The sequence below is a fragment of the Candidatus Glassbacteria bacterium genome, assembly GCA_019456185.1.
In the GTDB taxonomy this organism is placed as follows: domain Bacteria; phylum Gemmatimonadota; class Glassbacteria; order GWA2-58-10; family GWA2-58-10; genus JAJRTS01.
Window position 1 is genome coordinate 56,319 of the sequence record VRUH01000007.1, and the last position, 47,233, is coordinate 103,551.

Below are 47,233 nucleotides of genomic sequence, written 5' to 3' on the forward strand. Positions count from 1 at the left end.
CCTGCACGGCGTGCCTGACCAGAGTGTTCTTGGCCACCATGTACTCGACTTCGGCTTCCCTGAAACTGTTGCGCAGGCCGCTGACGTCTTTAACGTTGACGCCGGTGAAGTCGGTCAGGAAGACGCTTTCGGCCCTGCTCAGTTTGTCCTTCAACTCGTCTACAGCCGCCTGTTTTTCTTTTTTGTTCATGATTCCTTTTACTCCCTCCGAACTTCAGACTCGCGCACCCGTGCGCTATCAGCGGCGATAGAGGTTCGTATCCAGTTTGAACCCCGGCCCCATCGTACTGCTGACCGTGATCTTACGCAGGTACACACCCTTGGCCGAAGCCGGCCGAAGCCTGGTGATAGTGTCAGCCAGCACGCGGAAATTTTCCACCAGCTTCTGTGCCTCGAAACTCACTTTGCCGATCAGAGCGTGCACGTTGCCGGTTTTGTCCACGCGGAATTCAATCTTGCCGGCCTTGGCTTCCTGAACGGCCTTGCCGATTTCGGTGGTCACGGTTCCGCTCTTGGGGTTCGGCATCAGACCGCGGGGGCCCAGCGCGCGTCCCAGCTTGCCGACCTTACCCATCATCTCGGGAGTGGTGATCACCGTATCGAAATCGAACCAGCCGCCGGCCATCTTGTCGATCAAATCCTGGTCGCCCACGTAGTCGGCGCCGGCCTCGGTGGCCTCGGCCGCCTTGTCGCCCTGGGCGATTACCACTACTTTCAATTCCTTACCGATACCGTTGGGCAGCACGACCGTGCCGCGCACAACCTGGTCGGCGTGGCGCGGGTCGACTCCCAGGCGGAAGGCGACATCCACAGTCTCGTCGAACGAGGCGTATGCCCCTTCCTTGAGCTTGCCCACCGCATCCTCGATAGAATAGCGGATTTCGGGATCGAGCAGCTGACGGGCCGCGCTGTATTTCTTTCCGTGATTAGCCATAAATAGTACCTGCCGTCGGTTTATTCCTCTTCAACAATGATTCCCATCGAGCGGGCCGTGCCGCGCATCATACTCTTGGCCGATTCCAGCGAAGCCGCGTTCAGGTCGGGCATCTTGGTTTTTGCAATCTCCTCGATCTGCGCCTCGGTGATCGTGCCGACCTTGTTCTTGTTCGGCTCACCGCTGGCCTTGGCCAGCCCCACGGCCTGCTTGATCAGCACCGGGGCTGGAGGAGTCTTGGTGATAAAGGTGAAACTGCGGTCGAAATAGATGGTGATTTCCACCGGGATAATCGTTCCGGTCTGGGCCTGAGTCTTGGCGTTGAACGCCTTGCAGAACTCCATGATATTGACTCCGTGCTGGCCCAGGGCCGGGCCCACCGGAGGGGCCGGGTTCGCCTGACCCGCGGGAATCTGCAATTTGATAAAACCGGCTACTTTCTTGGCCACCCTATGCGCTCCTTCGGTCGCGTTTACAGCACCGCTCTACAATTTTATCAGTTCATTTTCTTCAACTGGAGGTAATCCAGTTCAAGGGGCGTCGGCCTGCCGAACAGGCTGACCACAACCCTGACCTTCCCCTTTTCCGGAAAGACCTCTTCGACCCGGCCGTTGAACTCCGTGAACGGTCCGTCGATCACCTCCACGTACTCGCCCACGTTGTAGGGGATCTCCTCGGCGGGTTGGCCCGCCACGGCAACCGTGCGTTCCTCGCGACGGACGACCTTGTTCACTTCGCTCTCGCGCAGCGGGAGGGGCTTCGCGCCCCCGCCGGCGAACTTGATAATCCCCTGGATGTTGCTCAGCGTAAAGAGGGTCTCGTCATCGGCGATCATGTTGATCAGCACGTAGCCGGGATATATTTTCTTTTCGATCTTGACTTTCTTGCCGTTTTTCAACTCGGTGATTTCCTCGGTAGGCACCATCAGTTCGCCGATCTTCGACTCGCCGCTCTCGGCTTCCATCTCCTCGATCAATTTCTCGATCCGCAGCTTGACCTTATTTTCGTGCCCCGAGTAAACCTGAAGAACGTACCATCTGTAATCCGGCATCTGCTGAACCTGCCAAACTGAATTAGTTTTTTTCTCACCGTATCGGCCCCCGCGCTTCGGCAGCGGGCCCGCGCACCGTATCCAGCGTGTGCGCCCTCGAGCCGGACGCTGAGCTAGAATACGATATCGACTCCGAAACTGATAATCTTGTCGACCAGCCAGATGACGCACGCGACGAATATGCAGACCACGATCACCACAGCGGTGGCACCCTTGACTTCCGTGCCGCCGGGCCAGGTAACCTTGCCAAATTCGGCCCGCACTTCTTTCAAAAACTGAACCAGCCGGTCAATCTGCGAAACTATCGACAATGATTTTTCCGCTTGATTCGCCATTTTCGGCGCCCCTGACTTCGGTTACTGTCGTCACAATCAAATTTAATGGCAGGCCAGGAGGGATTCGAACCCCCAACACCCGGATTTGGAGTCCGGTGCTCTAACCGTTAGAGCTACTGGCCTGCACTCATAATACACGTAAGGACTGCTCCGTCGCTAGCGCGATTCCTTATGCAGGGTATGCGAATTGCACGAGGGGCAGTACTTTTTCAGCTCCATCCGGTCGGGATGGCTCCGCTTGTTTTTCGTGTAGTTGTAGTTACGGCCCTTGCACTCCTGGCAGGCCATAATCACCTTGATCCTGCTGCCGCCACCAGCCATTGAATTGCGTCCCTTTTTTCGATGGTTTTTCGATCCGCAGCTTACCGCCAAGTCAGCCATGGCTCTCAGGCAAAGAACCGAGGGAACGCTTTCGGGATCCGATGCCCCCCTCGTATAACCGGCCGCCACTAACCAATCTCGCCGTGGCAGCAGCGCCCTCCGGCCGTCCCCCTCTTTTTGCGGGGACCTGAGGACTTATCCGTGCCTGCAATTAATCCTAAATATTGATTTACCGCGCCCGCCTACTCGATAATCTCGGTAACGACACCGGCGCCCACCGTGCGGCCGCCCTCGCGGATAGCAAAGCGCAGCTCCTTCTCCATCGCTATCGAGGTGATTAACTCCACGGTCAGCTCCACGCTGTCGCCCGGCATCACCATCTCCACGCCCGAGGGCAAACTCGCCGAGCCAGTCACATCGGTCGTGCGAAAGTAAAACTGCGGACGGTAACCCTCGAAAAACGGCGTGTGGCGGCCGCCCTCTTCCTTCTTCAGCACGTACACCGTTCCCTTGAACTTCGTGTGCGGCGTGATCGAGCCCGGCTTGGCGATCACCTGGCCCCGCTCCAGCTCTCGCTTGTCTACTCCGCGAAGAAGCAATCCCACATTATCTCCCGCCTGTCCGTCATCAAGCAGCTTGCGGAACATCTCCACACCCGTCACCACGCTCTTGCGGCTGTGGCCCATCCCCAGTATCTCCACTTCCTCGCCGACCTTGATCTTCCCCCGCTCGATTCGTCCGGTGCCTACCGTGCCACGGCCCGTGATCGAAAACACGTCCTCCACCGGCAGCAAAAACGGCTTGTCCGTCTCACGTACCGGCTCCGGGATGTAGTTGTCGATCGCATCCATCAGCTCGTCGATACACTTCGTATCTTCCGCGCCAGGCTCGCCGCTCTCCAGCGCCTTCAATGCACTGCCCTTGATCACCGGAATATCATCGCCCGGAAACTCGTAGCTGCTCAAAAGCTCCCGTACCTCAAGCTCCACCAACTCCAACAGCTCCGGATCGTCCACCTGGTCAACCTTGTTCAAAAACACCACGATATACGGCACGTTAACCTGGCGGGCCAGCAATACGTGCTCCCGCGTCTGGGGCATCGGACCATCGGCCGCGCTCACCACCAAAATCGCCCCGTCCATCTGGGCCGCGCCCGTGATCATGTTCTTCACGTAGTCGGCGTGTCCCGGACAGTCAACGTGTGCGTAATGCCGGTTCTCCGTCTCGTACTCCACGTGTGCCGTGGCGATCGTGATCCCCCGCTCCCGCTCCTCCGGTGCCTTGTCGATCGCGTCAAACGGGACATAGTCGGCCAGACCCCGCTTCGAAAGTACCTCCGTGATCGCCGCGGTCAACGTCGTCTTGCCGTGGTCTACGTGGCCGATCGTGCCCACGTTTACATGCGGCTTCGTCCGCTCAAACTTCTTCTTTGCCATCGAAGGAAATCCTCCTGGTAGTGACAAAACTGGAGCCCACGACGGGGTTCGAACCCGTGAACCTCATCCTTACCAAGGATGCGCTCTACCAACTGAGCTACGTGGGCTCAACGCATAAACTATCCTGGAGCGGGAAACGGGACTCGAACCCGCGACCCTCAGCTTGGAAGGCTGATGCTCTACCAACTGAGCTATTCCCGCAAGCTTTTCAGATGGTGGAGGGGGGAGGATTCGAACCTCCGAAGGCGGTGCCGACAGATTTACAGTCTGTTCCCTTTGGCCTCTCGGGAACCCCTCCGAATACCTGGAGCTGGCGATGGGACTCGAACCCGTAACCTGCTGATTACAAATCAGCTGCTCTACCGATTGAGCTACGCCAGCGCTTTAAAACAAATTAGCGCAGAAAATGTGAATAATATATAAGTCTGCCGGCCTTTGTCAATATTTTTAACAAACTGAAGCGAACTGTCAAAATCGCTCAGTTTTTCACCTTCCACAGCGTTCCCTCGGGAGTATCCTCCAGCACGACTCCCCGCTCCGAAAGTTCGTCGCGGATGCGGTCGGCGGCGGCGAAATCGCGTCTGGAACGGGCCGTCGCCCGCTCGGCAATTTTACCCTCCACCCATGCCGCCAGATCGTCATCCGGGCGGTCCGCCTCGTCGGGGCGAAGGACCTCCAGCACCGAATCGACCGCATGCAGGTCGCTGAGCGCCCCGGCGCGGGCTTGCTCGCCCAGCGAGCGGTCGTCGATCAGACGGTTGAGCTCACGCACGTAGTCGAACAGCACGCCCAAGGCCGTGCTGATCGCCAGGTCGTCGGCCAGGTGAGCGCGGAAAGCGGCCACCAGGTCCAACTCCGGCGTTGCGGAAGCACCATCGGGGGCGCTGTAGTTTTCCAGCCGGCGCTCGAATTCACGCAGGCGCTCGACCGCGCTTTCGGCGGCGTGGAGCGCGTCGAACGTGAAATTCAACTTGCTTCGATAGTGGGTCGACAGCAGGAGGTAGCGAAGCGACGAGGGTTTGCAGCCCCTGTCCTGCAGGTCGCGGAACGTGTATTGGTTGCCCAGCGACTTGCTCATCTTCCGGCTTTCCACCAGCAGGTGCTCGGCGTGAATCCAGTAACGGGCGAACTGCTTGCCGGTGGCGCCCTCGCTCTGGGCGATCTCGTTCTCGTGGTGCGGGAAAGCGAGGTCGATGCCCCCCGCATGGATGTCGAACGTTTCGCCCAGGTACTTCATGCTCATCGCCGAGCACTCGATATGCCAGCCCGGACGGCCCTGTCCCCAAGGGCTGGGCCAGGAGAATTTTTCCCGGCGGCCGCCTTTCCAGAGCACGAAATCCCTTACATGTTCCTTGTCGTAACTGTCGCTGTCGATCCGGGCGCCGTCGCGGATCCCCTCGCGGTCGAGCCGGCTCAACTTACCGTAATTATCGAAACCAGCAATCCTATAATATACCGACTCACCGCTGGTATACGCAAGCCCCCTGTCCTGGAGCCGGCCGATAAAGCCGATAATGTCCGCGATATGGTCCGTGGCGCGGGGGTAGAGCTCGGCGCGGGCGATCCGCAGGTTGTCCAGGTCATCGAAAAACGCGTCGATATACCTGTCGGTGTACTCGCGAAGGCCCACTCCCTCGCTCTCGGCCCCGCTGATAGTCTTGTCGTCCACGTCGGTCAGGTTCATGATCTCGTTCACCCGATAGCCGCAGAAGAGCAGGCAGCGGCGGAGCATGTCGCTGAAGATGAACGTGCGGAAATTACCGATATGGGCGTAATCGTAGACCGTCGGCCCGCAGACATAGATTCCCACCTCCGGCGGATTCAGCGGCTCCAGTTTCTCTTTGCGGCGGGTAAGGGTGTTGTAGATATAAAAATCCTGCATTGTTGATGATTATCCCTGCCTGACGTTCCTGCTGCCCGGCTTGACAAGTTCCAGCCCCTGCGCGCACAGCGGGCAGTTTTCCGGCTCGTAGGTCACCACATCGGCCTTGACCAGGCTCACCAGGCCCGGCACCGGCGGCGGGCCGTCTCCCGAACGGTCCACCAGGCAGCAGGTGCCCACCACTTCCGCCCCGGCCTCCTCGGCCATGCGGACCGTCTCGAGCAGCGAGCCGCCGGTTGTGACCACGTCCTCCACCACCACCACTCTCTCACCCCGCTCCAGGGCGAAGCGGCGGAGAGTCATTTTCCCGTCCCGGCGCTCGGCGAATACCGCCCGGACCCCCAGGGCCCGGCCCAGTTCGTGGCCGATAATCAACCCGCCCATCGCCGGGCTGAGCACCGTACCCACATCCAAGGGGCCAAGCTTGGCAGCCAGATCGGCGCCGAGTTTTTCGGCCGCCGCCGGGTGTTGAAGGACCCTGGCGCACTGGAAGTAATGGGGGCTGTGCAGGCCGCTGGTCAGGCGGAAATGGCCCTCGAGATAAGCGTCGTATTTGGAGAATAGTTCAAGGACCTGTTCGGGTGTCATTTTAGAGTTCCTTCAAATTAAAAAAATTTGGATAACTTAAATCGAATATCGGCGGGCGAACACAAGGTTCGCCCCTGCGGCAAATCCCTGTCCATGATTGGGATAGCGAATCAGCCTGGCGCACATTATCCCGCTGCATCATCTTGATTTAACTTTGGCTTTCAAAGCTTGTGGGCGGTGCCGATCAGGGAACCGATCTCCTCGACTTCCATCTCAGCGCACCACCCGGCCAGGCCCTCGATCACCTGGCGCGCGGCCTGGGGATGGACGAAACTGGCGGTGCCCACCTGGACCAGGCTGGCCCCGGCCATGATATATTCCAGCGCGTGCTCGGCGTTGACAATCCCGCCGATCCCGATAATCGGCAGCGGGTGGTCCATCCGCAGCATCTGCTGGTAGACCTTGTACACACAGGCCACGCCCACCGGTCGAATGGCCGGGCCGCTCAGCCCGCCGAAGCCGTGGGCCAGCACGGGCTTGCGGCGCTTGATGTCGATTTTCATCCCGGGCAGGGTGTTGATCAGACTCAGCGCGTCGGCCCCCGCCTCCACGGCCGCTTCGGCCAGGGCGGCGATATCGGTGACATTGGGGGTTAGCTTGGCGATCACCGGCACTTCGACTTTAGCGCGGATACCCGAGACAACGCTACGCACGCTCTTGCAGTCGGCGCCGAAATGGATATAGCCGGCCTTGATATTGGGGCAGCCCAGGTTGACCTCCAGGGCGTCCACGCCATCGGCCCGCCCCACCGCCTCGGCCACCTCGATAAATTCCTCGACACTGAAACCCGCGACATTGACCACCACCCGCGAGTTACCGGCGTGTTTCACAATCCAGGGCAGCTTCTCGTCCAGGAACACGTCGAGCCCCACGTTGGCCAGGCCGATAGAGTTGAGCATCCCGCTGTCGGTCTCCACAATCCGCGGAGTCGGGTTGCCCTTGCGCGCCTGGCGGGTGATTGTCTTGGTCACCAGCGCGCCGAGTTCGCTGAACGGCATGATGTCGAAATACTCATCCCCGTAGCCGAACGTGCCGCTGGCCACCAGTACCGGGTTCTGGAACTCCAGGCCCATGCAGCGGATTGTCAGGTCAGGGTCCATGCGACCTCGAAACCGTTGAATACCGGACCGTCGGTGCAGCAGCGCCTGTAAACCGTCTCGTCCCCGTTCCAGACCGGGATCACGCATCCCTGGCAGATACCCTTGCCGCAGGCCATGTACTCCTCGCAGCCTGTCTGGAACAGTTCCACTTTTTCCGGAGATATGATCGCGGCCACGGCCGCCATCATCGCGTTGGGTCCGCAGGCGTAGAGCGCCGGAGGGGATTCGACAGCGGAGAACATCGGGGCGAAAATATCGGTGATCAGGCCGCGGTGGCCCACCACGCCGTCCTCGGTGGCCACGTGGATTTTAACCCCGTCCGGCAGGATTCCCGCCAGGTCCACAACTCTGGCGCCGGTCAACTCACCGTAGATCAACTCCACTTCCAGGCCGAGTTCCCCGGCCAGCTTGCCGGCCAGCATCGCCATCGGCGGCAGGCCGATCCCGCCGCCGAGCAGGATCGCGCGGCCCGCTTTCCGGGGCATCGTGAAGGAATTACCCAGCGGACCGAACTCGCCGATCCTGTCGCCCGGCTGAAGCCCCGCCATCCAGCGGGTCGCCTTGCCGAACGTGCGGAACATGATTTCTACCCGGCCGGCTCCATCGGTGCGGTAATAACTGAACGGCCTGGGCAGAAACACGTTCGAGGCGCCCGGGCTGGGGCTGATCATGCAGAACTGTCCCGGCTGGATAACTCCCGCCAGCGCCGGGAGATCGTAAGACAGAACGAAGGTATCCTCGGCCAGCTGAGTTATTCCCGCGACTTCCACCCACTCGAAAGACGGACTCAAACACCACCTCCCGCACCCGCTCCGTGTTGCTCCCAGTATAACCGCCTGCGCATCTGCAGCCAGCTCTCCTGGCCCGGCAGCGGACGCGCGCCGGGGGCCACGGCTCCACCAGCCGGGCTGGCGGCCCGCTCGATTCTGGGGGGCGTGTAAGCGGCCAGTTCATCGAGGTAGAAATTGGCCGGCCGCTCCGGGATTTCGAGTCCCAGTCTGCGGCGGGCGCGGTCGGCGTAGCGGGTGTCGGGGAAATTGGCGATCACGAGGTCCAGCGCCTGGCTGTAGCGTGCGCTGTCACCGAGCATCTCGCTGACCCCGGCGATATTGATCGCGGCCTTGGGCGCCCAGATCGTATTGGGATATTCGAACAGCACGCGCTCGTAGCGGGCGAGGGCGATCTGGTAGTCGCCCTTGTTTTCGTGGTTTTCGGCCAGCAGAAATTCCAGCCGGGCCAGGGCGTCGCGGTTGGTGGTACTGTCGCTGGCCTCGATCTGCACGTAGATCGTGAACAGGTCCCGCACGTCACTGATCTGCTCTGCGGCAGCCTCGATAAAAACCGAGTTAGGGTCATCGCGGCGCACGCCCCTTAAGCTCATCTCGGCCAGCTTGTAGGACAGCAGACGCTGGCTGAGTCCGAGCAGAGGCTCGATCGTTTTGGAGGTGAGGCGGAATTCCAGCAGTTCCAGGCTGTCGACCGCAATCGAATCAAGCTGGCCGGGATGTTTGATATAGTCTTTATAGAGCAAACCCAGCTCGTACCAGGCGGCGGCCGAATAGCCCGTGCGCGGCACATCTTCGAGAATTTTCTCGAAACCCTCCTTGGCCTCCCGGTAACGGTTCAGATATGTGTACTCCACATTGATCCCCAGCCTGGCCTCCGCGCGCTCCTCGATAAAGCGCGCCTGCTGGAGAGCCTGGTTGTAAAGCTCGAGAGCTTCCTCGTGCTCCTCCATCCTGCTGCGGCTGCGGGCCATGCTGATCAATCCCTCCCACTTCTGGGCCTCGTTGTCGCCTTTTTCATAAAGCTCCCCGAAAATCTTCAGGGCCTGTTCGTACTCGGCATTTTCGAAATGGATCGAGGCGATCAGCGAGAGGACCTCGCCCATCCGGTCGAAATCATCGTAGTTCTCGCGAATGCCGATAAGCACTTCCCAGGCGCGCTCGTAATTTTCCAGTTCGAACAGGGTGCGACCCAGGTTGAACTGGGCCAGGGGACGGTACTCGCTTTTGGGGAAATTATCCAGCAGCCTTTCGATACCAAGTTCGGCCAGGCCGATATCGCCGCGCTCCAGATCGGTCAGAACGAGGTAGTACTGGGCGTCATCGCGGAACTTACTCTTTTTCTGGGTTTCGAGCAGCTTACGGAAACTGGATTCGGCCTGGATAAACCGGTTGAGCTGAAAGAACGCCTTGCCCATCAGGATCAGCGCGTCGTCGCTGCGACGGCCCTCGGGGGCCTGGGCCAGGAAGGCCAGGCATTTGCGCGCCGCCTCCTCGAAAAACTGCTGGCCCGGGACCTGAGTCTGGTTTCCCACTCGTCTGGTGAAGGCGTAGTTGATTCCCTTGGTCTGCAGCCGGACCCGTTCGACCTCGGCCATGCCCTGTTTATAAGCCTCCTTGGCCCAGAACACCGAGTTATATGTCCGGTAGCCCGTACACCCGGCCGCAATCAATACCGCCAGTGTGGTCGAGACACCCACGGCGGCCAACATTTTCCCAAGCATACTCAACTCCATGCCAGCTAACAAGTTCCCCGCTTCATTGTCTCCGGCGCAGGCTCACGAGCCGTTGGCTAGCTTGCGATGATACTGTTCCACGTATTTGATTATCCCGTTGGTGATCGCATCGGCCAACCTGTCGCGGAAAGCCGAGGTGTTCAGTTTTTTCTCATCGCCCGGATTGGAGATATAGGCTGTTTCCACCAGCGCCGCGGGCATGTAACTTCCGCGCAGTACCGCAAAATTCGCTTGCCCCAATCCGAGGTCCTTCAATCCGTTGATAACCGCCAAATCCCTCTGAATAAACATACTCAGATCCTGACTCTCCCGTAGTTGCTCATTCTGGGCCATATCCTGGAGAATCAGGCCAATCTCATCGTTACCCGGGCTGACTTTCCCCTCGACTTCGTATTTCAGCGCCTCATTTTCCAGCATCTCGGTAGCTCGATCTTCATTCGTCTTGGCTTCGCTGAGGAAAAACGTTTTAGAGCCATTTGTACTTCTGCTCGATGAGGCATTAACATGGATACTGACAAACAAATCGCCATTCAGTTTATTGGCAATCGAGCCTCTATCGCCCGCATAAATGTATTTATCGTTATCCCGAATAAGCAGGATTTTAAGATTTGTTTTATTTTTGAGGTTTCGTACAAGTTTTTTTGCGATATCCAGGACAATGTGCTTTTCGTGAAGTTTGTAATTTCTGGCAATTGTACCTGGGTCTTTTCCCCCGTGGCCGGGATCGATCACCACCGTTCGGATCCGGTAGCTCCGGCCGTCATGGGTGGCGACAGCCGGCCGGGACGGTGAGCTTGCTCCGCGGTCGACCAGACGGCGCCCGGTCTTGTCGTAGATGAACCTGTGGGGCAGCAGACGCGGAAGGTATTCTACGGCCAGCTGCAACGGCACCAGGAACCGTCCGGCCTCCAGGCGGGGGGCGGCCACCAGTTGATAGCTGTTCCCCCCGGCCTGGAAAAACGCGACCATATCATCGAAACTGAACTCCGTTCCGCCGATACGCCAATCGATCCCGGCTCCCGGAATTCTCCAGACCAGCCGGCCGCCGAGAAACTTATCGAGTTCCCGCAGATCGAGAAACCCGCCTGAGTCGCGGCTGAAGACTTCGATCTCCCCGGCCGCCGCGCCCGGCTCACCGACGATTCTGAACACAGCCGCGGCGGACAGTTCAGCGTTTCCGCCAACCAGCGCCGCAATCAGCGCCAGTCCGGCCATCCAGGTAACAGCCTTGTTCCGGTCATGTGGCGTTGATCTCATCGGCCCGGCTCACAGATCCCTTACTTTACGCAATTCGCGTTCGGTTTCACGCTCGGCGGTCTTTCGCTTGAGGTCCTCGCGCTTGTCGTGGAGCTTTTTGCCCCGTGCCAGTGCGATTTTGACTTTCGCCCAGCCATCGCGGAAATAGATACTCAGCGGGACGAGGGTGAGCCCGCGTTCGAGCACTTTCGTCTGCAGCCTGCCGATCTCCCGGCGGCTGAGCAGCAGCTTGCGTTCGCGCAGCGGGTCGTGGTTGTTCCGGTTACCCTGGCTGTATTCGTCGATGTGGCAGCCCACCAGGAACACTTCGCCGTCACGGAGCTGGGCGTAGCTCTCCGGCAGGCTGGCCTTGCCGCTGCGCAGTGATTTGACCTCGGTGCCTGTCAGCACGAGACCGGCCTCGAACTCCTCGATAATATGGTACCGGTAGCGGGCCTTGCGGTTACGGCACACCACCCGGACATTTTCCTCGTCCTTTGTATCTTTTCCAGCCATGATTGATGTCTTGTCCTGGATGATCCGACCAGCCGCGAGTGCTCCTCCGGGTTAATACACCCGGCCTGCTTCCGATGTTCGCGCGGGGCGCCCGCGACGAACTATGTATGATAGATTTACGGACGTTGAAAATCAAGAAAAATGCTTGACACTACCTGATGGTCCGGCTATTTTACACGCCCTAAATACACGGGGGTCCCATTGATGGGGGCGGACGTCTGGAAAAGGCGCCCGGGTTGTACGGACAGCCCGCCTCGTACGATTTGCGGTGCCGAAGTGGTGAAATTGGTATACACGCTAGTTTCAGGGACTAGTGGGAGCAATCCCGTGGGGGTTCGAGTCCCCCCTTCGGCACCAAGTTCTTGCAAACCCGCCACAGTTAAGCATCTGCCGCCTCACCCTCCCCGCCGGGAGCGTATAGGGAGCGTTTGGGAGCATCCAGCAGGGCGACAGGGCGGTAATCATCAAGCCACCGCTTTGCATCTTTGCAATGAACCATCATCCCCGCCTCGGACTACCGCGTTTTTATCGTCTTTCAACAAATCGATGACCCTGAATTTAAGCCTGTCATGATCGACTTTTTCGACTCGGATACCATAGTTTTCTAACAGTGATACACTCCTGGCGGCACAGCCAAAAGACAATAGGAATAGACATGGGAGCAAGATTGGCTGACTGATATTGAACCCTTATCTGTTGTCAATCATTCCCCGCTTCCTTCCTGCCAAACACGCTGAACAGGCTGGGAATAACGATCATATTCAGAGCTGTGGAGCTTAGCAGCCCTCCAAGGATTACGATAGCCATCGGCGTTTCGATTTCCTTACCAGGCTCACCTCCGCCGAGAGCCAACGGAACAAGCGCCAGCGCAGCGGTCAGGGCGGTCATCAAGATCGGGTTAAGCCGTTCAAGCGATCCTCTGACAATTGCCTCACCGAACTCCAAGCCCTCTCCAAGCAAGTGCTGGTAATGGCTGACCATCAGGATGCCGTTTCGGGTAGCGATCCCAAACAGGGTAATAAAGCCCACCAGAGAGGCGATGCTTATTACGCCGCTGGAAAAGTACACGGCCCAAATACCACCGATCAGAGCCAGAGGGAGATTGGCCAGGATGAACAGTGCAGGCCTCATCGTGCCAAACTCGATGTAAAGAATCAGGAAAATCCCTGCCATTACTAGCAGGCTGAGTAATGATATGGTTCGGGTAGCCTGCTGCTCGCTCTCGAACTGCCCGCCGTACTCGACATGGTATCCAACGGGCAACTCGACATTCCGGTCCACTCTTTCGCGGATTTCTTCGACCACTCCCCGAAGGTCACCGCCGGTCACGTTGGCCTGAACCACGATCTTGCGCTGGACGTTCTCGCGGCTGATGGAGTTTGGCCCCCGCTCGTAATAGACATCGGCCAAGCCGCTGAGCGGGACCTTGGCCCCCATCGGCGTATCGAACATTGCCGTGCGAACTTTTTCCAGGCTGCCCCAGCTCGACGAGTCGTAGCGCACATTTAGACTGAAACTGCGCTGCTGCTCCATCACCTGCGTGGCTTCCTCTCCGGCCAGCGCGATATCCACCATCTCCGCAAGTTCCCGGACCGAAATCCCGTATGCAGCCAACCGGTTTCTGTCCGGCCTGATTCTCACCTGCGGGACATCCACCTGCTGCTCCACCGCCAGGTCCACCAATCCTTCCACGCCCTCCATCTGTGCCTGTACGTTCTGGGCCAGAGAGCGAAGGCGATAGAGATCAGTGCCGAAAATTTTAACCGCGATGTTGGCTCTGGTACCGGAAAGCATGTGGTCAATCCGGTGGCCGATCGGCTGGCCGATAGTGATACTTGTACCGGGGACTGTTGCGAGTGAATTGCGCAGTCTCTCCAGGAACTCATCCTTGTCGGCACCATTAAGCTCGATATCCACGTCGATCTCCGCTCCGTTTACTCCCTGCGCGTGCTCATCAAGCTCGGCACGGCCTGTGCGCCTGGCAGTAGATATCACTTCCGGATGCCGCAGCAATATCCGCTCGACCAGCCTGCCGATCCCGTTGGACTCATCCAGCGAGGTCCCAGGCATTGTTGCCACACTGAGCGTAAGCGAACCCTCGTTAAATTCCGGCAGGAAGGACCTGCCCAACGTGGGCACTACAGCCAACGAAATAGCCAGGGCCACAGTGGAAGCTGCGATAACGGCGCGTGGATAGCGCAAGGTCACATCCAGCACCTTGCGGTATACCTGTTTGAGCCTGCTGACCAGCCAGCTGTCACCCTCGGTCCGCAGTGCTTTGGATTCAGGCAGCAGGTATGAGCTAAGTGCGGGAGTAACTGTCAGGGCGACCAGCAGGGAGGCGAAAATCGAAGTGATGTAGGCGAACCCCATCGGTTGCAGCAGCCGTCCCTCAATTCCGCTAAGGAAGAACAGCGGGACGAAGACTATGATGATAATCAGCGTGGCATTGATCATTGGAGCCATGATTTCGGTCGAGGCTCCGGCGATCACCTCCTGGACCGGCCGTTTTTCCGCTGGAGGACGATGGTGGTTTTCTTTGATCCGGCGAAACACGTTTTCCACATAAATAATTGCGTCGTCAACCAGCGCGCCGATAGCAATTCCCAGCCCGCCCAGGGTCATTGTGTTGATCGTCACACCGAACAGCTTGAAAGAAAAAATGGCGGCTACGATGGACAGCGGGATGGCTACCACCGAGATGACTGTAGTACGGATATTACCCAGGAACAGCAGCAGGACGATCACCACCAGGATCGCCCCGTCCCGGAGTGCACTCATCACGTTGCTCACAGCCACTGTGATAAAATCCGCCTGACGGTAGATCGAAGTGTCCACCGTGATCCCGGCCGGCAGGGTTCGCACGATATCGGCCAGGGCGTTCTCGATATCCTCCGTCAGGGCCAGCGTGTTGACGTCCGGCTGTTTCTGCACCATCACGATCACCGCGGGCCTGGTATTTACCGCTGCATCGCCGAACTTCACCGCCGGACCGATTCTCACCTCCGCAACGTCGCGGATCAGCACCGGCTGACCGCCACGAACAGCCACTACAGAGTGGCTAATTTCCTCAAGGCTATTCACCCGTCCTAGCCCTCGAATCAAGTACTCTTGCCCGGCGTCCATGAACCTTCCGCCGGAAAAACTTACGTTGCATTCAGCAGCCGCGTCGTAAACTTCCTTCAGGGTCACGTCATAGGCGGCCAGCCGGTCCGGCCTAACCCGCACCTGGTATTCCTTGACCTCCCCGCCCATGGGAACCACCTGCGAAACGCCTGGCACCGCCAGCAGCCTCCGGCGGATAGTCCAGTCGGCTATCTCCCTGAGTTGCATCTCGCTGACTTGCTCGTTCTGCGAAGATGAGCTGTCAGCAGTGAGGCTTACCAGCATGATCTCGCCCATGATCGAGGAGATCGGAGCCAACACCGGCGGATCGACCATCGGCGGCAGGGAACGCTGGGCGATCTGCAGCTTTTCGGTGACTATCTGACGGGCGATGAATATGTCCGTGCCCCAGTCGAACTCCACCCAGACAATCGAAATTCCCGCTGCGCTGACTGAGCGGACCCGGCGGATTCCGGTCGCGCCGTTGACCGCGGTCTCGATAGGGAAGGTGACCAGTATTTCCACTTCCTCGCTGGCCATCCCGTGGGCCTCGGTGAGTACGGTCACGGTTGGCGCGGTCAGATCGGGGAATACGTCTATCGGCAGGCGTATCGCGGTGATCACCCCGCTGATCAGAAAAAACAGCGCGGCTACCACCACAACGAGCCTGTACTTGAGGGATAGATTTATCAGTCTGGAAAACATCGCTTCTCCAATAATTAATTTACCGGTGTCCCGGCAACTGAACTTTCAAAGATTATCAGTGGGCGTGTCCGTGCCCGCTGGGCACAATGCTGGTCAACGAAGCCAGTTTGACCTGGTAGGCTCCGGCGGTCACCACCCGATCATTCGGGCCGATCCCGTCCAGCACCTGCGTGAATCCCCTGTCACTGACACCGGTTTCGATTTCTCTTCTGACAAACGACTCTCCCCCGGCTTGGACGTAAACTATCGGCTGACCGTTATCGTCCAGAATTGCCGAATCGGGAATTGACAAGGCTTCCACGGTCTGTCCCGTATATAGCGATACCTCTGCGAACATGTTTATTTTCAGTCTTCTTTCCGGGTTGTCCATTTCGAACACCACCGGCACGGTCCGCGATTGACGGTTCACCCACTGCCCCACCGACAGGAGTTTTCCGTTGAGTTCACTCACCACGAATTTATCCCCGCTGCTCTCGATACTGAATACCGCATCGGTGATACTGTCCACCCGGCCATAGAGTGTGATCGGAAGCATCACTTCCAGCCTGACCCGGTGTGGGTCGGTGACCGTGAACAATGGCTGGCCGGGAGTAACTTCCTCACCCAGCTCGAATCCTACCCTGTCCACAACTCCGGCCAGGGGGGAGCGAATGGTGAAGTTGAGTTGACCGGTACCGTCACTACTGGATGGTTCGCCGCCCGTGACAGCCCGGTAGGCCGCCCCGGCGACCTCGAACCTGAGTCTGGCCTCGTCTAGACGGCGCTCAGGGACAGCCTCGCGGGCCAACAGACGCTCGGCCCGCACGTACTCCGCTTTGGCCCGCAGGTACTCGCCGCGGATACCCGCGAAACCAGCCTTTGATGATGCGGAAGGAGTAATCGTGACCAACGTTTGGCCCTTTTCAACCCATTCCCCGGCCTGGGGAGCGCCCGCGTTCAAAACCGGATCGACAAATCCTGCGGCCAAAGCCGGCACCCGGGCATGCTTGTCGAAGGCGGGCAGGATTTCCCCACGTGCCTTGACCGACGCGTTGAGGGATTTGATTTGTGGTAAAGCCGTTTGGAACTCGATCTGCCACTGTTGCTCCTTGAGGAAGCTTACTTCCTCGCCATTCGCCGCTGCTTCATCCGCATGAGGCACCAGGTTTTCGCTTTGATAAACCTGAACCTCGCCCACTTCGATCCTGTCATCGACCTGTTCGCTTTCAATGTGAAGGTTCAGCCGGTAAGTTCCAGCGGCTGGCACGGTAATCTCGGGCAAATAGATTCCCGTTCGTGCGGGCTCGCGGCTGACCACTTCATAGCGCTTTCCGCCATCGGTTAATTCTACCGTGAGAGTACCGGAGCGCACCGGCTCAAACGTTTCGAGAGCAGTGAGGTGGACTACCAGGCTCACCGGCTGGCCAGCCACCAGTGGCGGGTACTCCATAAACAACTCGGTCCTGTCGGTCCAGAGGGTGACAGCAACCGCTTCACCGCCGTGGCCGTGTTCGTCAGGTGAGCCGTCAGTATGACTCCCCCCGCTGTCCCGGCAGGCCAATCCGCTCGCGGCAATAGCTACCGCCAGTATCCAGAATAAAAGCTTTTGCATGATATCACCCTGATTGTTTATTAGAATCATTGCAGCTCACCGCCGGTCAGATATTCGAGCCGGTAGAGGCCGAGGTAAGTGTCCCTGAGCAGTCCGTAACGTAAAGTGGCGTCTTCGGTGTAAGTTCTTACCGCGTCGATCAGTTCGATAAGGGATATTTCCCCCTCCATGTATGAGAACTTCGCTGTCTCTACCATTGCCTCCGAGTTTTCGGGTATGGTCTGCCTGTATTCGGCCAGTTGAGTTCTCAGCCTGTTGTAACTCTGACAGGCCACCATGATTTCTGCCTCGATTTGTCGCTCAAGGGTCGTTACCGTCAGTTTGGCCGCATCGAGACGAGCCTGATTACCTGCTACCGTTCCCTGGTTTCTGTTGAACAGGGGCAGTTCCACGCTCAATCTACCCACCGGTCCCTCGAATCCGTCAATCTGACGCTTGTATCCTAATCCTAAATTCACTCCCGGCAGGGCAGCCCTGCGGGCAGCCTGCACGGCAGCCCCGGAGGCTGCAATCCGGGCACGGGCGCGCTGAAGGTCGCCCCTGCGTTCGAGAGCGGCGGATACCAGCTTATCCACAATAAGCCCTGGCAATTTGCCAGCGAACGAATCCTCAGTTTCCACTTTCATCTCAAGGTTATCCCGATAAACCAACAGGCTCAGGTTTGACTCATGCCGGGTCAGTTCATTTTCAGCCGCTACGAAGTCACGCTCGGCCCGCAAAACCTCGAATGCGATCCGGCGCTGATCGTACCCGCTGATATCTCCCTCGGCTTTCAGCAACTGGGATTTGCGCTTGATATCGAGCAGTAAATCAGTGGACTTTTGGCGGGCTTCGAGTTCCAGGCTGACGTAGTGAGCAGCCAGGTAAAGCCGGCGGGTCTGGAAGCGGACAAGTTCCCTCTTGTTGTCTAGACCGAAGTTTTCAGCTTCCAAAAGAGCTTCGGCTTCACCGATACGGGGACCGCGCCGCCAGAGGAAATTGAGCGGCATTTCGGCGGCAATAATCCACTCGCCGCCATCGATACCGTTAAGATCGAGTTCCTCGCGATCATAGTTGAGAGAAGGATTTGGGAGAAGTGATCGGGTCTGCAACTCAGCCCGTGCCTGCTCGATTGCAAAACTCTGGATACCAAGCGCCGGGTTGAGTCTAAGCGCCCGCTCAACCGCCTGGTCCATTGTGATCTTTTCCGCTTGTACCGTTCCCCCGCAGATAAATACGGACAGGACCAGCAGAACGGAAACATAGTATTTCCGCATGGTTGGTTTCTTGTTTGAGTTATAAATGGGTTGATAAAATATGGACGCGGCAGTGGGCCGCTATACACGATTACGAGGATAATCAGGCTGTGGGAGGGGAGAGGTCGGTCAGGGATGTGATAAAAATTAAACTTAATCTTGGTGGGTTTTCGATTGTGTTTGTGACAGTTGTCGCTATTGTCTCTGAATCTCTTTGTAACAAATCCAGAGTGCAGGCTGGGAAGGGGATTCGTATTTTCAAGGATTTAGATTGTATTGGAGGGTAGACTACTAAATAGGAACTATTTAATAAGAGATGACTGGCAGTTGATTGTACGGGGGATTCGTTGATATTTTTTTGAACGGTACTTGTGCATTCACTGTCCTTACGATGATTATCATCGTGACCGCGTTCATCGTGATGGGAATCCTCGCTAACGTGAACATGAAGCTGGTTAACAGTATCATCTGAATCTAGATGAGAATGCATCCATGGTTGCGCTAATACAGAGACGCAATACAGACAGAGAACTAAGCACAATCTCCAGCGAATATTTATTAACAAATTAATCATTTGGAAAATTTTGATTTGAGAAAAGTTATTAGTTAAAACTGAACAGCAAGAGTATAATTCAAGAATGGAATTATTGTCAATGATTGTGAGCCAATCAAAATTACCGCTATGATTTGTTCCTTGAAAAAGAGTAAATAATTATTACGTGTGCGGAAGGAGTGATAAGCGGATTTATCTTTTTCTTTCCCTTTCGTGGACTCAGGTGCCCATAGGGTGCCCTTTTTGCCATTTTCCCTCTGTTTTATCTCAAGCAAATTCCGTCTCTCGGCACCACTGATAGATAAAGCTAGAACTCGCAATGAGTTAGGGCCTTCTTGTGTAAACGGCGGTTGAAAAGTGCAGTGGAGGTCGGTCAGAGAAACCAGTTGCAATTGCTGAGAGCTGCACCCTATTTTTTAACGTCAAATATCCAACATGTTCTAACGACGTACATTAAAATTGTGTTGAAACAATCAACATTCAGCCTGATAAATTGTTGTGGATTACAACACTTGCTTTATCCAGCACGGATAACATGTTACGCTGAAAAATCGATATTTAATTGAAATACTGTTGAATTGTTAAACACCCGGCAGCCTTCCGCTCCTTTTCACCATTCTTATCCTGTTTTTCAGAATCCTGTAACATTCTAATTCCCAACATGTTACAATTTCACTTTTTTGCTCGATTTTTTTGAGTCCTGGCATGCAATTTGACTATGCACTTTAATGGAATGCGTAAAAACCGAAGCCAAATCTGTGTTAAAAAATTCTGCAATGGAGAAGGCAATGGTTATTCTGCTTGTACTGATGACAGCTGCGTTATTTGTATCAATAGAACTGATCCGAGATTACCGGGCAAAAAACCAGGACCGGGTGAGAATTTCCCCTGAAATATCGGCGCTTTCCCCGGTGGCGGATACCGCATCTGAAACATTGAAAACAATCAAGGAGCCCGAAGGATTGTTTTACAGCCCGACTCATACATGGGCTTTCCTCGAAATGAATGGGAAAGTAAAAATTGGTATAGATAATTTCCTTCAACGAATCATTGGGGAAATAGATAAAATCGAGGTCTGTTGTTCCCAGGAAAATACAGCTAAAGGTTCACCGGCCATTACGCTGAAAAGTGGAGGACGGTTTCTTAAAACAAGAATTCCAATCGATGGCGTAATCGAAGCAGTAAATGAAAAGGTCCTGAACAATCCGGGGATATTACTCAGCGATTCCTACAAGGATGGCTGGATTCTAAGCCTGAATCCGACCAGCTTTTTAGCAAACATACGTTCCATGATTTTCGGAAAAAATGCGCAATATTGGCTTTCCAGTGAGATGGAAAAATTGAAAACTATTCTTACTCAGCATCCATCAGCCAAACCTGTCTCCTTCCAAACCATGTGTGATGGCGGTCTGCCCGTACTGGGTGTAAGTGGCTTAATCGATGACAAGCTCTGGGAAACAATTAAAAAAGAATTTTTCGGAGACGAGAATTAATCTCCGTACCAGATGCAAAGAATATAATTAATATGTAAGCACTGAATTCCCTGTATGATATGTCACTTTTGGCTTTAATGGAATCTGCTCTCATGGTATGAATCAGCTTCATGCAAAATGCAAAATCAAGATATGTCAGCGTATATCGATTGAGGCCTTTAAAGAAAAGGATTAATCCGAAATGGATAGAAAAATGTTTTTTAAAACCTTACAACTTTCCGTTGGCGCAACCCTGTTATGCAACCAGGTTGGAGCGGCTGAGACAGTGGATAGTGAAAAGTCAAATTTACTGGGATTGCTGATTGATACGACCCGGTGTCTGGGTTGCAGGGCTTGCGAATTCGCTTGTGCAGAGGCAAATGGCTTGCCGGAGCCTGATGATGATGAATCGGTATTGGATAACCAGCGTAAGACATCGGAAACACAGTTGACGGTGATAAACAGGTGCGAAACTGATGCCGGCGAAGTTTTTGTAAAAAAGCAATGCATGCATTGTGTTCAACCAGCATGCACAGCCGCATGTCTTACCAAGGCAATGTATAAAACCAGTGAAGGACCGGTTATCTGGCGCGGGGAAAAGTGCATGGGTTGCCGCTTCTGCATGATATCCTGCCCTTTCGATATACCAAAATTCGAGTATAACAGCGCAGTTCCCAAAATACTTAAATGCAGAATGTGTTTTGATCGTCTCCAGAAAGGAGAGCAACCGGCCTGTGTGGAAAACTGTTTTGGGGATGAAGCTCTTCTCTTCGGCAATAGAAGCGATCTTCTGCAGACTGCAAGAAGCCGGATATGCAGTGAACCTGAAAAATACATTAGCCACATTTACGGAGAACATGAAGTAGGAGGTACAGAATGTCTTTATCTGGCCTCTGTTCCTTTTGAGAAACTGGGATTCAGAAATGACCTTGGCACGAAACCGTTTCCAGAGCTTACCAAACAATTCCTATATACAGTTCCCGTTGTCGTTACCCTTCTTCCGCCTTTTCTGCTTGCATTGAGCCGTGCTTACGGACCAGAAAAAAACCATAAAGAAGGCGAGGAATGAAATGAACGGGAAAGAGCTTAAACTTTCAGAACTCAGCAGGGAAACAATCAGCAGGGAATTAAGCAGATTTTTCAAATTCATGCTCAGCGAATTGAAACCTAAAGGCAAGCTTCTGACTCCGTTCAATGTAATCGCCGGTTTCATCCTCATGTTGGGAGCTGTTCTGCTTGTAATTCGCTTTACCAAGGGTCTTGGTTCCATTACCAATCTTTCTCAAGAATACCCTTGGGGTTTATGGATCGGATTTGATGTGGTTACCGGTGTCGCATTCGCCGGGGGAGCCTATGTCGTTACGTTTTTAGTCTACATCCTAAGAATAGAGAAGTATCATCCGATTGCAAGGGTCACCATACTCAACGGCTTCCTCGCCTATGTATTTTATGCCGGTGCACTCCTTCTTGACCTCGGTCGTCCTTGGAACGTGATCAATCCGATAATCGGTAACTCATTCGGGGTGAGTTCCGTGCTTTTTCTCGTCGCCTGGCATTTCATGCTCTATATGATTGCGGAGTTTATCGAGTTTTCACCAGTAATTGCAGAATGGCTCGGGTGGAAGAGAATAAGAAAACTGCTTGTCTCGCTCACTCTCGGTGCAGTAATTATGGGGATTACTCTTTCAACGCTTCACCAGTCAGGTCTGGGTGCGCTTTATCTGATGGCCAAGAATAAGGTGCATCCGCTCTGGTATTCGGAGTTCATCCCGATCCTTTTCTTTGTCTCAAGCATATTTGCGGGCTTGTCGATGGTGATCTTCGAGGGAACCCTCAGCCATAAAGTGTTTAAAGACCAAATATCATCCAGGCATCGCGATTCTCATAAAAACATAGTTCTCGGGCTGGCAAAGATCTGCGCAGCCACCATGTTTGTTTACTTGTTTTTGAAGCTGCTGGTTTTTTTGCACGACCGAAACTGGTTATTGCTTAACACTCCAATGGGTTACTGGTATCTGTTGGAAATTGTGGGATTTGTTCTGTTGCCCTGTATATGCTTTTTGTACGGATTTAAGCGCGTGAGCATGCCTTTAATCCAAAAGGCAGCAATTCTTACTTTGGTCGGGATCATTCTAAACAGGCTAAATATCTCAATCATTGCCTTTAAATGGTATGAATCGGTGAGATATTACCCCACCTGGATGGAAGTGGAAGTTACTCTGGCCGTTGTAGTGGCTGAAATTCTGGTTTACAGATGGATCATTAACAGAATGCCTGTTCTCCAGGAAATCCCTCAATGGGCGATAGATAAAGCCAGGCAAAAGCGGAAAGAAGAAATGGTTTCCGGAGAACGTCCTGATATCCTGATAGATTCGGGTGCGAAATGATTTGGTTAAAACGTGGCCCCTGTATGTTGAAGTCTGTCTTTTCTCCCTGGGAGGGCCGCGGTGGAACATGGCGGAATATTTTTCTTTCGGCTTACCTGCAGAATAAGGAGTCAGAAAAATGGAAAGCTTTTCTTCCGTAGACATCTTTGCCACTAAAGGCCTGGAATATTTGCTGGTTATCGGGTATTTGATGGTACTTGTAGTATTCTGGAAATTTCTTAACAGGCCCTCTTTGGAACTACAGGGTGCCGCAGCGCTCGGAGAGATTGAAAAACCAAACAGTTCGTGGTTTCAACTTGCAGACGGATTCTACTTCCACCAGGGCCATAGCTGGGCAGTGCCAGTAACAAAAGATGTGGTGAAAGTAGGAGTGGATGACTTTGCGCAGAAATTGCTCGGTCAACCGGAATCCATAGAACTGCCGGAACAGGGTTCTCGGATTGAACAAGGAGGTAAAGGTTGGGGCTTCAAGATCGATTCAAGGTTTATCGATATGCTGTCGCCTGTTAACGGCGAAATTCTTGATGTTAATGAGGAAGTCCTCAAATCCCCGGAATTAATCTGCACGGAACCGTACGGGAAAGGCTGGCTGATGAAAGTGAAAGTCTCCAATATGCGGAATAACTTAAATAATTTAATCTCCGGAAAACTGGCCTTCGCCTGGCTGGAGGAAACCATCAATAAACTCCGAGTAAGGTTAGTCGGCGATCTGGGAACGGTTTTACAGGATGGAGGGACACCGCTAAGCGGATTTGTCAAAAATCTCTCCCCGGAGAAATGGGATGAGATCGCCCGGGAATTTCTCCTGGTCGAATAAAAGTTCTGATTGCAATGGAGATAGAGAATTAGCAAAACCAATTTGGCTTGAGCTTCCAGGTATCCCTGTCCATGCTGGTATTTAGAGGTCAATTTAGTTGATAATCTCTCCCTTCGAGTTTGAAATTTAATTTGTGATAGCTGAAGGAACTTATGATTGACAGGAAGAGAAAAGAAAAGAATGTACATCGGTTGGACAACAGATGTATCTGGATGCAGGCGGGGATGATTACATATAAATTATGTTCCCTCGATTTCTGCTGTGAAGATTGCGAGCTGGATAGAGTGCTCAGGGGCCATAATGAGTCTGCCGGTCAGGAGGAATCCGGTCTTATATTTCCAGCAATAAAAGCATTGACATTTGAAGAGATCGTTGGTGAAACAGGCTTATTGAATCTATATGATTATTCGTTGATTCGCCTCGTCTATAACAGTTTCCCAAGCATTCTCTATTCCCCCGAGGTACAATATCTCCCTTCACATCTCTGGATCTTCAGAAGTAAAAAAAATACAATCAGAATAGGTCTTGACGATTTTATCGGCAGGTGCTTGGAACCGATTGAGCAGATTGTTTTTCCGATTATGAAAAATTATCTCAAGGAAAAAACTGCAATTTGCCGGTTATTTTTCGGTGATTGGAATATTTGTTTTCATTCTCCTGTCTCTGGCCGGATTACTGCAATTAACAGGATTGCTCTCCAGGAGAATCCGAATGCTCTTCAAAAAGATTCCCATCGCAAAGGCTGGCTGGTAGAAATACAACCCGATAGAGATAAGTTACCTCACTCCTTTGTTGAAGGTCTAGAAAATATAAAACAGTGGTACAACAAAGTTTTTCTGGAAATTTTTCAAGGCATTTCTGAGTTAATCGGTCAGCCGGGATATAATACCGGGGCAACAATTGCCGATGGAGGCAGGATGGTTAACCATTTCAGACAAGCGATCGGGAAGGAAAATTATATCCGGTTATTAAAAAAAATACTGATGCATAACTGATTACAACTCTTAAGTGATAAAATATTCTTAAATTTCTGCATTGGCGCGGTATTAATCCCTCCGCACCGGGGCGCTAAAGTTCTCCCCACAGGATAAAACGGGATTCAAATGTTTACTTGGACAGACGCTGCAACCTATATTATAAAAAGACGACCAGCGACAAGCTGATCTCTTCTTACCAGGTATCAGACTGTTATTGCTCCTGAAGTTATCCGGCGCCGTCACATGGCATCCCTGTCTTGGTGACTGCTCAGACCAGTGGAGATTTCTACAAAGAACACAATCATCCGGGGAATACGAAACCGGCTTCCTTGGTAAACAGTTTGACTTTAACCTTAAATTAACTCTCTCCTATGATTAAAGCATTCATTTTCCGGCAGCTTAGTACTCGTCTTTTCATTTTGCTTATTATCCTGTTAATCGGGTCGCTTTCTGTTTACACCTATCTGAATATAAAGGTACAGAAAGAACACCTGATGGAGAATGTTATCGCCAATGCCGACAGGGCAAGCGAACTTATCCTTCGTTCCACCCGTTACAGCATGCTTCTTAACAGGAAGGAAGATGTCTATCAGATTATTCGAACAGTGGGCGAGGCCTCCGGCTTCGATGGAATCCGAATTTACAATAAAACCGGCGAAATAATATTTTCAACCGATCGGAACGAGCCGGGACATAAAGTCGACATGAACGCCGAAGCATGTAATATCTGCCACGGCGAAAGTGCTCCCCATAAAGCCATTTCTTCAAGCCTGGCAACACGAATATTCCAGTCAGCGAAGGGTTACAGGGTATTGGGATTAATCAGTCCCATTCGGAATGAAAATGACTGCTCATCCGCGAGCTGCCATGCTCACCCGGCTTCCCAAACGATCCTCGGCGTCCTGGATGTCAAGATGTCGCTAGAGTCAGCAGATGAAGCGATCGCCGAAAGCGAGAGGAAGACGATCATCTTTTTTCTGGTGACCATATTGGCAGTGGCCCTGGTTTCGGGAATCTTCATCTGGCGAATGGTGCATACTCCTGTCAAACAATTGATTCTCGGCACACGAGCTCTGTCCGAGGGAAACCTTGAGCATCGCATTCAAATCAACAGTTCCAATGAAATAGGCGAATTGTCTCGTTCCTTCAATAAGATGGCAGAGGATCTGCAAAATGCCCGGAATGAAACAACCAACTGGTCGAACACGCTGTCCCAAAAGGTAAAAGAGAGGACCGAAGAGTTGCAGGAAGCGCAGGGCCATATCATTCAAGTTGAAAAAATGGCCTCACTTGGCAAATTATCCGCTATCATGGCCCACGAAATTAATAACCCGCTGGCTGGTATCCTCATTTATACAAAGCTAATCCTGAAAAAACTGGATACCTATAAATCACCTCAGGGGAATCAAAGTGATTTTAAAAAATATCTCACTCTTATTGAAAATGAAACCAGCCGCTGCGGAAATATTGTAAAGAACCTGCTGCTGTTCGCCCGGAAAAGCAGTACCGAGTTTAAAAAAGAGGACCTCGCCGGCATCATCGATAAAAGCACTCAGCTCATAAAGCATCACCTTGCTATCCAAAATATTCAATTTCATAAGCAACTACCGGAAAATTCGGTATATATCAACTGTAACGCTAATCGGCTTCAGCAGGCTTTGGTGGCCTTGCTCATCAATGCGGTAGAATCTATGGACTCGGGTGGTAACTTGAGCTTGGAAATGCAATTATGCAAGGCCAATAAGTTTACCGAGATAAAAATATCCGACACAGGGCATGGGATCAGGAAGGAGCTCATTCCCAATATTTTCGAACCGTTCTTCACCACAAAACAAAAAGGCAAAGGGGTCGGATTGGGATTATCGGTGGTCTATGGGATTGTCAAAGATCATAACGGAGATATTCAAGTGGTTTCCGAAGTAAATAAAGGGACAACTTTTACTCTTCTCCTACCGGTTGATACCGAGCCATCTTCCATCGGGGAAGAATCAACAGTCGAAGCACAGAGTAAATACCATGAAAAAGAGTGAAAACTATCGGATCCTTGTTGTGGACGACGAATTTTCTGTCCGCGATTCTCTTTATAATTGGTTCCGCGAGGACGGATACGAGGTCGAAACAGCTGAAAACGCCCAGGAAGCATTAAAAAAATTCCAGGAGAAATCTTTCGACATCGCTCTTTTGGATATCAAGATGCCTGGTATCGACGGCATTGAATTACAGAAAAGAATAAATTCAATCGCTGGTGATACAATTATTATAATTATCACCGCTTTCGCCTCTGTAAGGACTGCTGTCCAAGCTCTTAAGGAAGGTGCATTTGATTATATTACAAAACCCTTCGATCCAGACGAATTAAGTCATCTGATAAAAAATGCCTGTAACCAGCGAAAACTGAAAGCGGCAAATATTCAGCTAAAGGAACAGTTGCAGGAACTGGCCGGTTTCGAAGATATAATCGGCGAGAGTCCCGCGATGCAACAGGTGTTCGAGTTGGTGGACACTGTATCGAAAACTGATTCCAACGTGATGATCCGGGGAGATAGCGGAACAGGCAAGGAATTGGTTGCCAAGGCAATCCACAGAAAAAGCAATAGGATGTATTTCCCAATAATAACTGTCAATTGTGGTGCGGTGGCGGAAGGTCTTATGGAAAGCGAGCTGTTTGGCCACGAAAAAGGAGCGTTCACTGGCGCCCATTATAAGCGTAAAGGTAAATTCGAAATGGCGGATGGAGGGACTATTTTCTTCGATGAAATCGGTAATATCAGCATGAAAATGCAGATGGAATTGCTGCGTGTTATTGAAACAAAACAGATTACACGCGTCGGAGGGAACGACACTCTGCATGTGGATTTCAGGCTAATCTGTGCAACCAACCAAAATCTCGAAAAAGAATTGCAGAACGGCAATTTCAGGGATGATATTTATTACCGGCTCAATGTTTTTACAGTTAAACTACCCTCTCTCAGAGAACGGCGCTCCGACATTCCCCTCCTGGTAACTCACTTCATAAAGAAATATAGTGATGTGATGAATAAGGATATTTCAGGAATTGAGTCCCAGGCTCTAGATACCCTGGTAAAGTACAACTGGCCGGGAAATGTAAGAGAACTTGAGAATGCTATTGAAAGGGCCATAGTTGTCGTTAAGGGCAATCTGATTACCCTCAGCGATCTCAGTTTTCAATTTGACAGCTTTTCTGAAAAGTCAGCCAGTGAATCTCTTGCTGATCTGGAGAAAAAACATATCGCTGAAATTCTTAAATCGACAGGTTGGAATATTTCCCAATCAGCCAATATTTTGAAAATCGATCGTGGGACTCTGTATAATAAAATTAAGAAATACAAACTAACAGACAAGAACTAATCATGGTTCCCATCCAGATAATTCCTTTTTCCCTGGATACTAGTGATATTATCTCTTCGGTAACTGAAAGGCTGAATGAGGTTTTTGGAGTAAAAGCAACAACCGGCAACAGGTCGGTCAATTTCGAACAAACTTATAGCCAGGATCGCAATCAATACCATTCAACCGAACTTATTCGTAATCTGTTAAAGCTATATCCCGATAAAAAACATAAGATCCTAGGGATTACCTCCCTCGACTTGTTTATCCCCATTCTTACATTTGTATTCGGTGAAGCCCAGCTGGACGGCTCCGTCGCAGTTGTGTCTTCGTGGAGACTTAGACCTGAGTTTTATGGCCTGCCACTAGATGACAATCTATTGAGGGAAAGATTTACAAAAGAGTCGATCCATGAATTAGGCCACACTTTTGGCCTTATCCATTGTCCATTTTATGAGTGCGTAATGCATTCATCCACGTGCGTAGAAGAAATTGATTTAAAAGATTATAAGTTTTGTGCCGAGTGTAAAAAGATATTTCAATTAAAAAAAAACAACCACATGTTAGCAGCCACAGATATACCGGCGCTTAATTTATCAAACGTTATAACTGCTGTTTATTAATGAGGATCGGCAATAGATAACTTATAGGACGTTCAAAAGTCTCAACCAAATTGAAGAGTTGAGACTTTCAATACATTTGACCTGCCCCTCTCCGCATAGCCACTGATTATCAACTTCATATCCGCTCTGTGCCAAGCGATCTCGGCTTTGGCTATCAAGAGATCTAGGGCTAAGGTTGATCTTTTGGTAGGGAGTTGTACTGCTCTGATTCTCGATGAGGGGCGATTTCTAATTTGACAAACTTCCTGCAAACCTCTATTTCTGTTTGGAAAACATACACACAGACCTGCCGCCTAGTACACCGATCCGGCCAGCCACACTCGACCTATCTCAAGTAAAACATCCTTTTTCAAAAGTGCGTAAACTCTACCAGTGGAGGATATTGCATGAGGCTTATCCTGATGCGGCTTTGATTGTGCAAGGTGCAATTCCACCCAATACTCCCAACAAGGAGAGGCTGCCATGTATAAGGGTATCATCTTTTTTCTCATTGCCTTTTTTATCGTTTTTTTTGCCTTTCTAATGGAACCTCGGCTTGAACGCGTCCAACATAAGTTTACACATATTTTTGTACAATGTTGTTGACAAGGGGTCAAAAGTAAATAAATTAGGAATGAAAAACAATTGTCAAACACCTGCCCCAACCGATATTATAGCCGGCTGTTTGAAACATGGCTTGATATTTCTAGAGTGCATCTTTCGTAACTGCTCCAGAACAATTGCTTCCTGCCAGAATGCTTTAGGGTATCTCTAATTGAAGATCGAGGGTCTATTAATTGAAGACCATTGCACGCCTATGGAATACGCTGCCTGGCCCTGATCAGGTAAAACGCCTGGTTATTATTTTTGTTCTCATCGTATCTGGTTGGTTTGGGTTAAGGCAGAGGTTTGTACCGAAAACATTTGGCGACGCCGGTCACTATCGCTTAACGGCGATTGACTCAATTGAGGCCCTGCCTGTTTCTTACCTGGGGCAGGCTGTATGTGCAGAATGCCACGATGATATCAACGAACTTAAATCCGTAAGCTATCATCGGGATTTATCTTGTGAGATTTGCCACGGCCCGGGGGCAACACATCTGGAAGACCCTTCGACTTATCAGTTAAAACCTCCGAAAGAAAGAGGTCTATGCACGGTATGCCACGCTTATAATCCATCCAGACCAACCGGTTTTCCTCAGATCGATCCGATGCAGCACAACCCCCTGGACCCCTGTAACAACTGCCACGATCCACATGACCCGACGCCACCATCTACGCCGGAAGAATGTGGAGCTTGTCACGGAGAAATCGCGAGAACAAAAGCGATCTCTCATCACGCCAGCTTAATCTGCATCCATTGTCACGACACTCCTGACGAACATAAAAACAATCCTAGGGCAGCTACCCCGCAAAAGCCAAGCAACCGGCAGTTCTGCGGGTCGTGCCATGGAGAGAATGCGGACAGTGGGAGAGAGATCCCTAGGATTGATCTTGAAAGTCATGGCGGATCAACTCTTTGCTGGGAATGTCATTATCCTCACTACCCAGAGGCCTATTGATGGACATGCGGCAGAATGAAATAAGCCGAAGAAGTTTTCTACTGAAGGCAGCGGCATACGGCCCGGTCTTTTTCGTGCTCGGCCCCAAAGTTTTAGATGCAAATGAGGAGAGATCAACGGGAGACGATGGACCGGTGCTGTATTATGCCATGGGCATTCTAGTGAACAAGTGCATCGGGTGTGGAAGATGTGTATCAGGTTGTAAAAAGGAAAACAGCGTCCCGAAAGATCCGTTCTTTTTCCGTACCTGGGTCGAACGTTACATTATCACAACCGATGGAAGTGTAATAGTTTACAGTCCTAATGGTGGAATAGATGGCTTTGATGAATTAACGGAAAAATATTCTCTGTTGCGCTCCTTTTTCATACCCAAATTGTGCAATCATTGCAGCAATCCTCCATGTGTACAGGTATGTCCTGTCGGCGCCACATTCAGCACCAAAGACGGAGTAGTTCTTGTAGACAAAGATTACTGCATCGGTTGCAGATATTGCATTCAGGCGTGTCCCTACGGAGCCCGATTTTTAAATCCGGAAACGAAGACAGCGGATAAATGCACATTCTGCTACCATCGCCTGGCCAAAGGAATGCTTCCTGCTTGCGTGGAAGTCTGCCCCACTAAGGCTCGTGTTTTTGGACAGATTGGCTTGCGCAGCAGCCCCTTGACTCGCTTTCTCCGGTTCAATGCGATTCAAGTTCTAAAGCCTGATTTAAATACTGGGCCCAGAGTTTTTTACGCTAACCTGGATGGAGTGGTGAACTAAAATTGGATAGAATATTAGAACAACTCGAACGCAATTTATCCCAGATAGTTGGTTATATCTATCCCAATGAAATTGAATTGCACTGGGGCATTTTAATCGTCGTATACCCTTACATTACCGGGCTTGTTGCGGGAGCATTTATCCTGGCATCTCTGGAGCGCGTGTTCAATGTAAAGGAAATTATGCCGACTTACCGCCTTTCCCTGCTTACTGCTCTTTCGTTTTTGCTCATCGCGCCGCTTCCGCTTCTGCTGCATCTCGGACACCCGGAACGATTTTATGAAATAATGATAACACCGCACCTTGAATCGGCGATGGCAATGTTTGGTTTTGTTTATATCTGGTATTTGATGATGGTTTTGATATTGGAAATATGGTTTGAATACAGACAGGACCTGGTGGTTTTGGCCCGTGAAGGGTCGGGTCTAAAAAAATATTTTTATTACCTCCTCACGCTGGGCTCCTTAGACCTGTCGGAAAAATCCCTGCGATTCGATAAAAAGGCGGTTGGTTTTATTACTATCTTAGGTATCCCTTCGGCCTTTATTCTGCATGGATATGTCGGATTCCTGTTTGGTTCCATCAAAGCCAATCCTTGGTGGAGTAGCGTGCTGATGCCGATAGTTTTTCTTTTTTCTGCAATCGTCTCCGGAATAGCCTTGATGGTTCTCGTTTACGGGATCAGCACTCTTTTACGCGGCAAGTCGATTAACATGCCCTGTATGGACAAACTCGCCACCTATCTTCTGAATGCACTTATCATAGACCTCTCGCTGGAAACTCTCGATTTCATACACCGGGTTTACGAGTCGGTTGAGTCAATACATATCATGGGACAGATGATTTCTCAGAAGTTATTTATTTCTCTAATAGTAGTACAACTAATGCTGGGTACACTTTTGCCCATAGTGCTGATTGTCGTGACAAAAACGTTCAGCGTGCCCGCAGAATTGAGGCGGCTTGTATATTTTATGGCGGCAATCTTTGTCCAGATCGGAATATTCAGTACCCGCTGGAATGTGGTGATAGGAGGACAGCTTTTCAGCAAAAGTTTGCGGGGCCTGACAAATTATAAAATGGAATTACTCGGCGTCGAAGGGTTGTTAATTTCTATCGGACTGCTGGTCTTACCTGTGATAATACTTATCGTTATGATTAAAATCCTGCCGCCCTGGAAAGAACACATCGGCGCCGCCAGCTGATCCGGAGTTAATCTTGGCAACTCTCTCTTTGCTTGAATGAATTAAGTGCTCTTGAAATGAAGATACTCGGATTCCACTCGATCAGAGATTAAAAACGTTCCGCATGGTGAGGTGAAAAAATGGAATACATCCTCGTTTACGGTATAAGCATACTGGTTGGCTGGATAGCCCACTATTGGAAAGCCCGGAACGGGATTATCTGGGGTTTATTGACTTTCGCCCTGATGTTGCCTCTGATTCCGTTCTATATGATGGGGGGTACGTCGCTTGTTTCCCTGGGAGCGGTCGTGGTCGGGATAATCGTCGTGGGCTGTATGTCATTTTTACCGGCGACAAAAGCCTGCCCTTTCTGCAAGCGCCGGAATCACGTGGATGCGGCGGTGTGCTCTCACTGTAAGAGTAATCTGAATGTGGAAGTCGATACTTCTGGTGGATGATGTTTTTCTTCGTCCGAAGCTCCGGGATACAGTAAAAAAGGCTCAAACTGCTGGCATAAAGTGCCAGGAACTTGGCATAATGCCCCGTGGCTTGCCGCGGGGATAATCATCGGGTGAAAGTTCAGCCACGGGTTTTGCAAACAAAGCCGGCAAGCAGATGCCTGCCCGCTCTTATGTCGATCGGGCTTTTTCAGATCCGCTACCCCAACCCTGAGTTAACCCGCACTAGCCGTAAAATCTTCCCTGCAACAGATAATGCATTCGGCAGTCAAGCCGTTAACCGGAAATTAACACGCATTTTTACCGATAGTAACACGGTCGAAACAGGATCTTAATATTCGGCTGTTATGTTATCGCAGGTGAAAGAGTGTTTCCGCAGCCGGTCACCCAGCGAAAGGAAGGGAAAATTGAACGTCAAATGTCTGGCCGTCAGTTTCGCAATCGCCGCCGTGATGCCAGCCAGCGGGATCTGCGGTGAGCTAAGCTTCGAGTCCTCGATGATGAGCAAGTACGTCTGGCGGGGAGTTGTCGTATCCGGCGAGCCGGTGATGCAGCCGACTGTCTCGGCAGGATACGGTAAGCTCAGTTTCAACGTCTGGGGGAATATCAATCTGTCGGACGGGCAAAACTACGACGTGAACCTCAACGAAGTGGACTACACTGTCGATTACGCCGCCGTTTCCGGCCCGGTCGGCATCTCCGTAGGCGGGATTTATTACACCTTCCCCAATACGGGAGTTGGCGCAACCACCGAGCTGTTCGCCAGTCTAAGCATTCCCTCGATCCTGAATCCCTCGGTCACCATCTACCAGGATATCCAGGAGGCGGAAGGGACTTACCTGTCGCTCGGGATCGCGCCCAGCGTGCCGATCAACGCCTGGAACAGCAGTTTGGACCTGGCGCTGTGCCTGGGTTTCGGCTCCGGCAGGCACAACGAGTTCTACTACGGAGCAAAGGGGGGAGCGTTGACTGACTTTTTCCTGGGACTCAGCATGCCGTTCAGCCTGTCAGCCAATACCAGCCTGGTTCCAGGTATCGCGTTCGTGAACCTGCTGGACAGCGAAATCCGGGGAGCTCAGTCCAGTGACGATAATCTGGTGGTGGGGCTGACTTTCACGGCCGCCTTCTGAGCCGGTCTTGATCAACAACAGGGTGAATCGCATCGGCCGGTCGCGATTCACCCTGTTGCAATTGCCGTCGCTAACCCGGCAACCGATTCCACCGTTTCCGCCATTCCACCGAAACGATCAGAAAAAATTGATATACAGCGCAGCCACGATCGCGATCAGCACGATACTCCACAGCTTGAACCGCAGGTACCAGGGCACGCGCCTCACCTCCGCCAGAGCCTCGTCGCTGAACGAGCGGTCTACAATCGCTCTGGCCGGAATCTCGGCTGCCTGGTTGCGGTACAGGTAGATAATCAGGCAGCAGAACAGGAAATCCATCCCGGCGCGGTTGAGGAACGCGACTCGCGGCACCAGCTCGAACGCCTCGGCAACCGTGAACAGGATCGCCCAGGCCGGTCCGGAGATCAGGGTCACGACACAGCCCCGCGCGGTGGCTCGTTGGTAGAAAAAACCGGCCAGGAACACAGCGGTCACTGCGGGCCAGGCAATCGACCAGAACTTCTGGATGTAGGTGAAAATCGCGACGAGGTCTTGCAGGAAATAGCCGAACACGGTGGCGACCACCAGCACCGAGAAAGCGGTGATCTGCCCCATCCGCACCAGTTGACGGTTGTCGGCGTCGGGCCTGAGATGGCGCTTGTAGATATCGAAGGTGAAGATCGCGGAGCTGGAGGTCAACAGCGAGGCGATAGTCGACATCACCGCGCCCATCAACCCGGCCATCACCAGGCCCGAAATCCCCGCCGGCAGCAGGTTCTTGACCAGCGCCGGGAACGCCAGGTCGGCTTTGGAGAGCGCGAACTCGCTGCTGAGCAGCCCCGAAGCCGGATCGTAGAGCCGGAACGCGATAATACCCGGCAGCACAACCAGTACCGGCACCAGCAGCTTGAGGTAACCGGCGAACACAACCCCCATCTGGCCGTGCCAGACACTCCTGGCGGCCAGGGTCCGCTGGGTGATAAACTGGTTGCAGCCCCAATAGAAAATGTTCGCCAGCCACAACCCGCCGAAAAACACGCCGATCCAGGGCAGTTCCGGGTGGTTCCACGACTGCACCATGTGGAATTTCTCCGGGCTGCCGTCCATGATCGCCCTCAGCCCGCCGATCACGGTTCCGCTGTACTCCGGCGAGACACTGCCCACCTTGATCAGCCCGACAATGGTCACCGCGAGCCCGCCGACCATCAGTACGCTGACCTGCACGATGTCCGTGTAGGCGACCGATTTCAGCCCGCCGTAAATCGTATAGCCTCCCGCCACCAGGCACAGGATCGCCAAACCCCAGGTCAGCGGCAGGCCGAAAATCGACTCCATCGCCAGCGAACCGGTGTACAGCACCACCGCCAGCTCGATAAAGATATAGCCGACCATGCTGATCACGGCGAAAATCAGCCGGACCTTATAGTTGAACCGGGTTTCCAGAAACTCCGGCATGGTGGTTATCTTGGTCTTGAGGTAATAGGGCAGGAAGAACTTGCCGTAGATTATCAGCGCGATAGCGGCCAGCCATTCGTAACTGGCGATAGCCAGGCCGATCGAGTACCCCTGGCCCGACATGCCCACGAAATGGTGTGTGGAAATGTTGGCCGCGATCAGCGACCCGCCGATAACCCACCAGGTCAGGTTCCTGCCGGCCAGAAAATAGTCGTCGGAGACCTTGTTTTTGCGTGATACGAGAATACCGATCGAGAAAACGATTATCAGGTAAGTTAGGAAAATGACCAGGTCCAGGTTCAGTTTTTCCATGCAGCGTTCCTTTCCGGCAGACCCTGTGAAGGAGTTTAATTCGCGGATGAAAAATCCGTTTGATCTTTCGATACAACCCTGGGGCAGGTTAAGCTATCCCAGCCTTACAATCAAGAATTATCTGCATAAGAAAGGGAAAAAATAACTGGCGATTATCCCGGCCGGGGCGCATCTTTCGCCTTAATCTGATGGCCACCTTCAAACTCGGGTGTGTACCGCATGGCTGACGAGCCAAATCGTGTTCCCCAGGGCAGGGTCGTTTCAATTGACGCGCTGCGGGGATTCGATATGTTCTGGATTATCGGCGGCGAGGGGCTGGTGAAAACCCTGATCGTCTTTTCCGGCATTGCGTGGCTGGCCCCCCTGACCGGTCAACTGGAGCATACTCATTGGAACGGGTTCACTTTTTACGACCTGATATTTCCCCTGTTCCTCTTTATCGTCGGAGCCAGCATGCCGTTCGCGATCAGCCGGCGGCTGCAGCGCGGCGATGACCGCGGGCAGATATATTCTCATATTCTCAAGCGGTTTGTCACCCTGCTGTTGCTCGGCTTTATCTACAACGGCCTGCTCGACTTCGATTTCAGCCATTTCCGCTTCACCGGAGTTCTGCACAGGATCGCCTTGTGTTACCTGTTCGCCGCATTGATCGTGATGAACACCGGCGTGCGCGGGCAGGCCGTAACCGCGGCGATCATCCTGCTTGCCTACTGGGCGATCATAAAACTTGTCCCGGTCCCCGGTTTCGGGGCCGGAGTGCTGACTCCCGAGGGCAACCTGGCCGCTTATCTCGACCAGAGATTCCTGCCCGGCGCGTTCTGCTGCTACCAGTTCGGCGACAACGAGGGTATCCTGAGCACGGTACCGGCGGTTGCCACCACCCTGATGGGCGTGCTGTCCGGCCACTGGCTGAGAACCGAACGGGGCGGCGCGGAGAAAGCCGCGAAACTGGCCGCCGCCGGAGTAGTCAGTCTGCTGGTCTCGCTGGTCTGGAACCTGGCTTTTCCGATCAACAAGCTTCTCTGGAGCAGCAGTTACGTGATCCATTCCGGTGGCTGGAGCCTGCTCCTGCTGGCCGCTTTCTACTGGGTAATCGACGTCAGGGGCTGGCGGCGCTGGACCTTGTTTTTCGTCGTGATCGGCTTGAACCCGATCACGATCTATGTCCTCCAGTCCCAGTTCGATTTCGGCTTAATTTCCCTCATCTTCACCCGCGGCTTTATCGACCACCTGGGCGCGTTCAGACCGGTGGCCGAAAGCATAGGGTATCTGCTGTTCGGTTGGCTGTTCCTGTATTTCCTCTACAGGAAAAAGATTTTCCTCAAGGCCTGAGCGAACCGTACAAATCTTTCGATCAAGGAGGTTGCCGTGGTGCTCGAAAACAAAATCAACCGCAGGAAGTTTATCGGCTCGGCGGCCGCCACCGCGGCGCTGAGCATAGTCCCCAGGCGCGTGCTGGGCGGACCCGGGTTCGTGGCCCCCAGCGACAAGATCAACCTGGGTTACATCGGGACGGGTACCCAGGGACTGCGCGAGTTGGCCCGCGTGCTGCGCGACACCAATATCCAGGTGGTGGCGGTCTGCGACCCCAACACCGACAGCACCGACTACGTGGACTGGTCGCGCCACGGCCTGCGCAACAGTATCCGCCGGCTGCTGGACAAGCCCGCCTGGGGCGAAAACGATCCCGGTATCCACGCCGGCCGCGAGGTGGGCCGCCAAATTGTGGAAGCTTGCTACGCCAGGGAAAAACCCTCGGCCTCCTACACTGGCTGCGCCGCCTACGCCGACTTCCGGGAACTGCTGGAGCGGGAGCAGGGCCTGGACGCGGTTAAAATCATGACTCCCGACCATCTCCACGGGGTTATCTCGGTGGCGGCGATGAAAAAGGGCCGGCACGTGGTGATGCACAAGCCGCTCTCCAACGTGATGGACGAGGTGCGGAAAGTGGCGAACACCGCCCGCGAAACCGGGGTCGCTACCCATCTCTCTGCCTGGAGCGGGCCCAACTCGATGCTGACCATCCGCGACTGGATCGACGCAGGGGCGATCGGCACTCTTCGCGAGATCCACAACTGGATCAATAAGCCGATCTGGCCCCAGTGGCCGGCAGCTCCCTCGGATACGCCTCCCCTGCCCGCCGGTCTCGACTGGGACCTGTGGCTGGGACCGGCCGAGTACCGTCCATACCACCCCAACTACACCCACGCCGTCTTCCGCGGCTGGTACGATTTCGGCAGCGGCATCCTGGGCGACATGGGCCACTACAGCCTGCTGCCGGTCTTCCACGCCTTCGACCTGGATGCGCCGGTGATGGCGGAGGCCAATGCGAGTTTCACCTGCCATATCGTGGACGGAGTCAGCGGCTGGCAGGAAAACGACGTCGCCTTCCCCACCGCCAGCACAATGCGCTTCCGCTTTGCGGCCAAAGGGACCCGGCCGCAGCTCGAGCTGTTCTGGTACGACGGCGGCATGAAACCGCCGACTCCCGAAGAACTGGAAGCCGACAACAAAGAGATGCCCTCGAGCGGAATGATGTTCGTGGGGGACGACGGCAAAATTATCGGCGACTTCCACGGCAACAGGCCGCGGATTATCCCTGCCGCCAGAATGAAAGAGTTCCGGGCGGATTACGGCAAGCCGGAAGCAGACACCGACCGGCGAGCCGACTGGGTGGGAGCGTTCAGGGGCGGCTCGCCAACCCTGGGGCGGTTCGAGAAAACCGCCGCCTGCGCGGAACTGGTCTGCCTGGGAGCAGTGGCGCTGCGTAGCGGCCACAGGCTGTACTGGGACTCCGCGGCGATGAAAGTCACCAACGTACCCGAGGCCAACGACCTGCTCTACCGCAAGTACCGCAAGGGCTGGGCAATCTAATCCGGCTTGGAATTATCAGCGCGCCGGGATATTCAGCTCAGGTGCCCGCCGCCGGAGACGCCGTTGATCGTTATCTTGTCCCCGTCCACATCGGGGCGGCTCAGCAGGTAATCCAGCCGTTTCTTTTAACCCGGCGCTCAGTCGCCGGCCTGTTCCAGCCTCCTGCGCAGTTCGGCCAGCGCTGCGTCTGCCCGCTCCAGCAGGCGCAGCCGTGAGGCCTCGATCCTGAAAACGAGCTCATCGGATGCGTAGTAGGCCCTCATCTCCTCCAGCCGTTCGATTGCGGCGCGCAACTCCTCCGGCTCGCCTACCGGCCGGCCGTCCACCAGCACGTAGACCGGGTTGGTGTGCGCTTCCAGCTCGACAGCCTCGTCACCCGCGCCGCTGGAGTCGGTCACGGCGTGCAGGGCCAGCCAGGAACTGCGCTCGAGCGTGATTGTGTCGCGGATTTCCCACGAAGTCTCGGAACCGTTGGCGTAGGTGCGGCTGACACGGCCGTTGACCAACAGCCGCGCCTGGCTGACCGGCCGCCAGTGGCGCAATGTTGCCGAGATAGTTACCTCACCCTCGCCAGCGGGCAGGCGCACTTCCGAGCCGGGCACCTCGCCGTTGACGTCGAATTCCACAAACGGGCCGTTGGTCAACAGGATATTGCCCTCTCCGATCCCGTCCATCCATTTATCGAACTTCAGCTCTCCCTCGACCCGGATATACATCCTGTCCGGCCCGAACGGCGGAATCAGCCGGGGCCACCTCTCGTGGCGGGCCAGGCTGACGGGAAAATCGCTGCCGGCGGTGCCGGGGATGCGGAACCCGCAGGAGAGCGCGTTGTACCAGAACGCGGAGTTCATCATGCCGAACTGGAAGACTTCCAGGAAGTCGATATCGCCGTGGGCCAGATCGATCATCGCGGCCGAGTATTCAACCCCGCCGTCGCCGTGGGCGTAGCCGACAACTCCGCCCAGGCGGTGCGCGTCGACGAACAGCTCCGCGCTCAGCGGGTCGGCGAACGCGGTCAGGCCGTAGGTCAGGCCCTGGCTCACCGGCCGCACCAGGCTGTCGATCCCCAGCATCAGGTTGTGGCCGTAGAAATGGCTGCGCTGCTCCTCGCCGGAACGGATGAGATAATCGCCCTTGCGGGCCTGAGCCGATTCGCCCCAGCCGTACTGGACAGCCGCCTGATCGCGGCGCTGGAGCTGGAGAAAATGGCCCACCGAAAGGCCGTCGGCCTCCAGCAGGCCCAGATAGAGCCGGTCGTCCGACGGCTGGCGGCTGAGGTGGATATGGTCGTCGCCGCCGTACCAGCCCTCGGCTGCCAGGTCGATCCAGCGCTCCAGCTCGAATTCCAGTTCCCGCTCAGCTCCGCTCAGCTCGAATTCGGCGTGCAGGGGAAGGAACTCCACACCCTTGTAGACATCGAGCTGGTACTTGCCGGGCAGCATCGGCAGCGTGGCCTGGCCGGTCAGGAAATACCAATGGTGTTCGCTGCGGTAAGTCATATCCAGCACGGGGATCGAGGGCTTCATCGGGAAGGCGTGGTCGTGGTAGTGCAAATCCATCACGATCGGCAGCCGCCAGCCCAGCGAGTCGATGAGGAACGGCTGGTCGTTGAACCGGAAATAGGCGCGGACGGGAACCGGAGCGCCTTCGTGGAGGAAACGGATCGTGACCGGGAAGCTCTCCGGGTCCACCGCCGGACCTGCCGGGAGCTGGCTGTCCACGCCGCCGACAGTGCAGCCGGCCAGCAGCATTGTGCTCAGAAGGGTTGCGATAACGCTGCGGATCATTTTTCGCTCTCCTCTCGAGGTGCGGATACAAGTTGCGGGGCCTGACACGTCCACGGATCGAGACTCGTTAATAATAACCGCCCGACCGCTGAAGTGGAAAGCATTTCACGGGAATTGACATCGGGCGCGATGACCATTATTTCAAAAGAACATCGTAAACAAGTGTTTTACGCCGGGAGCTTTGCCCGCCGCCACCATCATCCTCAGGAGGTTCTTCCATGCCGAAACAGGGAACCGGCACGAACATTCTGCTGACTGTCGTCTTATTGCTGGCTGTCGTGGTCCTGGTTTTCCAGCTCAGGCTGGCGGATAAAGTCGAGAGCCTGGAGGAAGACCTGGGCGGCGGCCTGGACCGGCTGAATTTCACCGCGGACCATTTCGAGCAGTACCGGGCATTGCGGGTGGTGCCTCCCGGCCAGCGCGACCTGCTGTATCCCGCCGGGCGCACTTTCCGCCGCGGGGACAATCTCGATCAGTTCCAGAGCCGCTGCCGGGCCGAACTGATCGCGCTGGCCGGGCTGGACACCGAACTGCTGGAGCGGCCCGTGAAAATGACCAAGCTTTCAACAGAGCGGCTCGACTCGCTGGGCCTCGTGCGGGACAGGATGGAGTTCGGTTTCGCGGATAACCCGGAATGGCTGCTGAGGGGATATTTACTCTACCCGGCCGGAAGCACGGAGAAACTGCCGGGGATAGTCTGCCTCAACGGCCACCTGGGACAGGCCGCGGCCGTGGCCGGAATCGTGGATGATTACACCAACGGTTTCGGACTGGCGCTGGCGCGCGAGGGGTTCAGGGTCCTCACGTTCGACTGGTGCTTCGAGGGGGAGAGCGAGCTCAGAAGCGGCGGTGCAATCGTGGCCGGGCACGACAGCCTCTCAGTCTGGACCGGGGCCACCGGCCGTACCGGCCTGGCGCTGTACATGGAGAATGCCTGGTGCGCGTTCAAGGCGCTGAGTGATGATCCGGGGACCGACACCTCCCGGCTGGGAGTGACCGGAATCAGCCGCGGCGGGGAGCTGACTACATATTTCGCGGCCATGTTCGCGCCCCGTATCGACGCCTACTACGCCTCGGGGGCCGGGTTCCCGTTCGTCTACCGCCGGTTCGGCGGCGGCTGCAAGTGCACGTTTGTGCCGGAAATATTCGACAGCTACGAGTTCAGCGACCTTTTGATCGCCGCCGCGCCCCTGCCGTCCAGGCTGCAACTGGGTGTGAATGACGGTATCTGGGGCTACTGGGACAATATCGGCCGGATCATGGAACAGGTACAACCGGTGTACGAAAGCCTCGGTGCGGCGGAACATTTCGGGCTGGATATCCACGCGGGCAAGCATGTTTACGAGCTAAGCCAGGGCGTGCAGTTTTTCCGTCGGTTTCTGCGTTAGCCGGTCCGCCGGTAATCCCTTGGCCCGGCAGAGATATCAGCCGTACGGGACGAACACCAGCGCCCAGGCGATCCCGATGGCCAGCTGAATGACGAAATGAGCGATACCGTACTCGAGGTATGGCGCCACTCCCCAGCGCAGCAGATTGCCCTCCCGGTCCTGCAGGTGTCGGCAGGCGGGTTGACGATTACGAAATAACCGTCCTGGTTCGTGGCGGCGTCCTGCTAGGGCCTGCGCACGATCCGGAAACCTAGAGTATTCATAGCAGTGGTGGGCTTTCGCCCCGCGCGGTAGGCCGAGCGGCATTCCACCGGCTGACTGGCCCAGCTGCCGCCGCGGATCACTTTATAGTAGAGCACCCTGTCAGGACCTGTCGGATCTGTCTGCGAGCCGCAATTGTATCGATCGAAATAATCCTGGCACCATTCAAAGACGTTGCCGTGCATGTCGAACAGACCGTACGGGTTCTCTTGCTTGCGGGCCACGGTATGCGGCTTGTTTTCGCTGTTGGAGCTATACCAGCCCACCGGACCCAAGCCGCTTCCACTGTTGCCGAAGCTGTATTCCACAGTGGTGCCCCCGCGGGCGGCGTATTCCCATTCCGACTCGGTGGGCAGGCGGAAGCCGTTGTTACCGTAGTCGCAGGTGTAGTCCCCGTCGTAGCAAGGCTCCAGTCCCACCAGCTCGCTGAGTCCGTTGCAATAGTCGGCGGCCTCAAACCAGGTGACATTTTCGACCGGCATATCTATTTCGCCGCTGAAGCGGGAGGGGTTGGTGCCCATCACGACCCGGTACTGCTCATGGGTTATTTCGGTCGTACTGATCAGGAAAGGAGAGACAGCGACTACATGGACCGGACGTTCATTGTTCAACATCGAATCATCTGGCATGCCGAGACCGCCGTAAAAAATAAAGTAGAGGCCAAACAGGGTGCTGCCCACCGAAAAGGTTCCCCCCGGCAGGGAGACCATTTCGATATCCCGGCCATCCTCCTGGTACTCGACAATATCGATGTAAAAAACATTGGCTCCCTCGTCGCTGCAGGCGCAGAGCAGAAGCAGGAGCAGCGGGACAAATCGGACTAAGATATCTTTCACGTGCAATCCCCGGCTGTACCTGGTCGGGCAGTCTGATTTCCCGCGGGGAAACCGGTTGGTCGTCATTATCTTCCGATATGGAACCGGCGCCGTGGCGGGCCGGTCAAACTGCGGCGATCGAAGACCACACCGCCCACCATCGCGGTGCGCTGACAGTCTATTCCCGGCTGCCGGGCAAGGCGCCGGAGATGCCCTACGCGGACGCCTGACTCTTCGCAGGCACTGAAAATCAGCGCTCCACCGTGATATCGAACGATACATTGTTGGTGGCCGTAAAGATTCCCAGTCCGTTGGTTATGTTGCTGATCGGCTCGTTGAGATCGCGGCTGTCCTGGTTGCGGGTCAGGTACAACTCGACATACTCGCGTGTGGCCACGACCACTTTGATCCGGTAACGGCCGTAATAGGGCAGTTGATCCCAGGCGACTACGAACTTTCTGTCCATGAACAGATCGCTGATATAATGAGGCTCATAGCCTGAAACCGGCTCCCCGCCATCGATAGGAACACGGTTTACCTCGTAGTTCCAGCTTTCAATGTAGAACCAGAAATCCCCATCCAGTTCCCAGCTTATCTCCAGCGCATCTCCATGGGGCTCTCCATTGGCCGAGGCCGGTACGATCAACGGGTCAACAGGCTTCTGCAGGTTCTCCGGCTTAGGCGGAATCACCGTGCTGGCGGTGGCGATTTTCCCGAAATAGAAAACTTCGAGATAGATCGTATCTCCCGGGAACAGGTTGAAGCCGCACTCCAGGCAATCGTCGGTGCCGTAGGGATTTTCCGGACTGCCATAGTTACCGTTACCCATGTGAAACAGCTCGTAGCAGACATCGTTGGTGATCACATTGACCATGGCGTCGCGGATCGGCGGCCCGGCTGTATCCGGACTGCCCAAGTCGAGAGTGGAGGTGATATTCAAATTGCTGACCGGAATGTTGGCCTGCAGATACCCTCTCACCACCACCAGTTCGTTTGACGGCGGCAGCAGCTTGGCGCCCTGGCAGCCTGTCAGCAGTGCGATACAGCCGGCCATGTACAGCAGAGTCTTGGTTTTGATCATCCCAGCCTACCGGGAATAAATTTTGAAATAGATTGTCGGCGTCAGGCTCAGCATCGAGACATCGCTGATTGACACCGGCACCGTATCCAGGTTGAACTGACGGAACCAGAAGTTGTTCCGGTCGTAGACATTGAACACCGACAGCCCGATAGTGTAATCGAAAGCGGCGGAGGTGAAGTTGCGCGACACGCTGAGGTCCAGCCGGTGGTAGTCGGACAGGCGGTGGGCGTTCCGGTCGCTGACATGGATGTAGCCCTGGTGCTCGTTATTGAGCAGCTGAAGGTAGTACTGGCTTTCGGGCGCCGAATAAGCCTTGCCCGTGGCGAATACCCAGGTGGCCGCAAAGTCCCAGTGCTTCAGCGACAGTTTGGCCACCACGTTGACCTCGTGGGTCCGGTCGTGGGTAGCCGGATAGGGTTTGCCGCCGTTGAGTCCCGGCACATCGTAGCGCACCCGGCTTAAAGAGTAACCGATCCAGCCGGTAAATTTACCCCGTTTTTTCTGGAACAGGATGTCGATACCCTTGCTGAAACCGGTGCCCTGGAAGAACGCCGTGCCCGGCGCGACTTCCTCATCCCGCAGTTCCTCGAGCAGATTACGGTTGTAGCTGGCCCGTCGCGTATACTCCACAACGCCCTCAAGGTCCTTGTAGTAGCCCTCCACGTCCAGCAGCCAGTCGGTGTTCTCCAGACTCAGGCCGGCAATCCAGTGTTCGGCGAACCCCGTTTCGTTATCCTCGTCGGCCAGTAACCAGAAATCGCGGCTGCCCTCCAGCACGTCCTCGTTGGTGATCCGGTTGACAAACTGGTGGTATCGTCCCCAGGCCCCCTTTAATCTGAGATAGTCGGTGAGCGAGAAAACAGCCGAGGCGCGCGGCTCGACAAAACTTTCGGCGGTCTTGTCATAGTAGGTGCCGCGCAGGCCGAAAGTGAGGTCGAGGTCATTGGTGACGTGCCACCGGTCCTGGAGATACGCGGAGCCGAGATTGGCCGAGGACTCTCTGCGCAGGAGATCGGTGGTGTCATTCAAGATTGAATAATAGTGCGCGTCGAGCTTACTGAACCCCGCTCCCACCTTGAGGTCGTGCCCGCTGACAGGGTGGATTTCGTTATCGAACTGGACAGTGAAATCGGTCAGTTCGTTGTCCTCGCTGACCGCACTGGCGGCCGAGCGGAAATAGGCCAGGCTGTCGGCGGCGGAGTTGGACTGAAAATCGCGCGCCAGAGAGTAATCGCTGAAATAGCGCGTGTGGGACACCAGCAGACTGGCGTAGTAGCGGTCGTTGATTTTGCCGGAGTATTTCGCGCTCAGGCCCAGGTTGCCCCATCGCGTGCGCTTGAGCGTATTCAGGGTTGCCTGGTCGTCTTCCAGCAACCGTTCCTCACCCTGCCAGGCGAAATCTTCGCCGGCCAGCAGGTTGGCCTGGCCCAGGTTATCGCGCCCGTTGTAGATACTGAGCGACAGGACATCGTTGGCGCGAGGGTTGAAAGTCACCTTGCCGTTGAGGTCGTAGAAATAAAAATCAGGCTCCTCGGTGCCGGTGGACACAAACGGGTTTTCGGCGGAAATTCCGGAACCGGGGCTGGAGACGAAATCGAACAGCTTGCTGTACAACCCGCTGCGGATAACGTCGGTATAGCTCCTGCGTATCGTAACCAGGAACGAGCCGGCATTGCCCAGCGGGCCCTCGACCATTCCATGGCCGCTGAGGAGGTTGATTCCGCCCCCGTAATTAATCCCTGAGGCATCGCCCGACTTGCCGGTCATATTGACTACACTGGAGATACGCCCGCCGAACTCCGCGGGAAACCCGCCCTTGTAAACCCTGATATCCTTGACCGCATCGGCGTTGAACGCGCTGAACAGGCCGAAAAAATGATCGACATGGTAGATCGTCATCCCGTCGAAGAGGATCAGGTTCTGGTCCGGCGTGCCGCCGCGCACATACAGGCCCGACGACCCGTCGCTCACACCGCTGATTCCGGGCATCAGCTGGAAAGAGCGGAACAGGTCGACCTCGCCCATGTTGGGCAGCACTGCGATTTCCGCCGGGCTGATCGCTATCTGTCCGGGCTCGCCGACAACTTCCATGATCGGCGGCACCTCGCTCTCGACTGTCAGGCCCTCCATTTCGATAGTCTGGCGGCGCATCAGGATAGTCTGGCGACGGTCGGAGGCGCGGCGCGGATCGACCAGGATTTCCCTGGTCGCGTAGCCCACGTAGGTGATCCTCAGCCGGCAGGTGTCGGCTGGCGGGTTGACGATTACGAAATAACCGTCCTGGTTCGTGGCGGCGCCCTGCGAGGTCCCGACGATAATAATATTGGCGTAAGGCAGGGCCTCGTCGGATTCCTCGTCGCGCACGTAACCCGTGATGTCGAACCGTCCGCGGGCCGGGCCTTGAGCCCCCAACTCAGCTGTTGCGCAAAGGAAAAGTGCCGCCAGAATCAAAGCCGCGGAATACGAAAAATTTCCGCCTCGAACTTTCAACTTACCCCAACGATGATAGCGCATTTAATCTCCAGTATTTACCTGCGTATCCAACTTCGGCAACAGCCGTAGCCGGCGGCGAGGCAAGCTGCCCTGCTAGGGCCTGCGCACGATACGGAAACCTACAGTATACGTAGCACTGCCGGGCTGTCGCGCCCCACGGTGGGCCGAGCGCAATTCCACCGGCTGACTGGCCCAGCTGCCGCCGCGGACCACTTTATAGTAGCCCATCCTGTCAGGACCCGTCGGGTCTGTCTGCGTGCCGCAATTGTAAGTATCGAAATAATCCTGGCACCATTCAAAGACGTTGCCGTGCATGTCGAACAGGCCGTACGGGTTCTCTTGCTTGCGGGCCACTGTACGCGGCTTGTTTTCGCTGTTGGAGATATACCAGCCCGCCCGACTCAACCCGCTTTCACTGCTGCCGAAGCTGTATTCCGCAGTGGTGCCCCCGCGGGCGGCGTATTCCCATTCCGACTCGGTGGGCAGGCGGAAGCCGTTTTTACCGTAGTCGCAGGTGTAGTCCTGGTAGTAGCAACGCTCCAGTCTCATCAGCTCGCTGAGTCCGTTGCAGAAGTCGGCGGCCTGAAACCAGGTGACATTTTCGACCGGCATATCTATTTCGCCGCTGAAGCGGGAGGGGTTGGTGCCCATCACGGTCCGGTACTGGGCGTGGGTTATTTCGGTCGTACTGATCAGGAAAGGAGAGACAGCGACTACATGGACCGGACGTTCATTGTTTATCATCAAATCATCTGAGCCGCCGGGGCCGGCGCCTTCCATGATAATGTAGTGGGGAAACAGGGTGCTGCCCACCGTAAAGGTTCCCCCCGGCAGGGAGGCCATTTCGATATCCCGGCCTTCCTCCTGGTACTCGACAATATCGATGCGGAAAACATTGGCGCCTTCGTCGCTGCAGGCGCAGAGCAGAAGCAGGAGCAGCGGGACAAATCGGACTAAGATATCTTTCACGTGCAATCCCCG

38 protein-coding genes and 6 tRNA genes (1 of these 44 running past the window's edge) are annotated in these 47,233 nt (G+C 54.5%); 16 read left to right on the forward strand and 28 right to left on the reverse strand.

The window, feature by feature from the left end; genetic code table 11:
* The 19 genes from FVQ81_04325 to smpB all read right to left on the reverse strand — a co-directional run.
* Nucleotides 1–190, reverse strand: the beginning of a protein-coding gene (locus FVQ81_04325) for a 50S ribosomal protein L10 (protein ID MBW7995800.1). The gene continues 335 nt to the left of window position 1, outside the view; only the first 190 of its 525 coding nucleotides appear in the window; it begins with the start codon at nt 188–190; its stop codon lies off the left edge, out of view.
* Between the two features lie 48 nt (nt 191–238).
* The gene (locus FVQ81_04330; protein ID MBW7995801.1) at nt 239–934 is read right to left on the reverse strand and encodes a 50S ribosomal protein L1; all 696 of its coding nucleotides are present in this window, start codon (nt 932–934) and stop codon (nt 239–241) included.
* 20 nt (nt 935–954) lie between these two features.
* Nucleotides 955–1,383 carry a 50S ribosomal protein L11 gene (rplK, locus tag FVQ81_04335; GenBank protein ID MBW7995802.1) on the reverse strand — a complete coding sequence of 143 codons (429 nt, stop codon included), beginning with the start codon at nt 1,381–1,383 and terminating at the stop codon, nt 955–957.
* 47 nt (nt 1,384–1,430) lie between these two features.
* Nucleotides 1,431–1,985 carry a transcription termination/antitermination factor NusG gene (gene nusG / locus FVQ81_04340; protein ID MBW7995803.1) on the reverse strand — a complete coding sequence of 185 codons (555 nt, stop codon included), beginning with the start codon at nt 1,983–1,985 and terminating at the stop codon, nt 1,431–1,433.
* A 113-nt stretch (nt 1,986–2,098) separates the two neighbouring features.
* Nucleotides 2,099–2,320 carry a preprotein translocase subunit SecE gene (gene secE, locus FVQ81_04345; protein ID MBW7995804.1) on the reverse strand — a complete coding sequence of 74 codons (222 nt, stop codon included), beginning with the start codon at nt 2,318–2,320 and terminating at the stop codon, nt 2,099–2,101.
* Between the two features lie 46 nt (nt 2,321–2,366).
* Nucleotides 2,367–2,443: transfer RNA gene (locus FVQ81_04350), tRNA-Trp, on the reverse strand.
* Nucleotides 2,444–2,476: 33 nt separating this feature from the next.
* Nucleotides 2,477–2,641 carry a 50S ribosomal protein L33 gene (rpmG, locus tag FVQ81_04355; GenBank protein MBW7995805.1) on the reverse strand — a complete coding sequence of 55 codons (165 nt, stop codon included), beginning with the start codon at nt 2,639–2,641 and terminating at the stop codon, nt 2,477–2,479.
* A gap of 242 nt (nt 2,642–2,883) precedes the next feature.
* On the reverse strand, nt 2,884–4,077 hold the full coding sequence (gene tuf / locus FVQ81_04360; protein MBW7995806.1) for an elongation factor Tu: 1,194 nt from the start codon (nt 4,075–4,077) through the stop codon (nt 2,884–2,886).
* Nucleotides 4,078–4,107: 30 nt separating this feature from the next.
* A tRNA-Thr gene (locus FVQ81_04365) sits at nt 4,108–4,184 on the reverse strand.
* 18 nt (nt 4,185–4,202) lie between these two features.
* Nucleotides 4,203–4,278, reverse strand: a tRNA-Gly gene (locus FVQ81_04370).
* Between the two features lie 12 nt (nt 4,279–4,290).
* Nucleotides 4,291–4,375 (reverse strand) — tRNA-Tyr (locus FVQ81_04375).
* 7 nt (nt 4,376–4,382) lie between these two features.
* Nucleotides 4,383–4,458: transfer RNA gene (locus tag FVQ81_04380), tRNA-Thr, on the reverse strand.
* 97 nt (nt 4,459–4,555) lie between these two features.
* A complete protein-coding gene (locus FVQ81_04385; GenBank protein MBW7995807.1) occupies nt 4,556–5,959 on the reverse strand; it encodes a cysteine--tRNA ligase in 1,404 nt (467 codons plus the stop codon).
* Nucleotides 5,960–5,968: 9 nt separating this feature from the next.
* Entirely contained in the window at nt 5,969–6,547 is a 579-nt protein-coding gene (locus FVQ81_04390) for an orotate phosphoribosyltransferase (GenBank protein MBW7995808.1), read from the reverse strand.
* Between the two features lie 161 nt (nt 6,548–6,708).
* Nucleotides 6,709–7,647: a dihydroorotate dehydrogenase gene (locus FVQ81_04395; protein ID MBW7995809.1), complete on the reverse strand. Its 939-nt coding sequence runs from the start codon at nt 7,645–7,647 to the stop codon at nt 6,709–6,711.
* A complete protein-coding gene (locus FVQ81_04400) occupies nt 7,632–8,438 on the reverse strand; it encodes a hypothetical protein (GenBank protein ID MBW7995810.1) in 807 nt (268 codons plus the stop codon). The genes FVQ81_04395 and FVQ81_04400 overlap by 16 nt, the downstream gene beginning before the upstream one ends.
* Entirely contained in the window at nt 8,435–10,168 is a 1,734-nt protein-coding gene (locus FVQ81_04405; GenBank protein ID MBW7995811.1) for a tetratricopeptide repeat protein, read from the reverse strand. Before FVQ81_04405 ends, FVQ81_04400 begins: the two co-directional genes overlap by 4 nt.
* Nucleotides 10,169–10,210: 42 nt before the next feature.
* Nucleotides 10,211–11,425 carry an N-acetylmuramoyl-L-alanine amidase gene (locus FVQ81_04410; GenBank protein MBW7995812.1) on the reverse strand — a complete coding sequence of 405 codons (1,215 nt, stop codon included), beginning with the start codon at nt 11,423–11,425 and terminating at the stop codon, nt 10,211–10,213.
* 9 nt (nt 11,426–11,434) lie between these two features.
* Nucleotides 11,435–11,920, reverse strand: coding sequence for an SsrA-binding protein SmpB (gene smpB, locus FVQ81_04415; GenBank protein ID MBW7995813.1), 486 nt, complete (start codon nt 11,918–11,920; stop codon nt 11,435–11,437).
* A 270-nt stretch (nt 11,921–12,190) separates the two neighbouring features.
* On the opposite strand from smpB, the gene FVQ81_04420 reads away from it, so the two are divergent.
* Nucleotides 12,191–12,277, forward strand: a tRNA-Leu gene (locus tag FVQ81_04420).
* Between the two features lie 342 nt (nt 12,278–12,619).
* Here the strand turns inward: FVQ81_04420 and FVQ81_04425 are convergent.
* From FVQ81_04425 to FVQ81_04435, 3 genes are read right to left on the reverse strand one after another with little or no spacing between them, the layout of a single operon-like run.
* A complete protein-coding gene (locus FVQ81_04425) occupies nt 12,620–15,730 on the reverse strand; it encodes an efflux RND transporter permease subunit (GenBank protein ID MBW7995814.1) in 3,111 nt (1,036 codons plus the stop codon).
* Between the two features lie 55 nt (nt 15,731–15,785).
* Entirely contained in the window at nt 15,786–17,351 is a 1,566-nt protein-coding gene (locus FVQ81_04430; GenBank protein MBW7995815.1) for an efflux RND transporter periplasmic adaptor subunit, read from the reverse strand.
* Nucleotides 17,348–18,577: a TolC family protein gene (locus FVQ81_04435; protein MBW7995816.1), complete on the reverse strand. Its 1,230-nt coding sequence runs from the start codon at nt 18,575–18,577 to the stop codon at nt 17,348–17,350. Before FVQ81_04435 ends, FVQ81_04430 begins: the two co-directional genes overlap by 4 nt.
* A gap of 1,260 nt (nt 18,578–19,837) precedes the next feature.
* Between FVQ81_04435 and FVQ81_04440 the strand changes: the two genes are divergently transcribed.
* The 12 genes from FVQ81_04440 (at nt 19,838) to FVQ81_04495 (ending at nt 33,807) form a co-directional block, all read left to right on the forward strand.
* On the forward strand, nt 19,838–20,602 hold the full coding sequence (locus tag FVQ81_04440) for a glycine cleavage system protein H (protein ID MBW7995817.1): 765 nt from the start codon (nt 19,838–19,840) through the stop codon (nt 20,600–20,602).
* A gap of 181 nt (nt 20,603–20,783) precedes the next feature.
* Nucleotides 20,784–21,650, forward strand: coding sequence for a 4Fe-4S dicluster domain-containing protein (locus tag FVQ81_04445; protein MBW7995818.1), 867 nt, complete (start codon nt 20,784–20,786; stop codon nt 21,648–21,650).
* Between the two features lies 1 nt (nt 21,651).
* Nucleotides 21,652–22,968, forward strand: a complete 1,317-nt coding sequence (gene hybB / locus FVQ81_04450; GenBank protein ID MBW7995819.1) for a Ni/Fe-hydrogenase cytochrome b subunit — start codon at nt 21,652–21,654, stop codon at nt 22,966–22,968.
* Between the two features lie 118 nt (nt 22,969–23,086).
* Nucleotides 23,087–23,785 (forward strand): glycine cleavage system protein H, encoded by a 699-nt coding sequence (locus FVQ81_04455; GenBank protein ID MBW7995820.1) that lies wholly within the window; start codon nt 23,087–23,089, stop codon nt 23,783–23,785.
* 152 nt (nt 23,786–23,937) lie between these two features.
* Nucleotides 23,938–24,780, forward strand: a complete 843-nt coding sequence (locus FVQ81_04460; protein MBW7995821.1) for a glycine cleavage system protein H — start codon at nt 23,938–23,940, stop codon at nt 24,778–24,780.
* A 353-nt stretch (nt 24,781–25,133) separates the two neighbouring features.
* Nucleotides 25,134–26,792 carry a HAMP domain-containing protein gene (locus tag FVQ81_04465; protein ID MBW7995822.1) on the forward strand — a complete coding sequence of 553 codons (1,659 nt, stop codon included), beginning with the start codon at nt 25,134–25,136 and terminating at the stop codon, nt 26,790–26,792.
* Nucleotides 26,779–28,131 carry a sigma-54-dependent Fis family transcriptional regulator gene (locus FVQ81_04470; GenBank protein ID MBW7995823.1) on the forward strand — a complete coding sequence of 451 codons (1,353 nt, stop codon included), beginning with the start codon at nt 26,779–26,781 and terminating at the stop codon, nt 28,129–28,131. The genes FVQ81_04465 and FVQ81_04470 overlap by 14 nt, the downstream gene beginning before the upstream one ends.
* A 2-nt stretch (nt 28,132–28,133) precedes the next feature.
* Entirely contained in the window at nt 28,134–28,733 is a 600-nt protein-coding gene (locus tag FVQ81_04475; protein ID MBW7995824.1) for an archaemetzincin family Zn-dependent metalloprotease, read from the forward strand.
* 776 nt (nt 28,734–29,509) lie between these two features.
* Nucleotides 29,510–30,274 carry a hypothetical protein gene (locus FVQ81_04480; GenBank protein MBW7995825.1) on the forward strand — a complete coding sequence of 255 codons (765 nt, stop codon included), beginning with the start codon at nt 29,510–29,512 and terminating at the stop codon, nt 30,272–30,274.
* A gap of 149 nt (nt 30,275–30,423) precedes the next feature.
* On the forward strand, nt 30,424–31,038 hold the full coding sequence (locus FVQ81_04485; protein ID MBW7995826.1) for a 4Fe-4S dicluster domain-containing protein: 615 nt from the start codon (nt 30,424–30,426) through the stop codon (nt 31,036–31,038).
* 11 nt (nt 31,039–31,049) lie between these two features.
* Nucleotides 31,050–32,240, forward strand: a complete 1,191-nt coding sequence (locus FVQ81_04490; protein MBW7995827.1) for a polysulfide reductase — start codon at nt 31,050–31,052, stop codon at nt 32,238–32,240.
* Between the two features lie 844 nt (nt 32,241–33,084).
* Nucleotides 33,085–33,807: a hypothetical protein gene (locus FVQ81_04495; protein ID MBW7995828.1), complete on the forward strand. Its 723-nt coding sequence runs from the start codon at nt 33,085–33,087 to the stop codon at nt 33,805–33,807.
* A 117-nt stretch (nt 33,808–33,924) separates the two neighbouring features.
* Here the strand turns inward: FVQ81_04495 and FVQ81_04500 are convergent, their stop codons facing one another.
* Nucleotides 33,925–35,553, reverse strand: coding sequence for a sodium/solute symporter (locus FVQ81_04500; GenBank protein ID MBW7995829.1), 1,629 nt, complete (start codon nt 35,551–35,553; stop codon nt 33,925–33,927).
* Nucleotides 35,554–35,772: 219 nt separating this feature from the next.
* On the opposite strand from FVQ81_04500, the gene FVQ81_04505 reads away from it, so the two are divergent.
* Complete coding sequence (locus FVQ81_04505) at nt 35,773–36,885, forward strand: DUF5009 domain-containing protein (protein MBW7995830.1); 1,113 nt, start codon at nt 35,773–35,775, stop codon at nt 36,883–36,885.
* 39 nt (nt 36,886–36,924) lie between these two features.
* Nucleotides 36,925–38,427 carry a Gfo/Idh/MocA family oxidoreductase gene (locus FVQ81_04510; GenBank protein ID MBW7995831.1) on the forward strand — a complete coding sequence of 501 codons (1,503 nt, stop codon included), beginning with the start codon at nt 36,925–36,927 and terminating at the stop codon, nt 38,425–38,427.
* A gap of 137 nt (nt 38,428–38,564) precedes the next feature.
* Here FVQ81_04510 and FVQ81_04515 read toward each other — a convergent pair whose 3' ends face one another.
* Nucleotides 38,565–40,214, reverse strand: a complete 1,650-nt coding sequence (locus FVQ81_04515; GenBank protein ID MBW7995832.1) for a hypothetical protein — start codon at nt 40,212–40,214, stop codon at nt 38,565–38,567.
* A gap of 218 nt (nt 40,215–40,432) precedes the next feature.
* On the opposite strand from FVQ81_04515, the gene FVQ81_04520 reads away from it, so the two are divergent.
* The gene (locus tag FVQ81_04520) at nt 40,433–41,602 is read left to right on the forward strand and encodes a hypothetical protein (protein ID MBW7995833.1); all 1,170 of its coding nucleotides are present in this window, start codon (nt 40,433–40,435) and stop codon (nt 41,600–41,602) included.
* A gap of 224 nt (nt 41,603–41,826) precedes the next feature.
* Here the strand turns inward: FVQ81_04520 and FVQ81_04525 are convergent, their stop codons facing one another.
* The 4 genes from FVQ81_04525 to FVQ81_04540 all read right to left on the reverse strand — a co-directional run bounded on the left by FVQ81_04525 (nt 41,827) and on the right by FVQ81_04540 (nt 47,227).
* Nucleotides 41,827–42,960: a formylglycine-generating enzyme family protein gene (locus FVQ81_04525; GenBank protein ID MBW7995834.1), complete on the reverse strand. Its 1,134-nt coding sequence runs from the start codon at nt 42,958–42,960 to the stop codon at nt 41,827–41,829.
* On the reverse strand, nt 42,929–43,759 hold the full coding sequence (locus FVQ81_04530; protein MBW7995835.1) for a DUF4249 family protein: 831 nt from the start codon (nt 43,757–43,759) through the stop codon (nt 42,929–42,931). Before FVQ81_04530 ends, FVQ81_04525 begins: the two co-directional genes overlap by 32 nt.
* A 6-nt stretch (nt 43,760–43,765) precedes the next feature.
* Nucleotides 43,766–46,273: a TonB-dependent receptor gene (locus FVQ81_04535; GenBank protein ID MBW7995836.1), complete on the reverse strand. Its 2,508-nt coding sequence runs from the start codon at nt 46,271–46,273 to the stop codon at nt 43,766–43,768.
* A gap of 72 nt (nt 46,274–46,345) precedes the next feature.
* Nucleotides 46,346–47,227 carry a formylglycine-generating enzyme family protein gene (locus tag FVQ81_04540; protein ID MBW7995837.1) on the reverse strand — a complete coding sequence of 294 codons (882 nt, stop codon included), beginning with the start codon at nt 47,225–47,227 and terminating at the stop codon, nt 46,346–46,348.
* Nucleotides 47,228–47,233: the final 6 nt, after the last annotated feature.

Coding starts and splice junctions, on each gene's coding strand:
- FVQ81_04330 (MBW7995801.1), bottom strand. CDS start 934: ATGGCTAATCACGGAAAGAAATACAGCGCGGCCCGTCAGCTGCTCGAT.
- nusG (MBW7995803.1), bottom strand. CDS start 1,985: ATGCCGGATTACAGATGGTACGTTCTTCAGGTTTACTCGGGGCACGAA.
- secE (MBW7995804.1), bottom strand. CDS start 2,320: ATGGCGAATCAAGCGGAAAAATCATTGTCGATAGTTTCGCAGATTGAC.
- rpmG (MBW7995805.1), bottom strand. CDS start 2,641: ATGGCTGGTGGCGGCAGCAGGATCAAGGTGATTATGGCCTGCCAGGAG.
- tuf (MBW7995806.1), bottom strand. CDS start 4,077: ATGGCAAAGAAGAAGTTTGAGCGGACGAAGCCGCATGTAAACGTGGGC.
- FVQ81_04385 (MBW7995807.1), bottom strand. CDS start 5,959: ATGCAGGATTTTTATATCTACAACACCCTTACCCGCCGCAAAGAGAAA.
- FVQ81_04390 (MBW7995808.1), bottom strand. CDS start 6,547: ATGACACCCGAACAGGTCCTTGAACTATTCTCCAAATACGACGCTTAT.
- FVQ81_04395 (MBW7995809.1), bottom strand. CDS start 7,647: ATGGACCCTGACCTGACAATCCGCTGCATGGGCCTGGAGTTCCAGAAC.
- FVQ81_04405 (MBW7995811.1), bottom strand. CDS start 10,168: ATGGAGTTGAGTATGCTTGGGAAAATGTTGGCCGCCGTGGGTGTCTCG.
- FVQ81_04410 (MBW7995812.1), bottom strand. CDS start 11,425: ATGAGATCAACGCCACATGACCGGAACAAGGCTGTTACCTGGATGGCC.
- smpB (MBW7995813.1), bottom strand. CDS start 11,920: ATGGCTGGAAAAGATACAAAGGACGAGGAAAATGTCCGGGTGGTGTGC.
- FVQ81_04425 (MBW7995814.1), bottom strand. CDS start 15,730: ATGTTTTCCAGACTGATAAATCTATCCCTCAAGTACAGGCTCGTTGTG.
- FVQ81_04430 (MBW7995815.1), bottom strand. CDS start 17,351: ATGATTCTAATAAACAATCAGGGTGATATCATGCAAAAGCTTTTATTC.
- FVQ81_04435 (MBW7995816.1), bottom strand. CDS start 18,577: ATGCGGAAATACTATGTTTCCGTTCTGCTGGTCCTGTCCGTATTTATC.
- FVQ81_04440 (MBW7995817.1), top strand. CDS start 19,838: ATGGAATGCGTAAAAACCGAAGCCAAATCTGTGTTAAAAAATTCTGCA.
- FVQ81_04445 (MBW7995818.1), top strand. CDS start 20,784: ATGGATAGAAAAATGTTTTTTAAAACCTTACAACTTTCCGTTGGCGCA.
- hybB (MBW7995819.1), top strand. CDS start 21,652: ATGAACGGGAAAGAGCTTAAACTTTCAGAACTCAGCAGGGAAACAATC.
- FVQ81_04455 (MBW7995820.1), top strand. CDS start 23,087: ATGGAAAGCTTTTCTTCCGTAGACATCTTTGCCACTAAAGGCCTGGAA.
- FVQ81_04460 (MBW7995821.1), top strand. CDS start 23,938: ATGATTGACAGGAAGAGAAAAGAAAAGAATGTACATCGGTTGGACAAC.
- FVQ81_04465 (MBW7995822.1), top strand. CDS start 25,134: ATGATTAAAGCATTCATTTTCCGGCAGCTTAGTACTCGTCTTTTCATT.
- FVQ81_04470 (MBW7995823.1), top strand. CDS start 26,779: ATGAAAAAGAGTGAAAACTATCGGATCCTTGTTGTGGACGACGAATTT.
- FVQ81_04475 (MBW7995824.1), top strand. CDS start 28,134: ATGGTTCCCATCCAGATAATTCCTTTTTCCCTGGATACTAGTGATATT.
- FVQ81_04485 (MBW7995826.1), top strand. CDS start 30,424: ATGGGCATTCTAGTGAACAAGTGCATCGGGTGTGGAAGATGTGTATCA.
- FVQ81_04500 (MBW7995829.1), bottom strand. CDS start 35,553: ATGGAAAAACTGAACCTGGACCTGGTCATTTTCCTAACTTACCTGATA.
- FVQ81_04505 (MBW7995830.1), top strand. CDS start 35,773: ATGGCTGACGAGCCAAATCGTGTTCCCCAGGGCAGGGTCGTTTCAATT.
- FVQ81_04515 (MBW7995832.1), bottom strand. CDS start 40,214: ATGATCCGCAGCGTTATCGCAACCCTTCTGAGCACAATGCTGCTGGCC.
- FVQ81_04520 (MBW7995833.1), top strand. CDS start 40,433: ATGCCGAAACAGGGAACCGGCACGAACATTCTGCTGACTGTCGTCTTA.
- FVQ81_04525 (MBW7995834.1), bottom strand. CDS start 42,960: ATGTATCGTTCGATATCACGGTGGAGCGCTGATTTTCAGTGCCTGCGA.
- FVQ81_04530 (MBW7995835.1), bottom strand. CDS start 43,759: ATGATCAAAACCAAGACTCTGCTGTACATGGCCGGCTGTATCGCACTG.
- FVQ81_04535 (MBW7995836.1), bottom strand. CDS start 46,273: ATGCGCTATCATCGTTGGGGTAAGTTGAAAGTTCGAGGCGGAAATTTT.